A 55125-nucleotide genomic window follows, 5' to 3' on the forward strand; every position below is an offset into this window, starting at 1 on the left:
ATCAAGGTCGTCAAGGTGATCAACACCGGCGCTTTGACCAAGGCCATCAAGGTCACCGGTCTCGGTGCTACTGCTGGTGCCAAGGCTGCTATCGAAGCTGCCGGCGGCAGCGTTGCTTAATTGCTGACTGAAAGAAAACAACGTGGCAACTAGCGCTGCTGATATCGCAAAGACAGGCAAGTTCGGTGACTTGCGTCGCCGCCTCGTCTTCTTGCTGCTGGCGCTGGTGGTGTACCGTGTCGGCGCACATATTCCTGTGCCCGGCATCGACCCCGCCCAGTTGCAGCAACTCTTCAAGGGCCAGCAGGGCGGCATATTGAGCCTGTTCAATATGTTCTCTGGCGGAGCCCTGTCACGTTTCACGATCTTTGCATTGGGAATCATGCCGTACATCTCGGCATCGATCATCATGCAACTGCTGACCTATGTTGTGCCCACCTTCGAGCAGATGAAGAAGGAAGGCGAAGCGGGTCGTCGCAAGATCACACAGATCACACGGTACGGCACGCTTGGCCTGGCACTGTTCCAGTCTCTGGGCATTGCGGTAGCGCTGGAATCTTCGGCTGGCTTGGTGATTTCTCCTGGCTTTGGATTTCGCCTGACATCGGTTGTCACCCTCACGGCGGGCACCATGTTCCTGATGTGGCTGGGTGAGCAGATCACCGAGCGCGGTCTGGGCAACGGTATCTCGATCCTGATCTTCGGTGGTATTGCGGCAGGTCTGCCCAACGCCATCGGTGGCTTGCTGGAACTGGTTCGTACCGGCGCCATGAGCATCATCGTGTCGCTGCTGATCCTGGTGCTGGTGGCTGCAGTCACCTACTTCGTGGTGTTTGTGGAGCGCGGTCAACGCAAGATCCTGGTCAACTATGCCCGCAGGCAGGTTGGCAACAAGGTCTACGGTGGTCAGTCCTCGCATCTGCCCCTGAAGCTGAACATGGCAGGTGTGATTCCTCCCATCTTCGCATCCTCTATAATCCTGCTTCCCGCAACGGTGGCGAACTGGTTCAGTACCGGTGACTCCATGCGCTGGTTGAAAGATATATCCAGCACCTTGAGCCCCGGTCAGCCCGTGTATGTGATGTTGTATGCCGCTGCAATCGTGTTCTTCTGCTTCTTCTACACCGCGTTGGTATTCAACAGCCGTGAGACAGCAGACAACCTGAAGAAGAGTGGCGCGTTTATTCCCGGTATCCGTCCTGGTGACCAGACCGCGAAATACATCGACAAGATCCTGTTGCGTCTGACGCTGGCCGGTGCTGTGTACATCACATTCGTGTGTTTGCTGCCCGAGTTCCTGATTTTGAAATACAACGTGCCGTTCTACTTCGGTGGAACGTCGCTTCTGATTATTGTGGTGGTCACCATGGACTTCATGGCCCAGGTTCAGAATTACCTGATGTCCCAGCAATATGACTCTCTGCTGAAGAAGGCGAACTTCAAGTCGTCTTGATGCAGGGGGTGGGGATCAAACGGATTCTTCCGGGTGACAGAGTAAATGGTGAGACGCAGCTGTGATGGCCGCGTCTTGTGAGTCAAGTTTTAGCGCAGGTTCCGCGCGATTCAAAGTCGGAACATGGCGAAGGTTTTTAGGAGAGAAATATGAAAGTTTCGGCTTCGGTCAAGAAAATTTGCCGTAACTGCAAAATTATCCGACGCAAGGGCGTTGTGCGTGTGATCTGTACTGATCCGCGTCACAAGCAGCGTCAGGGTTAATTGCAAGAGTTTTAGAGGACGAAAATGGCACGTATCGCTGGCATCAATATTCCGCCGCAACAGCATTCTGAAATTGGCCTCACCGCCATCTTTGGAATCGGTCGCACCCGCGCTCGCAAAATCTGCGAAGCTTGTGGCATCGCTTATTCCAAGAAGGTCAAGGATTTGACCGACTCGGATTTGGAAAAAATTCGCGATCAAATCGCCCAGTTCACCATCGAAGGTGACCTGCGCCGCGAAACAACCATGAACATCAAGCGTTTGATGGACATCGGTTGCTACCGTGGATTCCGCCATCGCCGCGGTCTGCCCATGCGTGGTCAGCGCACGCGCACCAACGCACGTACACGCAAAGGCCCCCGTAAGGCTGCTGCATCCTTGAAGAAATAAGGGATAGAGAACCATGGCAAAAGCACCCGCCAATAACGCAGCGCAACGCGTCCGCAAGAAAGTCCGCAAGAATGTTGCAGACGGCATTGCACACGTGCACGCTTCGTTCAACAACACCATCATCACCATCACCGATCGCCAGGGCAATGCCTTGTCGTGGGCATCGTCTGGTGGTCAAGGTTTCAAGGGCTCTCGCAAGTCCACTCCGTTCGCAGCCCAGGTTGCTTCCGAAGTGGCTGGTCGTGCAGCACTTGAGCAAGGTATCAAGAACCTCGATGTCGAAATCAAGGGTCCTGGTCCTGGCCGTGAATCCTCGGTGCGCGCCCTGGCCGCCCTTGGTATTCGCATCAACATGATTGCTGACGTGACACCGGTGCCGCACAACGGCTGCCGCCCACAGAAGCGTCGTCGCATCTAATTCATTCACAAGCCCACCGCCACCATCTTCGGATGGTGGCTCCCGCATTTCCGTGCGGCAGATGACATAAAAGGAAGTTCAAGTGGCACGTTACCTAGGCCCCAAGGCCAAACTCTCCCGCCGTGAAGGCACTGACCTGTTTCTGAAGAGCGCACGCCGCTCCATCGGTGACAAGGCCAAGTTCGACTCCAAGCCAGGCCAGCACGGTCGCACCTCCGGTGCCCGTACGTCTGACTACGGTATCCAGTTGCGCGAAAAGCAAAAAGTAAAGCGCATGTACGGCGTGCTGGAGCGTCAGTTCCGCCGCTATTTCCAGGAAGCTGACCGTCGCCGTGGCAACACCGGCGCCAACCTGCTGTTCCTCCTGGAATGCCGCCTGGACAACGTGGTCTACCGCATGGGCTTTGGCTCCACACGTGCTGAAGCACGTCAGCTGGTGTCGCACAAGGCTATCACCGTGAACGGCAATTCCGTGAACATCCCGTCGTACATGGTCAAGGCCGGTGACGTGATCGCTCTGCGCGAAAAGTCCAAGAAGCAGAACCGCGTGGTGGAAGCCCTGCAACTGGCCGCACAAGTTGGCATGCCAGCCTGGGTGGAAGTCAATGCTGAAAAGGCCGAAGGCGTGTTCAAGTCTGTGCCTGACCGTGACCAGTTCGCGGCCGACATCAACGAGTCGATGATCGTTGAGTTGTATTCACGTTAATTCGTTTGAATATTTGAATTCGTTCCCTGACGCAGGCCTGCCCTGTGTTGGGGTGCTTCACCAGCCTTACCGATGTAACGAGTCGGGGGTATTGAGAGGAAGTCTGCATGCAGAATAGTTTGCTGAAACCAAAATCGATTAGCGTAGAACAGCTCGGTACCAACCGTGCCAAAGTGGCTCTGGAGCCTTTTGAGCGTGGTTACGGTCACACCCTGGGTAACGCGCTGCGTCGCGTTTTGCTGTCGTCCATGCCCGGATTTGCAGCAACTGAAGTCACCATCGCCGGCGTGCTCCACGAGTACTCCTCCATTGATGGCGTGCAAGAAGATGTGGTCAACATCCTGCTGAATCTGAAGGGTGTGGTCTTCAAGCTGCACAACCGCGAAGAAGTCACCCTGAGCCTGCGCAAGGACGCAGAAGGTGTTGTGACTGCCGCTGACATCCAGACCCCGCACGATGTGGAAATCATCAACCCCGGTCACGTCATTGCCAACCTGTCGCACGGCGGCAAGCTGGACATGCAGATCAAGGTTGAAAAAGGCCGTGGCTACGTGCCCGGTACCATGCGCCGCCATGCGGACGAGCCCAACAAGTCGATCGGCCGTATTGTGCTGGACGCCTCGTTCTCGCCCGTCAAGCGCGTGAGCTACACGGTGGAAAGCGCCCGCGTTGAGCAGCGTACCGATCTGGACAAGCTGGTCGTCGAAATTGAAACCAACGGTGCCGTGTCTGCAGAAGATGCAGTGCGCGCCTCGGCCAAGATTCTGGTGGAACAGCTCGCAGTGTTTGCGCAACTCGAAGGCAGCGAACTCGCCGCTTTCGATGCACCGGCACCGCGTGGCAATACGCAATTCGACCCGATCCTGCTGCGTCCTGTGGACGAGCTCGAACTCACGGTTCGTTCTGCCAACTGCCTGAAGGCCGAGAACATCTACTACATCGGTGACCTGATTCAGCGCACCGAAAACGAGTTGCTCAAGACCCCCAACCTGGGTCGCAAGTCGCTCAATGAAATCAAGGAAGTGCTGGCTTCCCGTGGACTGACCTTGGGCATGAAGCTCGAGAGCTGGCCACCGGCCGCACTCGAGAAGCGTTAATCGCTTCTTGAAAAAATAGTAAATAAATAATTGCCTGAAAAGGCAATGCGCCACGGGCAGTACCTGATACGGCTGCCCGCACATAACTGAAGGAAATACCATGCGCCACGGACTCGGACTACGTAAACTCAATCGCACCACATCGCACCGCCTGGCGATGCTGCGCAACATGATGAACTCGCTCATCGAGCATGAAGTCATCAAGACCACAGTGCCCAAGGCCAAAGAACTGCGCCGCGTGATCGAACCCATGATCACCCTGGCCAAGGTTGCCACCGTTGCCAACCGCCGTCTGGCGTTTGACCGCCTGCGCGACCGTGACAGTGTCACCAAACTCTTCAACGACCTGGGCCCCCGCTTCAATGCACGTCCCGGTGGTTACACCCGTATTCTGAAGATGGGTTTCCGCGTCGGTGACAACGCGCCCATGGCTTTGGTCGAATTGGTGGACCGTGCTGAAACTTCTGTTGAAGAAGCTGCGCAAATCGCTGCAGAATAAGGTATACTTATAGCTTACCGCGCGATGGAGCAGTCTGGTAGCTCGTTGGGCTCATAACCCAAAGGTCGGAGGTTCAAATCCTTCTCGCGCAACCAATAAGCATGCGGTAAACCGCAGCAGTAAGGGCTCACGAAAGTGGGCCTTTTTTGTTTGTAGCCCATCCATAGCCCAACTGTAGCCCTTCCGTAGCCTAGGCATTTTTGTGGAATTGAGTTGTGACCATTGGGAATCAGTCAATTTCATAGACTACGAATCAGACCATCGGGTTGAAATCCCGCACGAAGCCGCCATTTCGTCAGGAGCGCCCGTGTATGCCGGTAGCTACTCAAATCATTTTTGCAAATCAGACTTGTCGACCATGCCAACCGATTCAGTCCTTACTTTGAAACTCCCTGAGGGATATTCGTTCGCCGACCTCAAGGTGCGTCGTTGCGATGATGACGCCATCGATCTGGACATGGACCTCGTGAAATTGATTTGCAGTATCAACGGTCTGAACTTTCACAAGGTTCTACAAAACCCCGGCCCGGTAATCACCAGCATTCTGACGCTCTGGTACAAGAGCCATTTGGCTGAAGGCGGTGCGCCAGATGCTCTGATGGAGGAACTCAAATCCCAGGGGCAGCGACTGAATTGATCACCGCTGTTATTGCGTGGCCACCATCATGAGCCATGCAACCACCTTAAAATCAGGTTTGAAGGCTCCTGCTGGTACTGTAGCTGCCACCCCTCCTGTAGAGATTCAATTGCCCCGTGGAGCCCTATTGGCGCTGTCCCTCTCGGCATTCGGCAGTGGAATATCAATGCGGGTATCGGACCCTCTGCTGCCAGGGCTAGCAAGTGAGTTCTCATTGACCCTAGGACACGCAGCCTTGGTCATCACGGTATTTGCCATCGCCTATGGCTTCTCGCAACTGATTTTTGGACCACTGGGGGACCGATTCGGTAAGTACCGGGTTATCGCTTGGGGCACTATTGGATGTGCGATGACCACTGCGACATGCGCCTTGGCACCAACATTTGAGCTCTTGCTGGTGGCCAGAGCTATGGTCGGTGTATCAGCGGCGGCCATCATCCCGCTGGCTATGGCTTGGATTGGCGATGTCACGTCGTACGAACGACGCCAACCCATCCTTGCCAAGTTTATGATTGGACAGGTGATGGGTGTGTCCAGCGGTGTGCTTTTGGGTGGCTATGCAGCTGACCACCTGCATTGGCGGACGCCGTTCGAGGCCATTGCTGTGTATTTCGCGCTGGTTGGCGCCTACCTTCTGTGGATCAACCGCCGCTTGCCCCTGGGGGCCAAAAAGACCAACCCACCTCAAGGCAATGCACTGCAGCGCATGATCTCGGAGTTCGGTCAGGTACTGGCCGTCCCCTGGGCTCGGATAGTGCTGCTCACCGTGTTTGCTGAAGGTGCATGCATTTTCGGATCCTTTGCCTTTATGGTGACACATGTCCACCAAGTGCATGCTATTTCGCTGGCGTTGGCTGGTCAGGTTGTTATGCTCTTCGGCCTGGGCGGGCTGCTGTTCGCAGTCAGTGCCTACTACCTGGTTCACAGGCTTGGAGAGACGGGGCTATGCCGATGGGGTGGTCTCTTGGTGGCGGTGTCCTACATAACCGTGGCAGTATCGAACAATTGGTGGTGGGACGTGCCGGCATGTTTCTGCGCAGGGCTGGGCTTCTATATGCTTCACAACACCTTGCAAATCAATGCCACGCAAATGGCGCCGGAGCGCCGGGGTGCCGCAGTGGCTGCATTTGCCGCCTCGTACTTCATTGGCCAGTCCGCAGGTATCGCACTGAGCGGGGCCTTGATTTCAACCATTGGCACCAAAGGCGTGATCCTTATAGGCGCTGTGGGGGTCGTACTGGTTTCCCAGAACTTTGCCCGCTTGATGAGCACACACCGAAGAAAGGTTTAACACATGCAACACGTCAACCCAACCCCTGCGGCCGTTGAGGCCTTCCAACAATTCTATTTGGCAGAGCTTGATAGCCGGGTGCAGCGGAGTGAAGTGGTAGGTGCCATCACCCTCAAGAAGGGCAGTGCGGCGCTCTTCTTTGAACCCACTGAGGGCAAGTTCACTTTGGTGGAGAAGATGCCCGATGTAGAAGAGGCCAACGTCTTTGACTGCGTGCCGCGAGAGCAATGGGGACGCACGGTCATGCTGTTTGGCCATGCCACCAACACCGGCGGCTATATTGCCTCGGGTCACGCTACATTGGACGCAAACACCATCAAGATCAAACTTGCAACAGGCGCCTATTACAGGCTTGATGTGGACGGGACGCTCGCCCACTTGCAACCATTTGTTGGGGAGCCAATCAATGCCAAGCCAGAGCCGGCAAGACAGGAGAAGCGAACACCAGCGCGCTCCAACAAGCCGCAGGTGCGCCAGTTCGAAAAACCGGCTGCTCCTCGCGTGGATGCATCGCAACAAGTAAACATGAACTCACGCACCAACGAGGAGTGCGAAGACCTGACGGAAGATGATCTGCGGCGCCTGCGAGGCGAAATGCCAGTCACGGCAAAGTCAAGGAAAAAATGGCAGCACTGAGCAAGAAACCGCCAAACAAAAAAAGAAAAATAAACAAAAACGATCTGCATCCTTTTTAAGCAGGCTACTCCAAGCCAATAGGCATGCGGGTTTGCCACATATGTCCCAGAGTTATCCCCAGAACAGCACACAGGTTCTGTGGAAAGGGCTGACATTGACCTGTGGTAGCGGATCAGGTGGCCAAACAGTTTAAATGCAGCCAATCGGGCGCACATGCAATTTCATAGAAAACAAGTTCCCGGACGATGACAACAATCAACAAATGCCATCGATGTGGCGCGACCAGTTACAAGCCGGTGATCAAGCGTGATGAGAGCGGCACCATGAAGCCCTCGGGTGAGAACCAATGCGTGGGATGCAAACTGATTTTTACCGACATTGACACGTGGAGGAATGTATCTACGAAAGACGACGTGAACATCCAGGGCGAGGATGAGAGATAGGCCCATTCGACAGGAACAGAAACAATGAGCACCCCGGTTAAGAAATCACAGATTGTTCAAGATGGCCTGCGTTACAAGGCCAAGGTGTCCGGCTCTCCATTTGGGGACGCCAACCAATATGCCCACACTGCGACAATGTCGTGTTTCCTGTGTGGCAAACACCGGCCTCGAACCCAACTCATGACGCGCAAGTTACTCGGCAAGGCACAAAACGTTTGCGCACCGAAGTGCGAAAAAAAATAGGAAGCTCGACCTCAGTGCGCATTCCATTGAATTCTGCTGTGGGCCAGGTCCAGTCATTCACCAATGTCCGGTTCGGGGCAGAGAATGAATTTAGCGCTACCTAGCCCGAAAACCGACATTGACCGCAGACTCCTTCGTGCCCATTGTTGACATTCAGTTCAGCTTCATGGCCTTCGCTAGGCCGCGAGAGCGGGGGCTCCTTGAACTCGATGGAAGGTCAAGTCCGGGCCACTATCTGTCACTCGCAACACGACCTAAATCTCGTCTATCAAAGGCATGGAGAGTGAACTGGATCAACTCGTCCAAGCGGCCCTCGGGCCAGGCATGACCTAATAATCAACGCACAGGAAATTAGGAAAGCAATCGATGAGCCAGAAAAAAAGATTGGGCGGCGGGGTGACGGCGGCTATCGGCGCTGCGCTTTTGTTCGGGACGGGAACGCCATTGGCCAAGCTGCTGTTGGGTAGCGTGGGGCCATGGATGCTGGCGGGCTTGCTCTACTTGGGCTCGGGCGTGGGGCTGACGCTGTACCGCATGGCCGTCAAGGCTGTGCCCGTCAAGCTGGCCAAAGGCGAGGCGGTGTGGCTGGGAGGTGCCACTTTGGCTGGTGGCGTGGTCGGCCCGCTGCTGCTGATGGCGGGGTTGTCCGGCATGCCAGCGTCGGGCGCGTCCTTGCTGCTCAACGCCGAAGGCGTATTCACGGCGGTGCTGGCATGGGTGGCGTTTCGCGAGAACTTCGATCGCCGGATCGCGCTAGGGATGGCGATGATCGCAGCCGGGGCGGTCGTGCTTAGTTGGCCGGGCGAAGTGAGTTTCGCCGGGATGTGGCCCGCGCTGGCGGTTTTGGGCGCGTGCTTCGCATGGGGCGTGGACAACAACTTGACCCGCAAGGTCTCCCTCAACGATGCGACGTGGATCGCCTCGGTCAAAGGGCTGGTGGCGGGCAGCGTGAACCTCGCATTGGCATTGGCGGTCGGGGACAAGATTCCGGGCGGCGCGACGGTGGCGGCGGCAATGGCCGTGGGCTTTCTGGCCTATGGCGTGAGCTTGGCCCTGTTCGTGGTGGGGCTGAGGCACTTGGGCACCGCCCGTACCGGGGCGTATTTTTCAGTGGCACCATTTTTCGGAGCGGCGCTTGCCGTGCTGGGCGGCGAAACCGTAACGATGGGGCTCGCGACGGCGGGTTTGCTTATGGGGGCAGGCGTATGGTTGCATCTGACGGAAAAGCATGAACATGTGCATGACCACGAAGCGATGGAGCACGACCATGAGCATGAACACGACGGGCACCATCAGCATGTGCATGCCGACAGCCAGCATGTGATCGGCAAGCATGCGCACCCGCATCGGCATGACCCGATGAGCCATGTCCATGCCCACTACCCGGATGCGCATCACAGGCACTCACACTGACAAACTCTATAGTGGCTACTGCCCGTAGAGAGCAAACGCCTTGGACCGCTACGCGCGCACCATGGATAGGACTCCATCCTCACGACGAATGACATTGGCTTTTTCCAGAGCGGCCAGCGTCCGGTACAACGCCTCGTGGGTGATGCCCAGCTCGCCCGCCAAGGATTTAAGTCCCGTGGTGGCCGCGTAGGAGCCATCCTGCCCCTCGGTGTTGATGAGGTGGAGTACCCGGTCCTTGACCGACTTCATGCTCAGGCGCTCGCAGTGAAGGCGCAGGCGGCGGACTTCCCCGTTGAGCATGCCGATCCAGCGACTGGCGAACGCCGGGTCGCGCTCTAGCTCGGCGGACAAGTCCCGGATGGGGATTTTGACGACGGTAGTGTCGACGATGGCCAGCGCGTCGCAGTGGTACTTAGCTGATTTCAGGCTTGCCTCGCTCACGAAGCCTTGGCGCGTGCGCTGCAAGACCACGGGCTCTCCTTGCAATCCGGTGCGTTCCAAGGTGATTTCTCCCGAGATCACGTAAAACATCCATTCAGGCTTTTCTCCTGTAAGGAAGATGCGTTCATTCTTCGGAAAGCGCGCACCCTCGCACCGGGCGTGGAAAGTCGACGGCAAAAGCGCCTTCAGGGCCGTTGGAAGAATCATGCTTTTCATATGACTCGGATCATATGTGGGATCGTTGATGGCAGCCATACTTTCTCCATGCCGCAGTGATCCCGCTGCGCTTGGCGACAACTTCAAAGGAGTTCGAAATGAACACACCCATGCAAATCGAAATAGACAACCTCAAATGCGGTGGTTGCGAAAAATCCATTGTCAAAGGGCTATCGGCCATGCCGGAGGTCTTTGACTTGGTGGTGGACCGCGACCATCAAACGGTGCACTTCACCGGCGCTGCCTCAGACCGCGATGCGGTAGTCCAGAAGCTGCGCTCCATGGGTTATCCGGAGAAGGGCTCGCTCGCTGGAATGGAAGCTGGCTTGGCCAACGCCAAGTCGTTCGTAAGTTGCGCCGTAGGGCGCATGTCCTGATTCGCCACATTCAATCAACTAGAAGATCATTATGAAAAAGTACCTCGTTTCCGCTCTGGCCATCGCTCTTATTGGCGCCTCTATTGCGAGCATCGCGCAATCCACCCCGATGGATCATTCATCCCACGGGATGACAGGCATGGGCATGCAAGGCATGAAGGGGATGGATTCCCTCGACATGCAGGCCATGCAAAAGAAGATGGGCGCGGCCAAGACCGACGAAGAGCGCCAAGCGTTGATGGCGGAGCAGCAAAAGCTGATGATGGAAAAGCGCTCCCACATGATGTCGTCGAATGCGAGTGGCAATGATATGACTGGTATGCAGGGCAATATGGCTGAGCGCCAGCAGATGATGCAGAACCGCAAGGGAATGGGAATGATGCCCATGTAAGGTTGGGCCATCCTCCTACGCTCGTGTTAGGGACCGCTTAGCCCTAACTGGTTAGCCAGCCGGGGCGTTTTTGATTTTCGGGAGTGCGCCGTAGCAAGCGTCAACGGACGGTTGGGTGTGCTGTCAGGCCTGGTCTCACTGGTTCGAGGCGTCGCCGGCGGATGTGTCAACGTTAGCTGATTCGCGAATCTTCTTACGGATGAACGCATGCAAACCCCAAGCCAATCCCAAGGAGACAAGCGTCGCCGCCAGAGCCACGAGGCCGTAGTCGGTGGAGAACAGGTCAACGATCAAGGCCATGCGGGTTGGGCTCCGTCAAAAGAGTCATCGTACGGTATTGTTGAAGTCGGGCTGAGAGCTGCTTATGCTCAAAGAAGCAAGATGGTCCATCAAGAAGGAAGCCATTCATGAATAGCGCAGAGCAAAAAGAATTTTTAAAGGCGACGGCTTGACTGCGCCCCTTCACGCGTTGGGCTGCGGCACTCTCGTTCAAGACCGAGGGGCTCTTGCCTGCGGCGATCAGAAATCTGCCCTTGAAGTTGGTGAAGATGATCTTTGCCCGCCACCACAAGAGCGCGGGATCGGGCTGCAAGTCGTGTTGAACCAGGAGAAAAGAATGAAGTTTTTGAACATGATCGCCATGGCTTCCATGGTCTTGGCCATGGCAAGCGCTGCAAAAGCCCAAACGATGGATGGGCAGATGATGGACCATCAAAACATGGACCATGCCGCCCACATGAAGATGATGGCCGAAGCCCAGAGACAAGCGGAGGTCTCAAAGCTTGGCAACGATGTCATGCCATTCACGCTGGCCGCAACGACCCACATCTTCGCCAAAGGCGAAGCCGGTGGTACGCAGCGGGTGGTGGCGAAGGCGGCGGGCGACGAAGCCCAGATCAAACTGATCCGCCAGCACTTGCATGAAATTCAAGCGCAGTTTTTGAAGGGAGACTTCTCCGGTCCGACCCATATCCATGGCAAGACCATGCCGGGATTGGCCGAACTCAAAGCCGCGAAGCCGGGGCAAATCGCCATCGACTACAAAGACATTAAGGACGGGGCCGAATTGACCTACAAGACCTCGGATGCGAAGATGGTCGCGGCATTGCACAAGTGGTTCGACGCGCAGTTGTCGGATCATGGCAAGGATGCGATGGAAGGGCACGCCCACCATGAAGGCATGAAGATGCAATGATGCCTTGAGTTTTACATTCAATCAGAGACCAGCGATGAACGATCAATCGGAGCATTGGGAGAAGGTTTACCAGACCAAGTCCGCGGAAGCGGTGAGCTGGTTTCAGGAACATGCATATCGCTCGCTGGACATCATCCGTTCCATCGGAGCGGACAAGTCGGCGGGCATCGTCGACGTGGGCGGCGGCGCGTCGACGTTGGTGGATGACCTGCTTGCGGACGGGTTTCGCGGCATCACGGTGCTGGACCTGTCGCATAGCGCCCTGGAGGTGGCTCGCAGCCGTCTTGGCGCGAAAAGCGCTCTGGCCTCATGGATAGCTGGCGACATTTGTAGCGTCGAGTTGCCCGAGCAGTCCTATGACATCTGGCACGACCGGGCGGTCTTTCACTTCTTGACCGAAGCCCGCGACCGTGAGGCGTATGTGCGGCAAGTGATGAAATCGGTGAAGCCCGGTGGGCAAGTTATCGTGGCGACGTTCGCGCCCAATGGCCCCGAGCAGTGCAGCGGGTTGCCAGTGGCGCGGTATGCACCCGACCAACTCCACGGCGAGTTCGGTCCGGCGTTCGATTTGGTTGAGCATGCCCTTGAGGACCATACGACCCCGTGGGGAACCATCCAGCACTTTGTCTACTGCCACTGCGTCAAGTCGCACTGATCTAGCAACCCACTGTTCACGGCTGGCCGCGAGAATTGCTCCCAAAATGCGGCTTGGCCGGCCAATAGCAGGGTTGGTACTTCATTGCGTAGTTTTTGATGTCTCGCTCCTCGATACACAGTTTCGAAATCGCCTCAGAGCCCACAACTTCAACTTTGAGTTGCGCAGCTTCTCGCCTGCCATATGTTCATGGATTACTGGGAATCGACGATGAACTTTTTCTGCGTTGCTGCGTCCGCCATGCAACCCAACCCACCAGAATGAGCAGCACTCCAACCAAAAAACCCGTGATGTCGGCGGCTAATAGGCTCAAGCTTTCCCATTGCCGGGCAAAAAGTCGGCCTAATCCGAAAAAAATCGCCACCCACAGGCTTTCGCCCAGTACCACCATGCCCATAAAACGAGTCCATGGGTAGCGGGTAGAACCCGCCAATTAATTGACCGGCAGAGACAGCGGGGTGAAGGCAAACCTTGTGAGCAGCACGCTCCAGCCCGCCCAGCGGAAAAAAATGCGGCTTGCACGCGAATGCGGTGCCAGCGTGGCGTGCACGGCGACCAAGCCCGGAAGGCTTGCCAGATGCGCTAACCCGTAGCGCCCCAGAAGGTAGCTGCAACCGTCCCCCGCAATGGCGCCCGTCATCGCGGCGAAGCCGCCGGTCTGCATATCTACGATGCCCTGCTGCGAGAATGCACCCGCCGCCAGCAGCAGCATGGTGGCGGGCAATGGCAGACCCAAGGCAGCCAAAAACAAGGTGCCACCCAATACGGCGCTGCCGTAGTTCAGCAGTCCTGTAAGCAACAGGTCGTTCAAGCTGCTCATGGCGTGGCGGGTTGGAGCTTGCTGCCAGGCTTGAGCAGCTCGGCTTCCAGCTTTTGGCGGCCAACGATGGGGTCAATCCCCGCTTCTTTGAACCACACGCGCAAGCTGCGGTCCACATTGCCGCTGGCGGGCAGGCCGAGCGCCTGCCGGATATCTGCTTCAGGCACCTTGTAGGTGTGGGCGATGTAGGCCAGCGTCATCCAGCCGCGCAGCGACTCCACACGAATCTCGCCCGACTCCACCTTGCGGTTGTAGTCCCACTGGTGATACGCACGCGCACCGAAAATTCCAATCAACACCACCCCTGCCACCAGTAACATAGGCGCTAACCATCGGCGAATAGGATGGAGCTTTTTCATGGGTTCGGTGCAATGGTCTGGCAATTAGCCGCGTTGCAGGTAGACCTTGACAAAGCTGGTTTTCAAAGCGTCGCCGGAGGCCGGCAGGGCTTCCAGCGTCTTGGCCGTGGCAGCCGCCAGCAACGCATCCAGATTTTTGCGGATGGTTTGGATTTCTGCGTCATTGGCTTCTGCTTCAATTGCTTTTAGCTTGTCGCTGACCTGGGGATACAGCTCTATCAGCTTGTCTGCATTTTTGGCAGTGGCTGCATCCAGCATCAATTCCATGGCGTCATGAAAGTCCACCAACGCCACGGCCAGCATTGAGAAGCCATTTCGTTTGAACACCTCTTGAAACACCGGGCGCACTTTTTCCAAAGCCAGGTGGGCTTCATGCAAATCACCCGAACGAACCTGATCGTTCACACCCTTAAGCATGCCTTGCACCGCCACCAGGTCGCTGGATAGCTGCGTGTCATTCTTCAAAGCATACGGGCGATAGCTGCTGTATTTCTCCTGAAACTTGGCGTAGGCAGGTATCAGCAGGTCGTACTTGGCGTTGGCCTTGGCGCGTTCGTTTTTGCCGGTCAAAAACAGAGTTTGCTTGTAGTGGTCGTTCATCACGTTGAAGTCTTCCAGGAAAACCTTGCGGCTGAAGAAACTGCTGGCAAAACTCCCACCCACAGCGGCCGTGAGTAAAACCACGACGGCCATAGACAGCGCGAGACTTCCTGATGTTCTGGTTTGGGCGCCACCGGTACGAAGACCAATTAGGCTGTAAAGCGGGCAGAACTTCACAAGCGCAGTGCCAATCAACACGACGCCAACGACGTACGCGCCGATCTGCAAGCCGCCGGAGAGCCAGAAATAGCCAAGTTCCAGCATGGCAATGCCGACCAGTGCGCGGGCAAATCGATCTATGGGATGAAGGTTGTTCATGAGATTTTTTCCGTAGTTAATTGTGCCTAGCATACTGTACTGGGTATAGTATAAATACTGATTTAGGTCAAGGCCGTGTCTATTTGAGATAACGATCAAGTAAAGTTGCCAGCCCAACGGGGATCATGAAAGTTCATGCACAGGCTACTTGTAAAGGTCATGTTTGCATCGCGTCTTGAAATATGCGTTGTCTATGCCATGTACGGAATAAACATACTCAAGCGGGTATGCCATTTCACAATCCAAACCCAGGGTCAACATGGAATAAAAACTTCACGCTGTGTGCACTTCATGCAATGCTGTCAACCGCATACCGGCAGAGCGGCATGGAAAAGAAATCAACTGCGGAAAGTGCCATTTGCCTTTATTCGGCTCTGCTCCACTGTCGGTCAATCAGGCCGCGTTTTCGATTCAAATTGCCAAAAGCGACTTGCCGGTCGTTGTTGATTTTTGGGCGCCGTGGTGCGGACCATGCAAAGCAATGGCCCCCGCCTTCACCCAAGTCAGCGCCAGAATGGACTCGCGCGCGCGCTTCATCAAAGTGAACACCGACGACGAGCAAGCTCTTGGTGCGCAATACGGCATCCGCAGCATTCCGACGCTTGCCATTTTTCAGTCGGGCAAAGAAATCGCCCGCATTGCAGGAGCATTGCCCGCGGCCAGTCTTGAACAATGGGTCAACAGCCATATAGGGAAATAGGCCTGTAAAGGTCCCAGGGTCACGCAGATTTGAAATCAGTGCGGCATGCACATGGCATTAGACAATGCCCTGATAGCCCGTTCATCGTTTGGGCCTTGGCGTGCACCTCTATGAACACGACAGAGATTGCGATTGCATTCAAACTGCCACGGCTCTACTCATTAGAAGAATATTTCAAAACTACTTGCAGCCCGAGCCAGAACTCTTGTGATAACTGGCAAGGATCAGCTTTACTAATTTCAATGGCAGATTACGCATCGAAGCTGGTAATACACCGTCAGTCTTGTATGAAAAGCCTGCTGCCCAACGCGTGAAGGGACGCAACCATGCAGTCGCTTGCAGGAATTCTTTTTGCTCTGTGCTGTTCATGAATTTCACTCTTCTCAATGGGCCGTTTCTATTTTCGCTTCGTGCAGCATATGCAACTTTAGGTACGACTTCAACAATGCCTTGCGATGCTCCCATTTAACGGAGCCGACTCGCATGATCTTTGATCAAGGAACTGTTCTCCAATGATTGCAGCTTCGTAGTTCAAGCGAAACTCATGTCACGTTGAATCTGGCTCGTGGTTTCAACGCCTTTACTAAATGGAACAATCGCTATCCCAAAGCTCAGTCATAGTAAAAAGGAGCATGAGCACGCGACGCTTTCTGCACCTACTAAGTCTTGCACAACGCCTGCACCCCTCGCTCCCCGCCCAAGCCCGTCAATTAGGTTGTGCCATTCCCCTTGGCAGGGCGCACACTTTCGCCTTCAGCTAAATGCTTATTTATTTAGTTTTGCATCGTGCAACCGACATTGCCCCTCCTGTAGGGGCTACCGTCCCACACCACTTTGTCTCTACTCGCTCACTATATATCGAGGTCAATTAAGCGTCGACTGACAGACTTCGGCACACTGGAGGTGCCAACAAATATCCCCAGCCCGGCTATCTGTTTTTGCGAAGTTTTGACCTTCAGGTAGCGGGCGACGCTTACTGGTCTCAGCCAAACGAGTTACGAATAGCTGCAGCTATAGGGTTTTATTCTTGAAAGCCTTCGTCCGGCGAGCCGAATTCTTCGTCCCTGCCATTCATACGCCCTTGACCATTGGACCGAGCTTCTACGGCGATGTTTGCGGTAATTCGTCGATGCGCGCATTTTTGCTTACCTACTCTTTCAAGGCGATCGCCTCCAGGCGCATACGGGTATTCTTATCCAATGCACGTCCCCGCCATGGAATTAAGCCAGGGACAATTATCGAATACTCAGCATACGAAACAGGGTGAACAGCCAATATTCGACTTTCCTCTTTGCGGCTGCCTAAGACAAGGTACGCAGTGATGCAGACAGCCGAGATGAGCCATGTATCTGTCATTGGTTGAACCCAAACGAAAATTAGCATTAGGAAATACCAGGGGTGGCGAACCCAGCAGTGCCACGGGCTGAAAGTGAGCGGCCAAACGTGGGCTTTGAGACCGAGAAAGCCTGAAATCGAGTAAAACTTTAGTGTGTGGAGAAATGACAGAATCACTCCACCGCAAACCGCAGTCCGTGCCCAACCTAACCAACTGGGGTCTTGCCATAAAGGGATACCCGGATAGCTGGCAAGCACCATGAAGAGGACCGCCGTCACCACCACTGCGATGATGTTGTAGGCGATGCGACTTTTACGGCCAAACAGAGGCTCAAGCCTATCACCTGCCAGAAAACTGTGGCTGAGTCCAAAAAGCGCCCAAGCGCCAATGAGCATGAAGTATTGATTGATCATCAGGGTGGATGCTAGATCCTATTACTCGCTGCGCATGTTTCCACCACAATTTCACGAAGCCATCGATGACAGGAGATTGGACGTGAGCAAGAGATTTACCGAAGAACAAATCATTGGCTTCCTGCGCGAAGCTGAAGCGGGTCTGGCGGTAACCCAGCTGTTCAACGTACCCGCTTGTTAATCTCGCGTTTAACGTCCGCTATCAGGTTATGAATCAGGGTTGTCAGAAGTCCGCTTTGGGTCGCAAGCGAGTTTTGTACCAAACGCTATGGCGTTCGCATGTGCTCGTTATTGAGAAGCTAGAGGCACACCTACTTCGAGCCAGAGAGGGGCTTTAGGGGGTCACGTCGTTCAAGCAACTCCGGTAGGTCAATCTGCAAATAGGCGCAAAGCTTATCCAAAATCTCCAGTTCCACGCGCTCCGCTGTCTCATGGTACATGCGAGTCAGAGTGCCGCGATTGATACCCGTATCCCGGACAACATCACTGATTTTCAGCTTCCTTTCCCCTAGTAGACGAGCCAAGTGACAGTAGATCATGTTGCAAAAATGTAAAAAATAATCTCCTAAAGATCAAAATGGCTTGCAAATGATTATTTGCTCGGCATAATGACCTCCTGAAGATCAAAATGTTCTCAAATTGAAAAGGATGATCTTCAAGTGTACTGTTTAACTTCAAGGAGAGCCATGTATGCCTGCAGATTTTGGAAATGAACCAGAAGTCACCTACCTGACAACAGAGGAACTGTCCGTGCGAATCAAGTACGACGTCCGCACGATCCGAGAACGCTTGATGGACAGCGTTTTACTTGAGGGAGTACATTATTTCCGCCCCTTCGGCGGTCGCAAGATATTGTTTGTCTGGGATGCAATTCAGCGCGACATGCGGGGAGTGACTTCTAGCCGTCCATCAAGAATGGTGGGCATCCCTATGGCCAATGGAGGAATGCTCCATGCCTAGTATTCGTGTTCACAAACCTAATGGTGCGTTGTTCTTTGACTTTCGCTACAACGATGCACGTTGCCGTGAGTACACCTCGCTGCAAGATACGCCGGCAAACCGCAAAAAATTGGAAAAAATTTCAGACAAAATTGAAGCAGAGATTGCAGACGGCTCCTTTGTATATGCCAATTACTTTCCGAATAGCAATGCCCTCAAACGCCTTGCGAAGCAGGCGGTAGAAAGTGCGATTCAGACCGCGACTGCTAAGGCCGTTGAGGCAGTAGTGAGCGGAAAGTCCGACATCGTGGCCCCCATTGGCCCTTTGTTTAAGGACTTCGCCAACACCTGGTTCGATGAGCGCAGCATTGAATGGCGCCGCAGTCACATCAAGTCGTTGCTGTCTACCATGAACGGTCACCTGATCCCCCACTTCGGGGGTAAGGTGGTCGGCAGTATCACCAAGTCTGATGCTCTTGAATTCCGCGCCACACTCGGCAAAGTTAAAGGTCGCGGAAAACAGGAAGGTCTCTCAAACAAGCGGATCAATGAAATCATGGGTCTGCTGCGTCAAATCTTGAACGAAGCCGCCGACCGCTTTGAGTTTAAACCGCCAATGGCCACCGTCAAGAAGCTCAAGCAGCGCAAGACCGATGTGGAGCCGTTTTCGTTGGTTGATGTGCAACGCATCATTGCCACGGTGCGTGTGGACTACAAGAACTACATGGTGGTGCGCGTCTTCACGGGCATGCGTACCGGCGAGTGCCATGGCCTGAAGTGGAAGTACGTGGACTTCGACATGCGCATCATCCGGATTCGGGAGACCTTTGTGCTCGGTGAAGACGAATACACCAAGACCGATGGTTCCCAGCGCGACATTCAGATGAGCCAGCCGGTTTACGAGGCACTGAAAGCCCAGTTTGAAGCTACTGGGGCGATTTCTGAATACGTGTTTTGTAACATGGTGGGAACGCCGTTGGACAACAAGAACTTCTCGGAACGCGTCTGGTATCCGCTGTTGCGCCATCTGGATCTGACGCCGCGCCGTCCCTATCAGTTGCGTCATACGTGTGCCACTTTATGGCTGGCCTCCGGTGAAGCTCCGGAATGGATTGCCAGGCAAATGGGGCATACAAATACCGAGATGCTTTTCAAGATTTATAGCCGCTGGGTGCCCAATCTGACGCGTCAGGACGGCTCCGCCATGGAGCGCTTGCTGGCCAGCAAGTTGTCTCAGGGGCCGCTCGTTGAACAAAAGGACGAATCTGGGCAGTTTGCATTTGTGCCGGTGAAGGATGCGGCGCCCATGCCCACACCCAAGCCTCGGGGCATTCCGGGTCGTCCTGCCATTCCGCAGTTCAGACAGCGCGCGCCTGGCATCGGTAGTACTGCGCCCGTTACCCATGCAGATGTCCCCTCTGCGAACTCCGAACCGGCACAGAACGCAACGCCGGTTGCAGCGGTTGCCAATGCGGCATCGCAGCCTTTGACCTGGGCAGACCTTGCCGACTCCTGGATGAGTGAGAGCTCGTCCGAGAACGACTAGCCAGCCACACAGCTTTCATCCAACCACACCCCTGTTGCAGGCCATGCAGATGGTCCGCAACAGGGGATGGGCGGAGCCTTGTCCAAAACATTTTGACCATCGGTCAATCGCAAAGATTCAGGAGTTCACATGGAATACACACAGCCCCCATCCAGGCCCCAGCGCGGCAAGCCTGACTTGACGCTCATCGTCAACCAGCATGGTATCCAGCGTGGTACCACATCGGCCGGCCGGCCCATCTCGACCCCTGGCACCAACATTACTGAGGAAACGTACTTCTCTGTGCTGATTGGAAATGTCTGCAACAGCTTGCAAACGACAAGCTTGCGCCACTTCCTTGGAAACATCATCATCAAGCCGGAAGTGCGCAAGGTCCTGTGTCAGCAGGCCATGGTGCACGGACGCCCCGCGGGACTTCGCATCCAAAAGCTGCTGCAGAAGGCCAAGGAGGTGCAAACTTGGTGGTCTTTTGAAAATGAGGACCGCGAGGCCGTGTTCGTTGCCATGTTCATGCACGGCATCGACTACTGGTTGTCTCCTTGCTTCCAGGATGGCGTATCCATCAAGGGATACGTGCGCGAAATCGTCACGCCGGAACTGCGCATGGTGGATCGCAACAACCCTAGAGCGGGACAAACCCTGCGCCTTTGTATGGGGTGGGCCAATGACGATGACGAGTCCATGTTCTCGGAGCACTTGGAGCGCCGCATGCGCATGGCCGCCAGTGTTCTTGACCTGCGTGACTACTGAAAGGACGAATCATGAATTTGAACTCAATTCTGGATCGCCATGACTTTCATGAGCATGGCGACAGCGCGGACCACTGGGGCGGCATTTCCAACCGGAGCGCCAGAAGCGCGTACCGGATGCGCATGCTCAGCTGGATATTGCGCATCTATTGCGGCGTCGGTGGCATGCAAGCCTACGGTGAAGGCGGTGGCCTTAACCAAAGGCCCATCGCCGACGTACTGGGTTTGCCCGAACTGGCGGACCCGAACTGTAGTTCCGATGTCTTGAAGGGCCTTTTGAACCAAAAGGCGGCGGAAGTGCTGGGTGGGCTTGGGGCGGCTGGCACAAGGGGCTTCTCCACGCAAACAGCCAACTGGTCAGTTGAGGACTGTCCTATGAGCCGCACCCTGCTATGGCTCTCCAAAAGTGCGGGCCTTAACCAGGTAGAACATGCCATCTTTGAGCTGGCCGTGGCGTTGCGGGTCTTCAGGCCCATGAACAAGGCCGCGGAATGCTGGGGAAACATGCACAAAGGTGATTTGGCATACGCCCTGAGCGCAGTACTGAACATCCCCATCGAAGCGGTGATGGCAGCATGCAGTCCCAAAGGTGCACTGCTCACATCTGGAATTGTGCGCATATCCCGCCATGGAGATGAGGATCTTGCTGGAATGCTCTATGTTCCGAGGCAGCTGGCGGAAAGCATTGCCTATCACCAGGGAAAGCCAGAGGCCATCCTGGCGCATATGGCCGAGCCCCTGCAGACTCCCAAACTGACTCTGGACGACTTTATACACGTTCAGAGCCACAACCGCTTGGCGCAGTGCTGGCTTGTTGGAGTCCTAGCTGCTGCGGCCGAAGGTGAAATGGCAGGCCATATGCTGGTTACGGGGCCGCCGGGTCTGGGTAAAACAGAATGGAGCAGGGCGATTCTGGTTGACGCCGCAGCGCAGGCCATGGAAATGGTGGTGGTGACTACTACAGGCGAATCTCTGACTGGTGAGGACCGACTGCAACACCTGCGCATGATCATGCGGATGATGCGTTCCACAAAGAGAGGTGTCATTCTGTTTGACGAAGCAGACGATGCCTTCAGGCCACCGAGCAATGTGGCAGGAACTGGCGGCGGCCGGGGTGGCAATGAAGCGGTCAGCATGGACAACCACCGTGCATCCATGAACCGCTTGCTGGAAGACAGCCGGATTCCGGTGATCTGGATCATGAACAACCCAGATGTGCTGGATCCGGCGGTTCTGCGTCGCTTTGATGTGGAAATCCACTTTGAAGGAATTCCTCGGTCTGTGCGCATGGCCTTGATTGAAAACCGCTTCCAGCATCGCGTGACCAGCGATACCGTTGATCTCTTTGACCAGACTGGCACAAACCGCGCTGACAAGTCCCAAACGCATGCTCAAGAAAAGGAATGGCAGAGCTGGGGCCAGGTGCAGTCGCTCACCCCGGCGCTGATAGACCGCCTAGGTCTGGTCAGTGAGCGGGCTGACAAAGCGGGCATGCCCATGGACGAAGCATCGTGTCGGCACTGGTTGCGTCAGCGCCTGCCGGGAAAGACCACCCGTCACCTGCGCCCGCAGTTGTCGACCCATACAGACAGCCAACCTGTCTACGACCCGCAAGCCTGGTCAGCCGAAAGCGTGAACGCCAGTGTAGACCTGCTGGAACTGGTGGAAGGTATCAAGAAGAACGGCAACGCACGCATTGCCCTATTCGGTGCGCCGGGGACTGGTAAGACTGCCTTTGCCAAAGCACTGGCCCGCATCCTAGACAAGCCGCTGCTGGAACAACGTGCCTCAGATCTCTTGTCGCCCTATGTAGGTGAGACCGAACAGCGCATCAGCCAATGCTTTGACCAGGCGTGGGATGAAGACGCTGTGCTGTTCATCGACGAGGTGGATGGGTTGCTGGCCAACCGCCAGAACGCCGTGCGCAATTGGGAGGTCACGCAAGTCAATGAATTGCTGGAGCAGTTGGGTGAGTTTGACGGCGTGGTGGTGGTGGCCACCAACCGACTGGACGCCATTGACCCGGCCGCACTGCGACGACTGGATATCAAGATCCACTTTGCAGCACTGAAGCCTACTCAAGTCAGAGCTGGATTTGAGAACCTTTGCATTGCATTGCAAATGCCTTGCACAGAGGACGACCTTCACACGGTGTCAGCACTGTCAGGTGTCACACCGGGTGACTTTGCCTGTATCGCGCGCCGACTGGGCTTTGCGAAGGTGCCTGCGACTGCAAGTGGCTTGATTAGCTTGCTTGAAGAAGAGCTTGCGCTCAAAAGCCCGATCAAGCATCCGATGGGATTTGTTGGCCAAGCGGGTAACCCATCCAACGCATCAGGAGCGTAGCCATGGTCAAGCACAACCCATTGGTTCATCCGCCATAGCGCACTAGCTGCAGCTGAGCATATGGCCAGCTCAGCAAAAACTTCAGCGAAGTCAGATTCATTCCATCAGTGTAAATATTTTTTGCGAACTGACGGAAGAGGGCGGAGCTTTGCCCAAAAAACGCTTAGTTCAGACCCTCAAAAGTTCAATATTCATTGGTCAGTAACAACACAACCGGAGTAAAAAAATCATGTCTTACAAGAAACAGTCAGCAGTTCACAAGTCAGAAAAACGCGCCATCAACCAAATGAAGATCTGGAATGGTGGTGTGGAGATCAACACGGGACTCTCCCCCATCCAGGATGTACGCTTTCTGTGCGCGGCCATCAAATACGCCTACATGTTTGAGAGCCCGCTGGGCGAACTGAACATTGAGCGCAACTGGTCTGCAGCATTCACGCTGACCTGCATGGAGATTGACGCACTCCTTGGCCAAAACAAGCGGGGGTTCTGCTGGCGGCAACTCGACATTGAAGACGGTCAGCCGCACTGGTACTGGTCGCTGGGGCAGGACTACGACCACCAGGTCATGGTAACGGACATCGCCGCACAGCCCAGTGTCGTGATCGTGAAGTCTGCATTGGATCCGAAGGACGAGCTGCGCAATGCTGTTCGTGCACTGGTGGAGACCGGCAAGCGCAGGGCGACATTCTTCAGCCAGAACGCCAGCAACGCAGGAGCCATGCAATGAGCGCGCGCATGGTCAGTGGAGGCGGCTTCATTGCTGGCAATGCCCCAGCCAATGACGACGATTTCTCATCCAGTCGGGCATCGTCATTCGATGCAGCGAGGAGGGATCCTGTGCAGTGGCGTGTGCACTATCCAGCTGATATCGGTGAGGTGCTGAGTGGGGTCGAAGACCTGTGGCTGCGCATAGTGCGGCAGCCGACGGTACACGCAACAGTGCTGCGCAGTGAATCCACGGGTGAGCGGCTGGTGATGTTTCGCCTCACAGGCAAGAGCACAGATCCCGAATGCTGTCAGCTGTTGGCTGATGCATCGAGCGGGGACAGCTATCTCTGGAGCCAGGAAGGATGCCGGGGAAGCCTGGTGGCTGACATCCAATGGATTGGTAGCACCCTGGTAATTGAGCTCACCTCGGCTCGCCAGATGCAGCGCGCACCCGACGGCGAAACCTTGGTGTGCTCCATGAACGCGCTGTTGCAACGCATACAGAGGATGGGGAGGCGCGAATGAAGCACCTCAACAACTGGCGCATGCAAGCGGCAGGGCATTCTCCGCCGAAGCGGTGGACCCCACGGTGCAGCGCTATAGCGCGGCAGCGAGGGAGACCCTGGGTGGGCGGCTCGTTGTGGACTTGCCTGACACGTTCACACATGCGCTCAACCTGAAGCCCGGAACCCGGGTCTGGTTAGCACCACGGGACGCCGGCTTTGTACTTTCCACGAGTCCTAGTGGGCCGAGGGGGGCCACGCGTTACAGCAGCCGTATCCGGAAAAGGCATATGCCATTGAAGGTGCTCAAGCTGCACCAAAGAAGGTGAGGTGCCTACACCGGCAATAGACGCTCAATGAAACAGGTAAGGCGAGCCGCTGCAAGTGAAACCTTGAATGTGCAATCAGCAAGGTCTGCAGATGCAAATGAAGAATGAAATTCAGAAGGAAATCGTATGAAGAAAATCAAAGTCAATCAGGGTCAAGGACGCACCAATCGCTGGAAAGGTCATTTGCCTAGTCCTAGTATCAGGAAGACAGTATGCGCCGCCGTGATGTGCTGTGTCCTGTCTGCGTGCGGAGGTGGTGGCGGAGGCAGTTCAGGCGCTACCGCGGGCACCAACGGAGGCCAGCAGGGAACCGGCAGCACGCAGACGAGAGCATTTGCGGCGATGCGTTGGGCCACTGGTCCTTCACTGTATGCCAATGGTGCAATTACCACGTACATGCCGTCGATGGCCAATATCGCTGCTAGCAAGGTGCTGGCCGTGTACGCCCAGTCGGAGACCAGTGGCAACAGGTTGTATGCCACTTTCGGTGACTTGACAGCAGGAACCTGGACGCAGCCGACCCTCATCAGCGGCTATGCCGGGACGGTTCAGGCGGTGAATGACAATGGCGGCTGGGCGTTGAATCCGTCCGCAACCGTTGTATCCGCCAACCCCACAACGGGTGTCGCAACAGTGGCTTGGACCTCCCAGGTAGCGGGAGAATCCACCTACCGGGTCTGGCTCAGTACCTATTCAAACAGCACCAATGTCTGGAGTAGTCCCACGCAAATCGGCACTGCCAGCGTCAGTGGGCTCAAGATTACCAATTCGGCAGCTGGTGGAACCCTGATCGGATGGTTAAGTTCCAGCATCGTCAATGCGGGCACGCAGGCCCTCAATCTCTACACGTTGCCACTATCCGGTGTTTCAGTGTCTGATCGGGTGGAGCTTGCCTCCAGTCCTTATGCGGCGGTCAAGCTGGGTTTGAGCGATGCCAATGCGGTGGTGGCGATCTGGGCTGGTGCTTCTCAATCCGTGATGTTGGCGCGCAAGACGGGCAGTACATGGGCAGCAACGGTCAGTCTGGGTACTGGAGTACCTGCGTCCGAATCGGACCTGGATCTTGTGGTCAATGCCGATGGCTCGGATGCGGTCGCCTGGGGTGGTGTGGATCCTTCGATTCACACGGTTCTGCATGACTCTGCGGGCGCGCAGGTTGCAAGCCAACATGTTGTTCAGGGTTCTGTTGGCAATGTGCGCCCGGCATTGGCTTCTTTGTGTCCGGGCAAATACACGATGGTGTTTGCTGCATCCTCAATGAGTGGTGTCGGTGTAGGGTATTACGAGCCCTACAGTGCCAGCTACACCCCTGGCGTGGGCTGGTCATCGCCCTTGGCGCTGTATCCCACCGGAGTCAGTGGTGCAGGAAACTTGCAACTGCGCGTGGATGGCGCAGGGGACGCACTGGCCGTCGATCTTGGATACAACATTAACGGGTATTCCTTAGCGAGTGGCGCCAGTGACGGGACGGTGGCGTCCAACATTGTGTACGGCGGTGCGATCCCCGCATTTGTCCAAGAAAGGATGACCGGACGCGGCGTGGTTCTGTGGTGCAACGGCAGTCAGTTGCAGTCCGCATTCTTCAAATAACGCATCAGAAAACAGCGTAGAGGCAAACACTCCATCTGACTTGGATGGAGTGTTTTTCTATCACGCATGGGTTGCAAAAAAATTTCAAAAAGGCCTGCAAATGCGCTTAGCTGGCGAAACGAATTTGCTATTTTTGGAGTGGGCGATGGGCTCACATACAGGGAGTAAAAAGAAATGCGATCAGACGACATCTTCGATCACCAGGTGCGCACGCTGGTGAGTCTAGTGCAACGGCTTGAAGGCACTAAAGGGAACGACGAGGGGCATAAGGAAAGGGTGAGGAACTTTGTCTCCTTCGAGCTGATAGGTCGGGGATCCGCGGATGTGATTGCCCGCGCATTGGGAGAACTCGATGACCAAGGTGCCGATCGATTGAATGACATGGTCAACCACTGCAGTCAGACGTTCTATCGCAGGGATGAAGTCTGGAACACCATTGCCATTCCCGTTGCACTGAACTGGAATATTCAGCAGGACAGCGCCTTCCGTTCCAACCGCGGTGATGACGGGTGTCTCAAAGAGTTGGCGCATGGAATCCGGCAGTGTGCTGGTTCTCAAGCGGTTGTTCTGGACAGGCATTTTTACAGCGCAACGGAGTTGTACAGGGCAGAGGCCCGCCAGTTGCATGATCACCTGCAGCAACTGGTCATTGGCGCGCCCAGACTGGCTCCCGCGTTGCAGTCTATGTCACTACGAAGCGTCAATGAGTCAAGCTGGCGCACGACTTTCTTGTTGGGCTCCGAGATCATTGATCGCAAGGACAGGAGCAGGCTCCAGGACCCAGGTGTGCAGGATGCCCTGCAAAGCTATCTGCACCTGGGCGCCGATGCCTTGACCGGTCGCAACTCAGCCATGTTCAGACGTGGGGCTCGCGGTGAGACCGTGTGCCACGGTCCGCTGTACTTGCGGGATGCCATTCGCAGTGGTGCAAAGGCGCTGCGTGGTTACCGGTTGCGCCAGATGCTGCGGGAGATTGCCAAGGAAGAGAAGCGTGTGACGCTGTACTACGCCTTTGATCCGATGCGGTACGCGTTTGAATTGCTGCTGGCAGGCAAGTGGCTTGCGTTTGGATTGCGCTGGGCCTTGTTCTCGGATGAAGTGAACGATAACTTTTTGAAGGAAGTTGAGTTGGCAATGGTTGCAGACCCAATGGGCGCTGCCATCAATGTCGTGGAGATGGATCTTGAAGAACTGGAAGCGAAAAGAAAAGTGACAACCTTTGATCTCTTCAGGCCGAGAAGACGTTAAGCAAAAACGGGCATGTATTACATAGGTCAAAGGGGGCAGGGTAAGGGGGCGACACGATACCAAAAAGGTTTTCCAGAAAAGTTCCGTCTACCGGGCTGCAGCAATTGGAGAACAAGTGCTTCGTGCCCAATGCAGCCACTCGAGAATGGAAAGTGGTCGTGAGCAATGCACGCGTTTGCTGCCTTTGAGTAGTTCAAGCTGCTTGCCCGATACTTGACATGGTTCCTAGCGAAAATCGGTCTGTTTATGGATCAGAAGTTCATGCAGATGGGTACCCACAATGAGCCACGAGCGGTCCCAACGAATCTCGCGACACTTTTCTGATATTTACGGATTGCGGTCAACGGGTTTCGGCAGCGTCCCGCAGATAGGGGGTAACTCAAGGGATACTGTTACCAGGCATTTTTCCAATTGAGATACCCTTTGTCCGGTGCTCACATTCACCCCCGGATCACCGTGCCGCCGCGCTGCGCATTGCAACAATACCAATCACTGCTGATCGGCCTTTATGGCCTTCCCCTTCTGTCAACTCCGTTTCGTATTCCTCAAGGACCTGTATGTCCAGCGCACCCAAAGCCTCCCGCAGCATTGCTGGGGTGTAGAGATGCGAAAGCACAGAGGGCCCGCCTGTTCCATATTCCAGTTGCTTGGGCGTGTAGCCGAGAAGCAGGATTGAACCACCGGGCCTGAGGGATAGCACCATGTTCTCAAACAGCCTCGCACGCAGCTCGGGGTCAGCAAATTGCACGAATATGGCGACGACGCCGTCGTACTGGTTCTGCTGCCACGCAAAGTCATCGCAACTTGCCACCTTGTAATCGACGCTGACCTGGCTCTCTTGTGCCAGGCGCAGTGCCTTGGCCACACCTACGTCCGAAATGTCGAACGCTTCGACCTGGTGGCCCTGCTTGGCCAGCCAGACGCTGTTGCGGCCTTCACCATCAGCCACACAAAGGATCTTGGCTCCCGTTTTCCAGAAGGAGGCCTGGCGCCGTAGCCATTCATTGGGCTCGGTTCCAAAGACATAGCCATCCTTGGAAAAGCGCTGGTTCCAGGTTTGTGCCGGGTCGGTAAATGGCGTGCTGTTGGTTGAGGTCATGTTGGCAATGGCTGGCTTGAAGTGGGCATTGGCGGGTTACTGGTTGAAGGAGATCAAGCATACTCCAATGGGTATGCCGTCGCACAGGTCACGGCATCTGCGTGCCATCGTCAGGCATGCCAAGCGGACGCTATCTGTCAAATACTCAACTGGGCATAGGTCTGCAACAAGGCGCTCTTTTTCGCCACGCCCAAGAGGCGCGGAAGCGCAGCGGATTGCACCACTGGCAGTCGCTCACCCTGGTGTGCCAGAAAGCGCTGGAATGCTGCCTCCAGCCCCATGTCGCTGGTCAGTGGCTGGATTTCCTGGCTGAGTAGATCTGCCGCTCTGTGGCTTTGACGATGCTCAGCAATGGCCTGTGTGAGGGCCCTGAGGGGCACCACACCTTGGTACAGGCCAGCACCATTGACCACATACAGATACTTCACCGGATGCGCTGCAAACAAGCGGCCCATGCTGGCCGCATCGGCATCCAACGGGACTACGGTGAGTGCGGGTTCAACAAGGTCCTGTACCAACTGCTTTCGCAAGCGCTGCCGTTCCGCACTTTGCGCCATGCGGCGCACGGTAATGTCATACATGGAACCTGCGTTCGCGGCCCTGGCCACAAAATAGGCCATCACACAGCCCACCATGAGCGGCAGCATCACCTGGTAGCTCAGCGTCATTTCGAACAGCATCAGAATGGCCATCAGCGGTGCCTGGGTGGAGCCCGCCAGGAATGCGCCCATACCCACAATCCCGTAAGCAAAAGGTGCGGCGGTCAGTTCGGGCCAGAGCGCCTGCACGCCCAGGCCATAGATTTCTCCCAGCATGCAGCCAAAGAACAAGGCCGGAGTGAAGACACCGCCTACAGCACCTGAGCCAACTGTGGCGAAGGTCGCCAGCATCTTGCTGATCAGGAGCAACAGCAAAAGGGACCAGGCCAGATGCGAATGCAGCGTGTCATTCACCACGCTGTAGCCGTTGCCCCATACCTCGGGCCAGTAAAAAGAAATGCATCCCACCATCAAGCCACCCAACCCGAGCTGCAATGGCAGTGGCAAGCCCAGGGCGGCGAAGCGCTCACGGCTTCGCTCCAGCCCGCGCAAAAACAGGGCCGGTGCAAGTCCCGAGAGAATGCCCAGTCCGGCGAACAACAACACCTCCAGCCCCTGTATCGCCGGGAAGTTGGGCATGGCATAGGGTGGCTGATAGCCGGGGATATGGCGCATGGTGATATTGGCCACCACGGCGGCCACGATGATGGGGCCCAGGCTATCCAGTGCAATCGATCCCAGCACGATTTCGGCCACAAAAAATGCGCTTGCAAAGGGCGCGTTGTAGGCCGCAGTGATACCTGCCGCAGCCCCGCACGCCACCAGCAGGCGCAGGCGCTCTACAGGCATGCGCAGCCATTGCCCCAAGGCGGAGGCACACATGGCCGCCAGTTGCACCATGGAGCCCTCGCGCCCGATGGAGCCGCCGCTGACAATGCTGAGCATGGATGAGAGGCTGCGCACCAGGGTCTGTGGCACGGGTATGCGGCCGTCCCCCATGGTGCTTGCGTCCATGTAGTCTGCCTTGGTGGTACCTGAATTGAATCTACGCAGGGACTGCAGCAGCCCTCCCGCCAACAGGCCACCCAGGGCAGGCACAACCACCCGCAGTCCGGGACTCAAACTGCGCGACAGGGCCACCAGGCTGCCGCCTTGCCCGAGAAGCCAGGCGTCGCCCCAATACAACGACAGTCGAAAGAGCTCGGTTGCGCCGGCCCCTATAAATCCGGCCAGAACCGACCACAGCATCATCGGTAGCCAGCCCCACCAGTACGGGTAATCACGCCAGGCACGCAGGCAGGTCGACACGTATTGGTAAAGACTATGCATACAAAGCCATTGTGAAGGGGTTCATTCGAGTGGACGGGTGCCGGGCCAGGCTTTACTTTGCGATCCATCATTCGCCGACCATGGCGCCTGAAGCGCAACCCCTTCTGATTAAGTTTGACTTAACTCTGCGGGCCGTAGACTGAATTCTTTTTCCGGAGGAACAATGAAGGCTTGTATCGGATTTCTTTTTGCAGGTGTTTTGATTTCGCTTGGTACGCAGGTGCACGCGCAGAGCTCTACGCCGGAGAAGCAGATTGATACGTTGATGCGCCTTTCAGGTGTGCGGCCCAAAGCGGTTCAGGGACAGGAATTTTTTACGAGCAAACATGGGCGTGAATAGTCATGCTCCAGTTGCCACACGGCAGACCCGACTGTGTTGGGCAAACATGTCAAGACCGGCAAGGTCATTCAGCCCATGGCTCCAGCAGCAAATCCTGAGCGTTTTACGGACGCTGCAAAAACAGAGAAGTGGTTCCGCAGGAATTGTGGTGACGTTGTTGGCCGGGAGTGCACACCGGAGGAAAAGGCGGATGTACTGACGTGGCTGGTCAGTCTCAAAAAGTAGAGATCCTTGTTTGTGCAGCAAGCGTCACATCGACCGCTAATGGACTTTGCGCAATGAAGGTAGCAGGGCCAGCAGCAGCCCCACACCAATAAACGGCAGACTCAGCACCTGCCCCATCGATATCCACCAGGCACCTTCAAAAGCGGCCTGCGGGACTTTATACCGCTCCAGAAGCAGCCTTGCACTGAATACACCAACAAAAAATACGCCGGTGAGCAGCCCTGGTTGATTGCGCGCTGGGGTTCGGAAATACAGACTGGCCAAAAGCAGCCCCAAGACAAAATAGCATGCCGCTTCATACAGCTGCACAGGATGCCTCGGTACGGCATCTATCGCGTCGAAAACAACCGCAAACGGACCATCCGTTGGCAGGCCCAGTATTTCAGAATTTACAAAGTTTGCCAGCCTCACAAGGCCTCCACCAAAAGCGGCAGGAATGCTGATACGGTCCAGCAAGTACATCAGTGTTCCTCGCGGGCTTGCCCGATTGGCCCACATGAGCGCAAGAACCAGCCCAATTACCCCGCCGTGGCTGGCAAGTCCGCCCTCCCATACAGCAAAGATTTTCCAGGGGTAGGTCAGGTAGTACTGCGGGTCATAAAAAGCGCAATGCACGATTCGTGCACCCAGTACGGTGCCACCCAAGGCATAGAGGAACAATCGGTCTGTCTCGATGTCATGCCGCCGTTCTCGAACGAGCAGTTTGCCTATGAACCACTCACCGAAGCCAAATATGACCGCGAATGCAATGCCGTACCAGTGAACCGCAATCGGTCCTATTGAAAAGGCAATAGGATCAAGGTGGTTGTGAAACGGCATGTGCAGGTCAGTCGCCGTTCAAGAACTCAGCACGACGGTCATGCAACCATCGGGTCTGGCTATTTGTTGGGATAGTCCAGGTCAACGCGACGGTTCTGGGCACGGGACTGTTCATCGTGACCCAAGGCCTTGGGCTTTTCCTTGCCGAAACTCACGGCTTCCATTTGCGTGTCTTTCACACCAAACACCTTGAGAACCTTGACCACCGCGTCGGCCCGCTTCTGCCCTAGTGCAAGGTTGTATTCGGCACCGCCCTGTTCATCGGCATTGCCCTCCACCCTGATCTTTACAGCCGAATGGGCAGCCAGGTACTTGCCATGCATTTCAAGAACGCGCTGGCCTTCGGGCTTGACCATGTACTGGTCAAAGTCAAAGAACACGCTTTTGTCATTGCTCAGTGGGTTGGCAGGGTCCAGATACGCTGCAAGCTCCGCCTTGCTCACTGGCGCAGGTGTGGCAACCTGAGGGGCTGCGCTGGGAGCCGCAGCGGGCTGTGCCTTGGGTGCGGATGCCGGTGCTGTCGCCACCGGAGGCGGTGCGACCGGCGTGCTGCTGCAAGCACCCAACAGAATGGCACTTGCCATCGAACCCACAAGTGCAAGGCGATTGATGTTTCTCATACGAACTCCAATTGTTAATGTTGCCTACCCGGCCCAATGCGGGCATAGCGGTCTGGATGGCATGGCGGCAATTCTGCCGACTATTCGTACCCGTTCTTTGATTTGGCACCCATGGAGCGGCCGTTTAAGTCTCACTTAAGTCTGGCCGACGCATCATTGGGACCAAGGCCGTGCGTACAGCGTCACGGCCTTGGCGCTCTGTCTGTGCGAGGGCTGCCCCCATTCAGCTAATGCCCTTACGATGAATTCAAAGCCAATCAAAGCCCTGTGCATTTTCTTGCTGTTGGGCCTTGGCGTTTGCCAAGCTGCCAGCCTGCAATCCGAGCACGTCTTCGTGGTCAGCGATGACACGGGTCAGATCCTGCTATCCAAGGGCGCCAACACTGTCGCCCCGATTGCCTCGCTCACCAAGTTGATGACTGCCATGGTGGTCTTGGACAGCAAGCCGGATATGAACGAGACCATCTCCATTCAGGCTTCGGACGTGGATATGCTCAAACACAGCAAGTCGCATGTTCCCATTGGGACCACCTTGAAGCGCAGGGAAATATTCGAGTTGGCATTGATGTCTTCTGACAACCGTGCCGCAGCTTCGCTGGCCCGGACTTACCCCGGCAGCAATGCGGCTTTCCTGCAGGCCGTGCAAGCCAAGATCCGGTCACTGGGTCTACACAACACCACCATCAAGGAGCCCACCGGACTTTCGCCGGAAAACACCTCGACGGCGTCAGATTTGGCGAAAATGGCGCAGGCAGCGGCACACTATCCGCAGATCGTGAATATCACCACCGACAAATCCGAGGCCATACACATGAACGGACGTCTGTATACGGTCCACAATACCAACCGCTTGGTTGGTGCAAAGGGTTGGGATGTTTTGCTGTCCAAGACGGGCTTCACCAATGAGGCCGGCCATTGCCTCATCATGCGGATTCAACAATCCGGTGCCCACACTACCCTAGTATTGCTGAACGCGGGAGCGAATGCCATTCGGCTGCAGGACGCCGTTCAGATTCGTCAATACCTGAGCAAACTGCATCCCGTCTCGCTCTGAGCACACCCGCTTCCAAGCTGCCGGTGCCGAACGCGCCAATTGTCCATTTCACGTCTTCTCCTGGAGAATCCCATGAAGCGCATAGGCCATCTGATCGTTTCCATTCTCTGCCTGCTGGGCGCGGCCACCCAAGCCAGGGCCGTGCCCGCCGATTTGCCCACGGCCACCAGCATCAATGCACGCAAGATACTGAGTGACTCCAAGGTGGCAAAGGACGCGTTGGCTAAGTTCCAGGCAGATTTCCTGCCCCAAGAAGCCGAGCTGCGGACCATGTCCTCCGCGCTCAAGGAGAAGTCTGCCGATCTGGACAAAGTCGGGCCCACTTTGAATCCGTCACAGTTGACAGCCAGGCAAAAAGAAATCGATGATCTGGCCCGGGACCTCAAGCGCCGCAGTCAGCAATTTGCGGAAGACCGGGATGCCAGAAAGCGTGACGACATTCAGCATGTATTCAGTATCGCAACCCAGGCCGTGAAGAAGCTTGCAGAGAGCTCCCAAATGCATATCGTGTTTCAGGACACTGTCTACACGGCCCCTGGGGTGGACATCACGGCCAAGGTCATTCAAATCATGGACGCCCAGTAAACCCTGCTGATTCAAGAGGCCTGTCATGCGCTTGCTGTTGATTGAAGACGATACGATGATCGGCGAGTCCGTACTTGATCTTCTGCGCAATGAGGGCTATGCCGTCGACTGGGTGAAGGACGGCGCCCTCGCACTGTCCGTTCTGGAAGACCAGCCATACGACCTCATCCTGCTGGACCTGGGCTTGCCCCTGTGTGACGGGCTGACGGTGCTAAAAACCTTGCGGGACCGCAAGAACCGAACACCGGTATTGGTGGCCACCGCACGCGATGCCATCGCCCAACGCATAGAGGGCCTGGACGCGGGCGCCGATGATTACATCGTCAAGCCCTATGACCTGGGCGAGATGTTGGCCAGAATCCGCTCCCTGGTTCGAAGGGCCGCCGGACGTGCTGAACCGGTGTACACCTATGCGGGTGTCAGCATTGATCCTGCAACACGCGAGGTGACAGTGGATGGCTTGCCGGTGGTGGTGTCGGCCCGGGAGTGGGTCATCCTGGAGTTGCTACTGGTCCGCCCCGGCATGGTGCTGTCACGCAAGCAGCTCGAAGAGCGGATGTATAGCTGGAAAGATGGCGTCAGCAGCAATGCCATAGAGGTCCATATCCACAGCCTGCGCAAGAAGATAGGCGCCGAGCTGATTCAGAACGTGCGCGGAGTGGGCTACATGATTTCCAAAGAGAGCCCATGAAACGCAAGGTCACCAACTCGCTGCGGGCCCGGCTTTTGCTGCTGCTTTTTTCAGCCGTGCTCATTACCGCGTGCATCCAGTCCTTTATCGCGTACCGGACATCGCTGGATGAAACCAACGAGATCTTCGACTACCAGATGCAGCAGATGGCCTTGTCGCTACGCTCCGGATTGAATATCGACGGCTACAGCAATGGCTTTCGCCAGGAAGAGGACGAAGGCTTTGAGTTCATCGTGCAGGTGTCCGCATCAGACGGCAAGGTACTTTTTCAATCCTCTTCCAGTACACCATTGCCACAGCGGGACGGCACTGGATTCAGCTTGTTTGACGCACGCGGAACGACCTACAAGCTCTATTCCCTGCGCTACGGCAACCATCTGATACAGATCGCACAGGACCGCGCCGCCCGGCGCAGCCTGGCAAGAAATTTGGCCTTCAGAACCACCATACCCATCATCATCATGGTCACGTTGCTGCTCTTCATGGTGTGGTGGGTGGTGACCTCGTCCCTGGCTCCAGTGACCCGCGTACAGCGCCAGATAGCCACGCGAAAGGCAGAATCACTGGACGAAGTGGACACCACGGGTTTGCCCAATGAAGTACGCCCCTTGGTTGAGGAACTCAACCTCTTGCTGCGGCGCATGCGCCATGCCTTCGATGTCCAGAAGAACTTTGTAGCCGATGCCGCCCACGAATTGCGTTCGCCGCTCTCCGCGCTGAAGTTACAGGTTGAGCAGTTGCGGCGCTCCAGCACCAACAAGGATAGGGACATCGCCGTCCAGCGCCTGGGGTCCGGGATTGACCGTGCCACCCGCCTGGTGGAGCAGTTGATGGTGCTGGCCAGGCAGCAGGCCAACGCAGAGTTGCACAGCAGTGCCCGGCCCGTCGAGATCAACCGGCTCAGCCTGCTGGCGTTCAACGACGTGTACCCCTTGGCCCAGCAAAAACATATGGACATGGGGTTGATGCAATCCGACGAGTGCTATGTGATGGGCCACGAGGAAGGCTTGCGCATCATGCTGCGCAACCTGCTTGACAACGCCGTCAAGTACTCACCTGACCACAGCAAGATTGACTTCCGGGTGGAGGCGAGTGCGCGGTCCGTACGCCTTGTCATTGAAGACAATGGCCCAGGCATTCCAGAGGGCGACCTGCAGCGTGTCATGGACAGGTTTTACCGGATACCGGGCAATCCGGTGTCCGGCAGTGGATTGGGCCTGTCCATTGTCCAGGCCATCGCCGATTTGCATGCAGCGAAAATTGAAATGAGAAAGTCCACGGCCCTGGGCGGCCTGGAATTCAGCCTGACATTCGAGGCCTATCGCATGGCATCTCCTTACCCGTCCCCCCATCACGGAGCAACGTCCCCACCATGAAGCCACTTCTTGTAGCCTGCACGATCCTGTTGATGTTCGGCAGTGTTGGTCTCAGCAATGCGCTACGTATCAACACCTTTACCAAGGGGCCGTACAGTCAGGTGATTGCACCCCTCTATGCGAATGACAGCGACGATGTGATCCGCCAAAAGATCAAGCTCGCATCGGAAAAAGTCACCATTGAACCCTCTGTGATTCTGCCTTTCTGGCCGGCGCGCAAGTAGCTTTCCATTTCGAATTGAAAAAGGCCATGAAGCCTGGCTTCACGGCCTTCAAGCGGATGGGATTGATTACTTGTAGGGGACGGCCTTGCCGCTTGCGTCCTTGATGTCACCCCAGGACTTCTGGATTGCAGCAACCACAGCAGCTGGCATAGGGACGTAGTCCAGGTCGGCAGCAGCCTTTGCGCCGTTGGCATAGGCCCAATTGAAGAACTTCAGCACTTCGCTGGCATTTGCCGGCTTGTCCTGCGTGTTGTGCATCAGGATGAATGTGGCACCGCTGATGGGCCATGAGTCCTTGCCAGGCTGGTTGGTAAGAATCTGGTAGAACGATTTGCTCCAGTCTGCGCCGGCGGCGGCCGCCTTGAAAGCCGTGTCGTCGGGCTGCACAAAATTACCGGCTGCGTTCTGCAGCAAGGCGTAGTTCATCTTGTTCTGCTTCACATAGGAATACTCAACGTAGCCCATCGAATTGGGAAGGCGATTGACGAAGGCGGATACCCCCTCATTACCCTTGCCACCCGCACCGCTGGGCCAATTCACAGCCGTTCCCTCGCCGACTTTGGTCTTCCATTCCATACTGACTTTGCTCAGGTAGTTGGTGAAAATAAAGGTGGTGCCCGAGCCGTCTGCGCGGCGGACCAGTGCGATGTCTGCATCCGGCAAGGCCAGTGTCGGGTTCAGGGTCTTGATGGCGGGATCATTCCACTTGGTCACCTTGCCCAGGAAGATGTCGGCCAACAGCGGGCCTGTGAACTTGAGCTGCCCGGGTGCAATGCCCTTGATGTTGATGACCGGCACCACACCACCCATAACGGTGGGGAACTGCAGCTGACCCTTGGACTTGAGCACCTCGTCGCTCAGGGGCATGTCGGAGGCGCCAAAGTCCACTGTCTTTGAATCAATCTGCTTGATGCCGCCACCCGATCCAATGGACTGGTAGTTCACTTTGACGCCGCTTGCCTTGTTGTAGTCCGAAGCCCATTTGGCGTATACGGGAGCCGGAAAGCTGGCGCCTGCACCGGTGACATCCTGGGCATATAGCGGCATGGTGAAGGCCAACGACGTGAGTGATGCGACGGCAAGAGAAAGGACTGAGGGGGCTTTATTCATGGATGAACCTTGGGTTGTGAGGCCGCTAAGGTATGAGCCGGAAGTGACAGTTCGGTGACAGTCACTGCGATTTAAGTTTCACTTAATTGTCAGCGCTGAGCGCACAGTCATTTGCGGGGATGTCTGTCCACAATAATGTCCGCCTAACTTGCGCTTTGAGCAGAACTCATTCCTTGAAAGCGCTACTGGCAGCCATAACTAGAGTACATTTTTTCAGAACTAGCAGGCGTTTTACTCACTGAGATAGCTTGTGCAAAATAAAATGCGTGTTAACTGGTCCTTCATGACATTTTGCGATTGATTATTGTCAATCGAATCCAGGAATTGAGGTGGACACTGGAACTTTACAAGGAGTCCAATATGAAGCTACTTACCGACCTCTTCACTACCGATTATGGGATCATGAGTATTAGCGGCATAGCATTCATGCTCGGGATGGCAGTATTTTTTTACTGGTATATCAACCGCAAAATGGATGAGGCAGAAGCCCTTGCCAGCAAGAAAAAAATAGTTCCTTCCCAAGGAAGCAAGCGCCTCCCGGAGTTGTTGATGCGCTGACTACCTGCCGGTGAGGCCTAGTGGTGCGAATGGGGTATCTTCTCCGCCAGCCGCACAATACCCAACGCCTTTAGCACATACTTTTCATAGACCGGTTCGGAAGTACCTTTGCGAATCTTGCGCATAAAGTATTTTTCGAACGCAATCTTGGCCAAGTGCACCCACTTGCCCTTCTTGAACCAATTCACATTGCGCGGCGGGATTTGCGGAAGAGCCACAAAGGCAGCGCCCGTGTCACCCATGTCAGCCAGACAGATGGCATTCCACGTCCCCTTGGCGTTCGCCGGCTTACCAGCCAGTTCATCTGCAATGTTGTGTGCAATTGCGCCTACCATGCTCTCAATCATGTAGCCAGTCTTGGGCGTTCCAGTGGCAACCGGTGTGACTTCCACAGGCGGTATGGCCACGCATACGCCAGCCGAGAAAATGTTTCTATACGCCTTGCTTCGCTGGTATTCGTCAATAAGCACAAAGCCGCGCGGATTGCAAAGATTGGGTACGGCAGCGACCGCGTCCACGCCCTTGAAGGCTGGCAGCATCATGGACAGCTTGAAGGGAAGCTCGTGCTCCTTGTAGACATTGCCCAGGTCGTCGAGCTGGGTGACAAACATCTTGCCGTCTTCAACCAGGGTGGTCTTGGCGTTGGTAATCCACTTCATGTCCCGGTTGCGCATTTCGGACTCCAACATGGATTTGCTGTCGCCCACACCGCCCAGGCCCAGGTGACCGATATAGGGTTCGCTCGATACATAGGTAATGGGCACCTTGTTGCGCAGCTTGCGTTTGCGCAGGTCCGTATCCAAGATGAAGGCGAATTCATAGGCCGGACCAAAGCAGCTTGCGCCGGGCATGGCACCTATCACCACCGGGCCAGGGTTCGTGAGGAAGTTTTCGTAGTCGGCCCAGAAGGCCTGGGCATGGTCCACGCTGCAGACGGAATGGGTGAATCCGCCACCACCGTGAGAAACGGGTCCGGCACCAGGCACTTCGCTGAAGGACAGCTTGGGCCCTGTGGTGATCACCAAATAGTCGTAGGCCAGCGATTCACCATTGCCCAAGGTCAGCATATTTGCCTCGGCGTTGATGGCTGTGACTGGCTGGGCAATAAACCCAATGCCCTTTCGCTCCAGATACGGCCGTATGGGCAAGGTAATGTCTTCGCGTTGTCGCCAGCCCACAGCAATCCAGGGGTTGCTGGGTACGAACTGGAAGTAGTCCACCGCATTGACGACGGTGATCTTGTGCTCTTTGGGCAGCAATTCGCGCAGTTCATATGCAGCGGGCATGCCGCCTATTCCTGCGCCTACGATTACGATGTGGGACATGAGAATTCTCCTGGTGTTGTATTTATTGAAAGGGTGAGGGCTGTCAGGACTTAGCGCATGCGGGCCAGCATGGTTTCCAAATCCTTAAGCACCACTGCTTTTGTCTCACTCTGGGGGCTGCCGTTGGCCATCAGAGTTTCTATTTCTTGCTCAGCAAAGCACAGGGTCATGCGCAGATAGGTACTGTCGAGCGCCTTGCGCGCAGCAGAAAATTGGTGCCCTATGCTCTGACAATCTTCACCTTCTTCCAGCATGCGCTGTATGCCGCGGATCTGACCCTCGGCACGGCGCAGTCGATTCAGGATGTCGGTTCGGGCATCGTCTTTCTCCAGGCCATGCAGTACTTTGGCGGGTTTGCGCTGTGTGACCTGCGAATTTGGTTCGCTCATAATGTTCTCCATCAAAGAGACCGCGATCACACCCCACAATTTGTTTTGGACTCTGGCACGCCCAGTTTTTTTAGTATCCAGCCCATAGGGCAGAATTTGGTAATACCAAACTGGAACAAATTGGCACCTACAAAGGCTGTAAAGAACAACCAGTAGTGTGAGATAAATATCGGGCTGGCGTCCACGCCAAAGGCCAGCGACAGCAGAATGAAGCTGCCGGCGAGGAGGTGAATATAGCGGTCTACGGTCATGGGAATCTCCTGGTTGATAAGGGTTGCTTACGGGGAAACAATCTTCGCGTCTGCGCGCGCTTCCATACGGCGCCGGAACAGCGCGTAATACAGAACAGGTATCACCACCAGCGTGAGCATGGTGGATACCAGAATGCCGAAGATCAGGGAGATGGCCAAGCCATTGAAGATCGGGTCGTCCAGAATGAAGAAGGCGCCTATCATGGCCGCTAAGCCGGTGAGCACAATCGGCTGCGCACGCACCACAGCGGACTGCAGTACAGCAGTCTTGAAGTCCACGCCCTGGGTGACTTGCAGCTCAATGAAATCCACCAAAAGGATGGAATTGCGAACAATGATGCCAGCTAGGGCAATCATGCCAATCATGCTGGTGGCCGTGAACTGCGAGCCCAGAAGCGCGTGACCTGGCATCACGCCAATAATCGTCAAGGGTATGGGCGCCATGATCACCAGCGGCGTAAGGTAGCTCTTGAACTGAGCCACCACCAGGAGGTAGATAAGGATCAGGCCCACGCCATAGGCCGCACCCATGTCGCGGAAAGTGTCATAGGTGATTTGGGACTCACCATCCCACTTCAGGGCGTACTGACGGTAGGTGTCTGAGGGTTGGTGGATCCAGTACTCGCCCACTGTGGTCTTTACCTGCTTATCGATGGTGGAGCGAATCGCAAACAGGCCGTACAGGGGTGAGTCCAGCTTGCCGGCCATGTCGCCAAACACATAGCTCACGCCCTTGAGGTCCTTCGTGTAGAGCGGCTTATCGATCACACCCATTTCTACCTGCACCAGTTCCGAGAGCGGCACTAACTGGCCATTGGCAGCACGCATAGGCAACGCCAGGATCGCGTCCAGTCCGACCTGGCTTTGCAACGGCAACTGGATGCGCACTGGCACCGGGTATTTGGACTGGCCGTCGTGCAGGAAGGCGGCGTCAGTGCCCGACAGGGCCGAAGCAACGGTCTGGGCCACAGCGGCTACCGGAATCCCGAGACTGTCCGCACGCTGGCGGCGCACGCGCAGGAAGGCGCGTGCAGCGATTTCGCGCAAGGTGGTGTCGATGGCGACGATGTCCTGTGTGGCAGCAAAGGACCTTTCCACTTGTTGCGCCAGGTGCTGACGGCCAGTTTCGTCCGGGCCATAGATTTCCGCCACCAGGGGCGACATCACCGGAGGGCCCGGTGGCACTTCTACCACCTTGATTCGTGCATGGTGTGCAAGGCCTATCTTCTCCAGTGCCGGGCGCAAGCGCTGTGCAATCACATGGCTCTTGTCACTGCGGTGGTGCTTGTCCACCAAGTTCACCTGCAGATCGCCCTGCTCCGCATCGGCGCGCAGATAGTACTGACGCACCAAGCCATTGAAGGTGATAGGAGATGCCGTTCCGGCGTACGCCTGCAGGTTGGTGACCTCGGGTTGAAGCGCAAGAAAGGCACCCAGTTCCTGCAGCGCGGCTGCGGTCTCTTCGAGCGGGGTCCCCGCTGGCATATCCACCACCACTTGGAACTCACTCTTGTTGTCAAAAGGTAGCATCTTGAGTACCACCAGTTGCACCACGGCCAGTCCCACCGACAGCAGCAATGCACCCAGAATGCCAGCCAGCAGCATCCAGCGCTTGCGCGCGCTGTTTAGAAAGGGTGACAAGATGCTGTCAAAAAGTCTTTGCACTTTGGAGGCTTTTACTTCGTCTTGTGCTTGGCCCTTTTCGTGCGATGCGTGTCCGCCATGCTCCCGCATGAATTTCAAGGCCAACCAAGGCGTCACGGTGAAAGCAATGGCCAGGGAAATTGCCATACCCAAACTGGAGTTGATTGGGATCGGACTCATATAGGGCCCCATCAAGCCTGACACAAAGGCCATGGGCAGCAAGGCCGCAATCACCGTGAGCGTGGCCAGAATCGTGGGGCCGCCCACTTCATCCACGGCACGGGGAATGATGTCCACAAGCCGCGCATCGGGCTCGAGCTGCTGGTGGCGGTGGATGTTTTCGACTACCACGATGGCGTCGTCTACCAGAATGCCAATCGAGAAAATCAGGGCAAACAAAGACACACGGTTGAGTGTGAAGCCCCAGGCCCAGGAGGCAAACAGCGTGGCCGTGAGCGTCAGAATCACAGCGGCGCCTACGATGATGGCTTCACGCCGGCCGAGCGCAAAGCCGACCAGCAGAATCACCGAGCCGGTGGCAAAAGCCAACTTCTGGATCAGCTTGTTAGCCTTCTCGGCCGCGGTCAGACCGTAGTCGCGTGTGGCGGTGACTTGCACATTGGCGGGGATCACAGTGTTGCGCAGAGCGTCAATCTTGGCGCGCACGGCGGTCGATACATCTACTGCGTTTTCGCCGGGCTTTTTGGTGACCTGGATGGTCACTGCCGGATAAGTCTGACCGGTCTGGGCTGCAGCTTCCTGGCCTTTCTCCTGCCCAACTTCTTTCTCAGCAGCAGCACCTGGGGTAAACCACACGTACCTGGTAGTCTGCTGTGCGCCCGCGCTCACGACGGCCACATCGCGCAGGAACACGGGTTTGCCGTTGCTCACGCCCACCACCATATCGGCTACGTCCTCAGCATTGCGCAGGAACTCACCGGCTTCCACGCTCAGCATTTGTGCATTGGCACTTGGACTGGCCACCGCACCGGCAGGCATGCCGTAGTTTGCTGCTCCCACCATTTTCTGCAGCGTCAGGATGTCAATGCCACGTGCACGCATGCGGGCCGGGTCCACCTGAATCTGCACGGAGCGTCCGGGCCCACCCATGGTCTTGACTTCGCGCACTCCGGGAACCGCCTTGACCTCGGCCTCCAGTGCGTGGGCCACGGTTTCCAGGTCCATCGCAGACATTGTGTCTTTGGCCCACAAGGTCACCGCCACCACCGGCACGTCATCAATCCCCTTGGGCTTGACAATGGGGGCCAGTGTGCCCAAGCCTTGTGGCAACCAGTCCTGGTTGGCATTCAAGACGTCAAAGAGACGGACCAATGCTTCGGAGTGCGCAACCCCCACCTTGAATTGCACTGTAAGGATGGCCATGCCGGGGCGAGCCACAGAGTAAGTGTGCTCAATTCCGGCCATCTGCCCCAGCACCTGCTCGGCAGGTTTGGCTACCATGTTTTGTACATCAATGCTGCTGGCCCCGGGGAAGGGAATCAGCACATTGGCCATGGTCACATTGATTTGCGGCTCCTCCTCGCGGGGCGTTACCAGCACGGCAAAGAGGCCCAGCAGTAGGGCAACCAGCGCCAACAGGGGCGTGAGCGCATTGCTTTGAAAAGCAGCCGCTATACGGCCCGAAATTCCTAAGGCTTGGGAGTTGTTCATGCCGGTCTCACTTGGCGGCAGGAACAGCATCTGCTTGTGCAGCGCGCAGCGTGTCGGTTGCAACCAGTTCCCCTGCGCGCAGACCCGAGAGAACCTCCACGCCTTGGCTACCCAGGTCATCACCCAAACGCACTGAACGCAAAGCGAAATGCTGGTTCATGACCACATACACGGCAGTCAATTCGTTGCGCCGCACCACCGCCGATGCAGGAACCACCAAACGGGACACAGTGGTATTTGACTCAACCGCAAAGCTCACACGCACCTGTTGACCGGGCAAAAGGGACGCAGCATCCTTGGCCGGCAAGTCCATGCGCCACTCAGTGGTCTGGGATACGGGGTCACTGGAGGGCACCTCCAGGCGGTTCAAGGGAGTGATGCTTTGGTTGGATCCAGAAGTCCCACTGCCGACCATGACCGCCGTATGCTTGGCCTGGCGCACCGCCTGACTACGCGATGCCGGAACTTGCACCACCGCACGCAGGGGCTGGGGTGCATACACCACTAACATAGGTGTGCCGGGAGCCGCCACATCACCGGCCTGCACGAACGTCTGCAACACCCAGCCATCCATGGGCGCAGTCACACGGGTGAAGCCTTGTACGATAACGGACTGGAGTGCGTCAGCTTTGGCTTGCTCGCGCTGTGCCTGGGCTGATTGGTACTGCGTATTGGCTGTGTCAAAAGCGGCCTTGCTGACAAATCCCTGCAGTTGCAAATCGCGGGTGCGCTCCATTTGCGACTTGGCATTTCGCAGCTCGGCATCGGCCTGCGTGATTTGCGCCTGTGCCCGCTGGATTCCAACCTGTGCCTCACGGTCATCAATGCTGGCAAGAACCTGCCCGGCGTGCACCTTGTCGCCAGCCTTGACATTGAAGCTGGCAATACGCCCTGTGGCCTGCGCGGACACCGTGCTTTGCTTGACAGCCTGAATCACACCGTCCAAAACGTAGCTGCCGGCGTTGGCTGTGCTCTGTGCAGCCACTGTGGGCACTGCCTCTGCACACGCCATCGTTGGCAACGAACCCACCACCGAGCACGCCAAAGCCCATACAAGCACCTTCGGGGAAAGCTTCTTCAGTTTCATTTGCAAGCGCATCACGATCACCTGTTTTCTTGAATTCAACAAGTGTAGTACATACTGGTATGGGTATGCAATAGCCTGACAAAGTCAAATTAATCCCCCTTAAACAATTGATTTAAATCATGCGCATTGATACGGGTATGAGTATTATCAAGATTTCAAGTAACAGGTTGAAAGCTGCACGTGTCCGATTCAAAATCCTCGGTACTCAAGAACATTCCCATCACTGTCTCCAAGGCTCCCATAGAGCCGCCACCCGGGGCCGATGCGGAATTGGTGTCGCTGTATCAAGCGCACAAAAAGATCTACCCGCGCAGCGTCTCCGGCCTGTTCTCGCGCTGGCGTTGGGCGCTGGTGTTCCTGACACAGATCGTGTTCTACGGTCTGCCCTGGTTGGAGTGGGGTCAGCGACAGGCGGTGCTGTTTGACTTGGGTGCGCGGCGCTTTTATATCTTTGGTCTGGTGCTGTACCCCCAGGACTTCATATACCTGACCGGCATCCTGGTGATTGCGGCCTACTCGCTGTTCCTGTTCACCGCAGTAGCCGGGCGTCTGTGGTGCGGCTATGCCTGTCCGCAGACCGTGTATACCGAAATCTTTCTGTGGCTGGAAAAACTGACCGAGGGCGACCGTTCTGCCCGCATGCGCCGCGATGCTGCTTCCTGGACGGCCGAGAAGTTTGGCCGCAAGGCCGCCAAGCAGTTCTTGTGGATCGCTGTGGCACTGTGGACCGGGTTTACCTTCGTAGGCTATTTCACGCCCATCCACACTTTGGCTGGTGAATTTGCCCAATGGGAATTGGGTTCGTGGGAAATTTTCTGGACATTCTTCTACGCCTTTGCCACCTACGGCAACGCCGGCTTCATGCGCGAACAGGTGTGCAAGTACATGTGCCCCTATGCACGCTTCCAGAGCGCCATGTTCGACAAGGACACGCTCATCGTCACCTACGACAAGGACCGTGGCGAGCCGCGCGGTGCGCGCAGCAAGAAGGCTGACCTGTCTACCCTGAACTTGGGCGCTTGTGTGGACTGCAGCCTGTGCGTGCAGGTGTGCCCAACCGGCATCGATATCCGCAATGGGCTGCAGTACGAGTGCATAGGCTGCGGCGCCTGCGCCGATGTGTGCGACACGGTGATGGACAAGGTTGGCTATGCTCGCGGCCTGGTGAAGTACACCACCGAACACGCACTGGAGCAGAGGTGGACCAAGGCGCAAACCATCAGCCATGTGTTCAGGCCCCGCGTTCTGATCTACACCACTATTCTGTTGGCAGTGGTGCTGGCAATGTCGATCAGTCTTGCGATTCGCATACCGTTCAAGGTGGACGTGGTGCGTGACCGTGGCTCCCTGGCGCGTATTGCCGAGGGTGGAAAGATCGAGAACGTGTTCCGCATCCAGGTGATGAATGCCACCGAGTCCACGCAGCACTTCCACATCTCTGTCGAAGGGATGCCAGACCTCACGGTGGCCAGTGAACAGGATACCGTCATTGAGTCCACGCAATCGCGCTGGATTCCGGTGCGTCTGCAACTGCCTTATGAAGGGGCAGAACCGGGTTCGCACACCATTCACTTCAAGATTGACGCGCCCGACCTCGGCAAGGGAGTTACCGAAAAAGCCGTGTTCATTGTTCCGCGTTAAAGCACCAGCGCACACAGGAGATAAGAAAATGAAACAAAGATTGATGTGGATTGTCTGGCCCTCGTTTCTGATGGCAGCCATTCTGGAATTGGTAGTTTTTGCTTTTGTGGATCCTCAGGACCTGCATTGGTTGCACGGCCCTCTGGAGATCAGCCGACAGGCCGCGTACACGGCAGGCTTTTTCTTTTTTTGGGCCGTCACTGCAGCGTCGGGTGCATTGACGACGTTATTGTCCATGTCGCCATTTGAAGTCAACCGTTGCCCCATGCCCATGTGTGAACGGCCGGACACCTGCAAAGTTCAAGGCAAACAACCCTGACCCTCCATTCATACCCTTCACCAAAGAAACACACCATGAGCACTTTTGACCATTCCGGCCTGATCAAGAACATCAACCAGAACCTTGTACCCCTTCGCAAATCCCAGCCGGACGCCATGCAGGCGTTCGGACAGCTGGCACGCAGCGCCATGGCCGAGGGCGCTGTCAGCGCCAAACACAAGGAGTTGATGGCCCTTGCCATTGGCATCACGCAACATTGCTCGGGCTGTATTGGCTTTCATGTCAAGGCGCTGATCAAGCTCGGTTGCACACGCCAGGAACTCGAAGAGATGCTCACGGTCTGCGTCTACATGGGTGGTGGCCCCGCCTTGATGTACACAGCGGAAGCACTCAGCGCCTTTGAGCTCATGTCTGCTGACGCTGTCAGCGCGTAAGGCAAGACTGCCCCATGTCGCTCACCGAACTATTTCAACAGTATGGGCCCGTGCTGGCCTTTGCCGCCTGGTTTGCCTACAAGTGGTGGAACTCGAACCGGGTGATTGCCATGCTGCCCGAACTCAAGAAACAAGGTGCCTTGCTTGTTGATGTCCGGTCCACCGCAGAATTTGCCCATGGCAACGCCCCCGGGACGATCAACATTCCGCTAAGCGAGCTGGGCAACCGGCTGGCTGAGATACCCAAATCAGCGCCAGTGGTGCTCTGCTGTGCCAGCGGTACCCGCAGCGGCATGGCCAAGATGCTGCTTAAGAAAAATGGCTACCAGCATGTGCACAACATAGGCACCTGGAGCAAGTTTCCGAAGCAGTGAGGCCGCTGACGGATGGAGCGAGCAGACTCCTGCACGCGCCGTCGCACTGCTAATCGAAAGCAGGCGCTTCAGGCTTTGCCACTGGCTTGCCTGCGGCCACCCAGGCATCAAAGCCTCCGGTGATGTTTTGCACATTCAGATAGCCCATCTCCAGCAAGGCTGCACCAGCCAATGCCGCACGGCCACTGGTTTTGCAATACAGAACAATCTTGATGTCGCGCGATTGCAGAGCGGGCATGCCCTGGAAGCGGAACTCCAGCATGCCACGCGATATATGCACCGCACCGGGCAGGTGGCCCGCAGCGAATTCATCCGCTTCACGTACATCGACCAATACATTGGCCTCACGAATGGCCTGCTCGGCGTTGGCTACGGAAATTTCGGGCACGCGTGCCTTGGCGGCGGCGACCAGATCGTGTGCAGTCTTCATACAACGCTCCTGAGTGGGTGGGTTTGGCGTAGCGGCGCCAAGCCCGCATCTTATTTCAATGGACAGCCAATACCTCAAGCTTCGCAGCGTGGTGCGCAGTCCGGTGCCGTCCTGGGGCGCACTATGATCAGAGGACGTCAAAAGGATTCTCTCGTTCATGTTCTGCCCCCTCACGAACTCCGCCAAAAAAATGCTTGGCATCGCACTGGTGGTGGTTGGCACCAGTCAATCACTGGTCCAGGCTCAGGCACTTGCCATCCCGAAGTTTTCCGATGAAACAGCCTCTGCCGGTATAGACAGCCGGTTCGAAAACTCCGACGATGAATTTCTGGTGGGGGGCGGTGTTGCCACCTTCAACTGCGACGGCAGCGGGCTACCCAGCATGTACCTGACGGCTGGGTCCAACCGATCCAAGTTCTACCGCAACCAGTCTGCACGCGGAGCTGCCCTGAAGTTTGTCGAGCAGGCTTCCGGGTTGGAGACGACCAACGCCATTGGCGCCTACCCCATAGATATCGACGGTGATGGCAAGACGGATGTGGTGGTCTTGCGGGTCGGTGAAGTACAGATCTACCGTGGCTTGGGCAATTGCAAGTTCGAGCTGGCCAATGACCGGTGGAATATTCACACACCGCCCCATTGGCACACCGCATTCAGCGCAACATGGGAGGCAGGAAACCGCTTGCCTACGCTTGCTTTTGGCACGTACACCGATCTCAAGCGCAAACGCTACCCATGGGGCACGTGCACACCTTCGGTTGTCTATCGCCCGGAGCCGTCTGCAGACCGGTATGGCGCACCCACAAGGTTGGAGCCGAGCTTTTGCAGCCTGTCGATGCTGTTCAGTGACTGGAACCGTTCGGGGCACGCCGACTTGCGTGTTGCCAATGACCGCGAATACTACAAGAACGGACGTGAGCAGCTATGGCAGATGCAAGCAGGCAAGCCGCTACGCAGCTATGCGCAAACCGATGGTTTCAAACCCCTGCAAATTTGGGGCATGGGTATCGCGAGCATGGACCTCGATGGCACCGGCTACCCGGACGTGTTCATCACCAGCATGTCCGACAACAAGTTGCAGAAGCTCGACAGCACAGAGGGTGTTGTAAAGCCCAGCTATTCCGATGTTGCCTTCAAGCGCGGGGCAACAGCCCATCGCCCCTATGTTGGGGGCGACATCAAGCCATCCACCGCATGGCATGCGCAGTTTGAGGATGTGAACAACGATGGCTACGCCGACCTGTGGATTGTGAAAGGCAATGTGTCCACCATGGCGGACTTCGCGAGCCGCGATACCAACGATCTGCTGCTGTACAAGCCCGATGGCAGTTTTGAAGAGGTGGGCGACAAGGCTGGCATTGTGACCTACCTGACAGGGCGCGGTGGCATGCTGACGGACTTCAATGGTGATGGCATGCTGGACATGGTGGTGGTCAACCGCCTGGCCAATGCCACGCTGTGGCGCAACGTCAGCACTGGCTTGGGAGGCTGGCTGCAGCTTCGCCTGCAAGAAGGTGACTCCAACCGGGAAGCCATTGGCGCGTGGATTGAAGTGGATCTGGGTGGCCGCATCATTCGGCGGGAAAACACCATTGGGGGAGGCCACGCCAGCGGGCATTTGGGCTGGCTGCATTTCGGTCTGGGCAATGCGCAGGAGGTCAAAGTGCGCGTGCAGTGGCCCAACAGTGGCGGCCAGTGGGGTGCCTGGCAGTCCGTGAAACCCAACGCCTTCTATATCGTGGACAAGGCCACCGGTGCCGCGCCCTGGTCAGCGCCAAGCCCTACCGACGCTGCTACGCCCGTCTCACTCAATGCACCGCATCCCGTGAGCCAAGGCTCTTCAGGAACTGCACCAAAGTAATTTTGTCCTTGCGCGGCAAGGCGTCAAAGGCATCGGTTGCCGCTGCTGCCTCGCCTCCATGCGCCTCAATGGCTTCGGTGATGCTGGTGCAGTCTCCACGGTGGCAATAGGGGGCCTTGGTATGAAGGTCCCATAACCTGCTGGTCATGAATTCATTGAGCGGCACCTTGTCCTGCTTCTTGCGTTCATTGCAGAAGTAATTGCGCTTGTCATCGCACATGACATGGCGCTTGAGGTCGGTGTAAGCGTTGATCACATAGCCTTTACCAACGTGTGCCAGGGCAAGCGGCATGCGTACGACATTTTTGGTGTCTGCTGGTGCCAGAACCCCTTCACGGTTGAATTCGTTGGGTTCCTTGAAGACATTCGATTGCAGATGCATGGCCGGGATGTGGCAACTGTCGCATCCGACCTGCTTGAATAGTTGGAACCCCGGATGCTTTTGAAAGCCCTGGTTGTTGGGTGCTGGCAATGACGCTTGCCAGAGGGTGAGCGCCGTTGTCTGGCCATTGGAAAACTCGCCTTCCTTGCCATCGCCGTCAAAGTCCTTGAAACCCGTTCGCGTCTCGCCAAACATTTCTATGGGCTCGATTCCGTGGTGCTGGTTCAGGGCAACAACCGTGAAATCCCGGATGGATACCACCGTCCCCTTGGCATTGAAGGGCTTGATCACCAGGTCGGGGCTGATGCCTTCGAGCCTGGTGGAGTCCAGGTCGCCTTCGGGCGTCACAACAATGCTGCCGAACGGAACACCCTTGGCACTGAGCTTTACCTCGACGTCGTGGCCTTCCTTTTGGGCTCGCTGTATCGCTGTGTCGCGCTGACGCATCAGCTCGCGGGACATCTCAGTGGCCGCAATTTCAATGCCGCCTATGCCCCACAGGCTGCGTGTGTTGCGCTCATTGGCAAACACCGCATTGATGGATTCATTTGGCGTTGAACCGAACTGCGGGGCAGCAACAAACACGTTGGTGGCGAACTCTCCACTGCCGCCCACTGCGGGTTGGTTATGGCATCCCGCGCACGAGCTTGCATCCGGGCCCGCAATGCGTTGAAAGCTGGGCCCTGACTCTGAACGCCGGGTAGGAAAGTTGTGTTCGGTTGCGAAGGGACGCCCGGCGCCGTCTGCCGTATTGAACTTCGTGATGAACAGGCGCTTGCCATCCGACAAGGCCTGCTTCAGAGGGTAGTTCTTGCCAATCTTTTCGTGGTCAGGGAACACTGAAATGGCAGGACCGTCATAAATTTCCGGGGTACCTTGGGCCATGGCACACCAAACGAGACCAAAGATAGCGGTGTAGAGGGATGGTCCGACCTTGAAATTCATGCGATGCCTCATTCAATTTTCTGAATGGTACTGCGCGCAGCCTGCTGGACAGAAGGGATCTGCTTGAATCGTACTGTTTATCGAGGCGGGGGAGGCCAACGGAGTGCTTCGACCACTCCCGGTTAAATCTATCTGCATGTCAAGGTGATTGCGACATCAAGCTCAGTCGATGGATCGGCCAAGGCCCTCTTCTTCAACAGTGCGACCTTCTCGGATGTTGTAGATGCGCTTGAAAGTTGGAATGATTTTTTCGTCGTGCGTCACCACGATCACCGCTGCCTGGTACTGCAGCGCCATGCGGTTGAGAATGCGCATGACCGCCAAGGCGAATCAACGCCTGGCAGTCGGCGTTTCGCTCAACCGGGTGAATGATTGCAGTGCGCGGAGAATTTGCCCACCTTGATTATTGCTGGATAGGGCATGGCTGTTGTTGTGTCCTTCACCCGTTGCATTTGTCCTTACGGCCCGCGCAGGGCCGCACTCAATTGATCGGCCAGTTCTGCCCAATCCGAATCCTGCTGCAATGCTTCGCACAAGAACACTGCTTGGGCCGGTGTCCAAAAAGGCGCATCCGACAACTGGATGTTGCCTGCCAACCGACTGTGGGCCGCCAGAAACTCCCCTATGCCTTGCTCGTCATGGGCAAGGCCGAGTTGGGCAAACAGCTCGCGAAAACGATGTGCGGATGGGTCCATGGCCGTGCTCACAGCATTTCCACGGCCAGTGCGATGCCCTGCCCGCCGCCAATGCATAGCGTGACAATGCCACGTTTGAGCCCGTCGCGCTGCATGGAGTGCATCAGTCGTGTGGCTAGCACTGCGCCACTGGCACCGATGGGATGTCCATGGGCAATGGCACCGCCTTCGACATTGACTACGTCTTCGCTAAAGCCCAGTTCGCGCAGACAAGCAAGCGTAATCGCAGCAAAGGCCTCGTTGATTTCAACGCGGTCCACTTCTGCCACAGACCATCCCGCCCGAGCCAATGCCTGACGAACGGCGGGCACGGGGCCAAGCCCAAACATGCCTGGCTCCACGGCACCTACGCCATAAGACAAGAGGCGAGCCATCGGTTTTAGGCCGTGGCTTTGGGCCCATTGGCGTTCCGCGACCACCATGGCAGCCGCACCCGAATTCAGGCCGGGTGCACTGCCCGCCGTGATCGTACCGTCTTTGCGGAATGCTGGTTTCAACTTTGCCAGTGATTCGGCCGTGGTTTCGGGTCGGTTGTGTTCGTCTTGCTTGAATACGATGGGGCCTTTGCGGCCAGGCACTTCAAGGGCTGCGATTTCAGCTTCGAACTTTCCTGCGGTCTGGGCGGCAGCAAAGCGCTGCTGCGAACGCATGGCCCAACGATCCTGGTCTTCCCGTGAGATCTTTTTCTGCACCACCAGATCTTCGGTGTGCCAACCGGAATGATTGCCGCTAAATGCATCGTTCAGACCGTCGTACAGCATGCTGTCGAACAGGGTGACGTCGCCCATGCGTGCGCCCCAGCGTCCCTGCGACAACAGGTAGGGTGCCCGGTCCATGTTCTCCATGCCACCGGCAATGGCACAGTCGATCATGCCGGACCAGATCTCCAATGCGGCACTCACCACACCCTGGGCGCCAGAGCCGCATACGCGGTTTACCGTGAGCGCAGGCACTTCGACCGGCAGGCCGGCGCCGATACCGGCTTGACGCGCCGGATTCATCTTGCAGCCCGCCTGAATCACGTTGCCCATTACCAGGGTCTGAACAGCACCGGCCTTCAAGCCGGAACGCTTGAGAGTATCTCGAATTACCGCAGCACCCAGATCAGACGCTGGGACGTCCTTCAGCGTTCCGCCGTAGGTGCCAATAGCTGTGCGCACGGGATTGCATAGAAATACTTCTCTTTGATTCATGATGTTTTTCCTTTAAATGCTCAAACCCAAATCCCGCAGTCTTGAAGAAAACGGATTCCAGGCCATTGATAACTCTCAAAGGCATCGTGGACAAAGCTCGGACGATCCCCGTTTGCGCGTCCTTAGCAGCAGCTCGCCTTTTGTTGCGTGGCGTTCGCCGCTCCCCCGCAGCATGAGGTGTCGGAATGCTGAACTACGTTGCCGGCGCAACAGGAGTTTGCATCACACCCGCCAACCACAGACTCCGAGCTGCAGCATCCGGAGGCAGCGGCTCGGCCCGCAGGCATTTGGCCTTTGACCGGGAAGCCTTTTCTATTCCACTTCTCAATGCCACCCGACATGTTGCTGACCTGCGTGTATCCGTGGTACTGCATGTAATAGGTCGCCTTGAGACTGCGCTCACCGCCCTGGCACACCATCACGACCTCGCGGTCTTTGGGTATTTCGCTCCAACGGGTCTCCAACTCGGACAACGGGATGCACAGGAATTCAGCCACATCCAATGCCAGCGCTTGTACTTCGTGCGGCTCACGCACGTCGACCAGCAAAGCTCCCTCGCCAATCAAGCGGCGGGTGGTGGTGGGGCAAACTTCCTTGGCTTCTTGCAACATAGACGTTCCTTCGGTGATTCAAATTTTCAATAAGCGGCTACTGGACAGGGCCGCAATTACGGTGTGACACCCAAAACCTTTCCCGCAATCTTTCGTGCGACGGGTGCCAGAAAAAATATGACCGGAACACCCACCACATAGGCGATGGCAAAAGCCTTCATCCAGGTGAGGAAGAAGTGCTCACCCCATCCCACATTGACAAGTGAAATGACGAAGGTCATGATGAAAATCATCAACGCCCCCATCACGAGGGAGAAGACCAGATGGAATTTCTTTTGGGGATGCATGGTGCTGCTCCAGATGAGGCTTCAGGCAGCGAGCCATTGCTCGATCTTGTCGCGGCTGGGTACGCCGCCTGCGTGGACCACTTTGCCGTTGATCACCACACCGGGCGTGCTCATGACACCGTAGCCCATGATGTCGCGCAGCTCTTCCACTTTTTCCAGCTTGACGGCGATTCCTTTGGCCTTTGCCACCTGGTCGATGAGCGCAATGGTGTTCTTGCAATTGGAGCAGCCTGTGCCGAGTACCTTGATTTCCATGGTATTTCCTTGGGGTTAACGTGAATCGGGTGAAAGTTACAGAACGGCGTTGAAGACGTAGCCCACCAGCAGAATGCCGGTGGCCACCACCGCCACGAAGGTGGCGATCAGGCGAATCTTGAGCACCTTGCGCAGAATGATCATTTCGGGCAACGAGAGCGCAATCACGCTCATCATGAAGGCCAGCACCGTGCCCAGCGCCGCACCCTTGGCCAACAAGGCTTGAACGATGGGAATGACACCAGCAGCATTGGTGTACATCGGCACACCGATGAGCACTGCCAGGGGTACCGACCACCAGGCTTCTTTGCCCATAAAGCTGGCCATGAAGTCCTCGGGCACATAGCCGTGGATCAATGCACCCAGCGCAATGCCGCCCAGAATATAGGGACAGACCCTGCCGACTATCTCTCGCACGGCGGCGAACCCACCTTCGATCCGGTCTGCCAGTGTGGCGCCCGTATCCTCAAAGCTGGCAGACATCCTGGGCATGTCGCGCACCCAGTCCTCCAAGTAGGCTTCCATCTTCAGGCGGCCAATGGTCCAACCAGCAACGATAGCCACGCTCAAACCCAAGCCCATGTACAAGAGTGCCACCTTCCAACCGAACATGCCAAACAGCAGTGTCAGCGCCACCTCATTGACCATGGGAGCGGAAATCAGGAATGAGAACGTGACGCCCAGTGGCACACCAGCCTGCACAAAGCCAATGAACAGCGGCACGGCCGAGCAGGAGCAAAACGGGGTGACGATACCCAAACTGGCCGCCATGACGTTGGCAATCCCCTCGGTGCTCCCGGCCAGCATTGCGCGGGTGCGTTCAGGGGTGAAATAGCTGTTGACCATGCCCATGACGAACACCACGCCGGTGAGCAGCATCAAAACCTTGGGTGTGTCGTAAAGGAAGAACTGAATGGCCCCACCCAGATGGCTGTCGCGATCCACAGGCATAGCGGCGACCAGGGCTTCGGCTCCTGGATTGAGCATCTGGTACAGGGCAAACCAGGCAATGGCCGCCAGAACCAAAAAGGCAAGGGGCTGACGCAGTGGCCAGGACTTTTGCGAGATGGAAAACGTGTTCATACAAGTGAAGACGCAGAACCAGCACAAAAGACGCAGGAGAACCCAAAAAAACTTGCGTTTAGGGCGTAAGCCCGCGTTATCTCCTTGGAACAAAGTCCAGCACATGCCCCTCTGGATCTGTTTGGACCTGACAGACCAGGGTCATTTGCTGCTTCATGCGCAGGCGTGCCCGCTGTAGACGGGATTTGGCTGCACTCAAGGTCAGGCCTTTTAGCTTGGCAAAATCTGCTTGAGGCATGCCTTGCAAGTCACACAGGTTGATGGCTTCTCTGTCCTCATCAGCGAGTTCTGACAAAACCCTGGGCAAGCAGGCAGTCAAGCTATCGACGGTGTCTGCCTCCTCGACCAGATTGGCCAAATCATCCGGAAGCTCCACGGTATCGCGTGCTACGCGCAGTCGATCCGCCAGGGTGTTGCGCGCCACTTCAAACAGCCAGGCGCGCGCGT

General features: G+C 56.3%; 64 protein-coding genes, 1 tRNA gene and 2 pseudogenes (2 of these 67 running past the window's edge). 38 read left to right on the forward strand and 29 right to left on the reverse strand.

Features of this window, described 5'->3' with window-relative positions:
• The 13 genes from rplO to DIC66_RS13790 all read left to right on the forward strand — a co-directional run.
• Positions 1-120, forward strand: the end of a protein-coding gene (gene rplO / locus DIC66_RS13720; RefSeq protein ID WP_117178141.1) for a 50S ribosomal protein L15. It extends 312 nt beyond the left edge of the window; 120 of the gene's 432 nt are visible here — the last part of the coding sequence; its start codon lies beyond the left edge, outside the window; its stop codon occupies positions 118-120.
• A gap of 22 nt (positions 121-142) precedes the next feature.
• A complete protein-coding gene (secY, locus tag DIC66_RS13725) occupies positions 143-1453 on the forward strand; it encodes a preprotein translocase subunit SecY (protein WP_117178143.1) in 1311 nt (436 codons plus the stop codon).
• 149 nt (positions 1454-1602) lie between these two features.
• Positions 1603-1716 carry a 50S ribosomal protein L36 gene (rpmJ, locus tag DIC66_RS13730; RefSeq protein WP_012348927.1) on the forward strand — a complete coding sequence of 38 codons (114 nt, stop codon included), beginning with the start codon at positions 1603-1605 and terminating at the stop codon, positions 1714-1716.
• Positions 1717-1740: 24 nt separating this feature from the next.
• Positions 1741-2106, forward strand: coding sequence for a 30S ribosomal protein S13 (gene rpsM / locus DIC66_RS13735; protein WP_114972516.1), 366 nt, complete (start codon positions 1741-1743; stop codon positions 2104-2106).
• A 13-nt stretch (positions 2107-2119) separates the two neighbouring features.
• A complete protein-coding gene (gene rpsK / locus DIC66_RS13740) occupies positions 2120-2524 on the forward strand; it encodes a 30S ribosomal protein S11 (RefSeq protein ID WP_029706489.1) in 405 nt (134 codons plus the stop codon).
• Between the two features lie 82 nt (positions 2525-2606).
• Positions 2607-3230: a 30S ribosomal protein S4 gene (rpsD, locus tag DIC66_RS13745; protein WP_117178145.1), complete on the forward strand. Its 624-nt coding sequence runs from the start codon at positions 2607-2609 to the stop codon at positions 3228-3230.
• A gap of 107 nt (positions 3231-3337) precedes the next feature.
• Positions 3338-4327: a DNA-directed RNA polymerase subunit alpha gene (locus tag DIC66_RS13750; RefSeq protein WP_117178148.1), complete on the forward strand. Its 990-nt coding sequence runs from the start codon at positions 3338-3340 to the stop codon at positions 4325-4327.
• A gap of 100 nt (positions 4328-4427) precedes the next feature.
• Positions 4428-4826 carry a 50S ribosomal protein L17 gene (gene rplQ / locus DIC66_RS13755; protein ID WP_117178150.1) on the forward strand — a complete coding sequence of 133 codons (399 nt, stop codon included), beginning with the start codon at positions 4428-4430 and terminating at the stop codon, positions 4824-4826.
• Positions 4827-4844: 18 nt separating this feature from the next.
• Positions 4845-4921 (forward strand) — tRNA-Met (locus tag DIC66_RS13760).
• Positions 4922-5184: 263 nt separating this feature from the next.
• Positions 5185-5463 (forward strand): hypothetical protein, encoded by a 279-nt coding sequence (locus DIC66_RS13765; RefSeq protein ID WP_117178152.1) that lies wholly within the window; start codon positions 5185-5187, stop codon positions 5461-5463.
• A 28-nt stretch (positions 5464-5491) separates the two neighbouring features.
• Entirely contained in the window at positions 5492-6754 is a 1263-nt protein-coding gene (locus DIC66_RS13770) for an MFS transporter (protein WP_117178154.1), read from the forward strand.
• 3 nt (positions 6755-6757) lie between these two features.
• Complete coding sequence (locus tag DIC66_RS13775; RefSeq protein WP_117178156.1) at positions 6758-7390, forward strand: hypothetical protein; 633 nt, start codon at positions 6758-6760, stop codon at positions 7388-7390.
• A 1052-nt stretch (positions 7391-8442) separates the two neighbouring features.
• Positions 8443-9489, forward strand: a complete 1047-nt coding sequence (locus DIC66_RS13790; RefSeq protein ID WP_117178162.1) for a DMT family transporter — start codon at positions 8443-8445, stop codon at positions 9487-9489.
• Between the two features lie 48 nt (positions 9490-9537).
• Here the strand turns inward: DIC66_RS13790 and DIC66_RS13795 are convergent, their stop codons facing one another.
• Entirely contained in the window at positions 9538-10185 is a 648-nt protein-coding gene (locus tag DIC66_RS13795) for a Crp/Fnr family transcriptional regulator (protein WP_117178164.1), read from the reverse strand.
• Positions 10186-10244: 59 nt separating this feature from the next.
• On the opposite strand from DIC66_RS13795, the gene DIC66_RS13800 reads away from it, so the two are divergent.
• Positions 10245-10523 (forward strand): heavy-metal-associated domain-containing protein, encoded by a 279-nt coding sequence (locus DIC66_RS13800; protein WP_199534747.1) that lies wholly within the window; start codon positions 10245-10247, stop codon positions 10521-10523.
• Positions 10524-10554: 31 nt separating this feature from the next.
• Positions 10555-10914: a hypothetical protein gene (locus DIC66_RS13805; RefSeq protein ID WP_117178166.1), complete on the forward strand. Its 360-nt coding sequence runs from the start codon at positions 10555-10557 to the stop codon at positions 10912-10914.
• Positions 10915-11049: 135 nt separating this feature from the next.
• On the opposite strand, the gene DIC66_RS23115 is transcribed toward DIC66_RS13805, so the two are convergent.
• The gene (locus DIC66_RS23115; RefSeq protein ID WP_158558911.1) at positions 11050-11214 is read right to left on the reverse strand and encodes a hypothetical protein; all 165 of its coding nucleotides are present in this window, start codon (positions 11212-11214) and stop codon (positions 11050-11052) included.
• 316 nt (positions 11215-11530) lie between these two features.
• On the opposite strand from DIC66_RS23115, the gene DIC66_RS13810 reads away from it, so the two are divergent.
• Both DIC66_RS13810 and DIC66_RS13815 read left to right on the forward strand, forming a co-directional pair.
• The gene (locus tag DIC66_RS13810) at positions 11531-12109 is read left to right on the forward strand and encodes an aspartate carbamoyltransferase (RefSeq protein ID WP_233505914.1); all 579 of its coding nucleotides are present in this window, start codon (positions 11531-11533) and stop codon (positions 12107-12109) included.
• Positions 12110-12143: 34 nt separating this feature from the next.
• The gene (locus DIC66_RS13815; RefSeq protein WP_117178168.1) at positions 12144-12764 is read left to right on the forward strand and encodes a class I SAM-dependent methyltransferase; all 621 of its coding nucleotides are present in this window, start codon (positions 12144-12146) and stop codon (positions 12762-12764) included.
• A gap of 187 nt (positions 12765-12951) precedes the next feature.
• Here DIC66_RS13815 and DIC66_RS22930 read toward each other — a convergent pair whose 3' ends face one another.
• From DIC66_RS22930 to DIC66_RS13830, 4 genes are all read right to left on the reverse strand, one after another.
• Positions 12952-13161, reverse strand: a complete 210-nt coding sequence (locus tag DIC66_RS22930) for a hypothetical protein (RefSeq protein WP_147321315.1) — start codon at positions 13159-13161, stop codon at positions 12952-12954.
• A gap of 36 nt (positions 13162-13197) precedes the next feature.
• On the reverse strand, positions 13198-13575 hold the full coding sequence (locus DIC66_RS13820; RefSeq protein ID WP_147321316.1) for a DedA family protein: 378 nt from the start codon (positions 13573-13575) through the stop codon (positions 13198-13200).
• A gap of 5 nt (positions 13576-13580) precedes the next feature.
• Positions 13581-13883 (reverse strand): hypothetical protein, encoded by a 303-nt coding sequence (locus DIC66_RS13825; protein ID WP_147321317.1) that lies wholly within the window; start codon positions 13881-13883, stop codon positions 13581-13583.
• Between the two features lie 84 nt (positions 13884-13967).
• Positions 13968-14861, reverse strand: a complete 894-nt coding sequence (locus tag DIC66_RS13830) for a YgaP family membrane protein (RefSeq protein ID WP_158558912.1) — start codon at positions 14859-14861, stop codon at positions 13968-13970.
• Positions 14862-15141: 280 nt separating this feature from the next.
• On the opposite strand from DIC66_RS13830, the gene trxC reads away from it, so the two are divergent.
• Complete coding sequence (gene trxC / locus DIC66_RS13835; protein ID WP_233505915.1) at positions 15142-15561, forward strand: thioredoxin TrxC; 420 nt, start codon at positions 15142-15144, stop codon at positions 15559-15561.
• A gap of 180 nt (positions 15562-15741) precedes the next feature.
• On the opposite strand, the gene DIC66_RS22935 is transcribed toward trxC, so the two are convergent.
• From DIC66_RS22935 to DIC66_RS13850, 3 genes are all read right to left on the reverse strand, one after another.
• A complete protein-coding gene (locus DIC66_RS22935; RefSeq protein ID WP_147321318.1) occupies positions 15742-15930 on the reverse strand; it encodes a hypothetical protein in 189 nt (62 codons plus the stop codon).
• Between the two features lie 780 nt (positions 15931-16710).
• Positions 16711-17310, reverse strand: a complete 600-nt coding sequence (locus DIC66_RS13840) for a methyltransferase family protein (RefSeq protein WP_117178175.1) — start codon at positions 17308-17310, stop codon at positions 16711-16713.
• Positions 17311-17621: 311 nt separating this feature from the next.
• Positions 17622-17849: a helix-turn-helix domain-containing protein gene (locus DIC66_RS13850; RefSeq protein WP_117178179.1), complete on the reverse strand. Its 228-nt coding sequence runs from the start codon at positions 17847-17849 to the stop codon at positions 17622-17624.
• Between the two features lie 151 nt (positions 17850-18000).
• Here DIC66_RS13850 and DIC66_RS13855 point away from each other — a divergent pair, with 151 nt between their 5' ends.
• The 8 genes from DIC66_RS13855 (at position 18001) to DIC66_RS13890 (ending at position 27271) form a co-directional block, all read left to right on the forward strand.
• Positions 18001-18270: a hypothetical protein gene (locus DIC66_RS13855; RefSeq protein WP_117178181.1), complete on the forward strand. Its 270-nt coding sequence runs from the start codon at positions 18001-18003 to the stop codon at positions 18268-18270.
• Positions 18263-19795 carry a site-specific integrase gene (locus tag DIC66_RS13860; RefSeq protein ID WP_117178183.1) on the forward strand — a complete coding sequence of 511 codons (1533 nt, stop codon included), beginning with the start codon at positions 18263-18265 and terminating at the stop codon, positions 19793-19795. Before DIC66_RS13855 ends, DIC66_RS13860 begins: the two co-directional genes overlap by 8 nt.
• Before the next feature lie 129 nt (positions 19796-19924).
• Positions 19925-20545: a hypothetical protein gene (locus DIC66_RS13865; protein WP_117178185.1), complete on the forward strand. Its 621-nt coding sequence runs from the start codon at positions 19925-19927 to the stop codon at positions 20543-20545.
• A gap of 11 nt (positions 20546-20556) precedes the next feature.
• Entirely contained in the window at positions 20557-22890 is a 2334-nt protein-coding gene (locus tag DIC66_RS13870) for an AAA family ATPase (RefSeq protein ID WP_117178187.1), read from the forward strand.
• A 229-nt stretch (positions 22891-23119) separates the two neighbouring features.
• Complete coding sequence (locus DIC66_RS13875) at positions 23120-23620, forward strand: hypothetical protein (protein WP_117178189.1); 501 nt, start codon at positions 23120-23122, stop codon at positions 23618-23620.
• Complete coding sequence (locus tag DIC66_RS13880; RefSeq protein ID WP_117178191.1) at positions 23617-24126, forward strand: hypothetical protein; 510 nt, start codon at positions 23617-23619, stop codon at positions 24124-24126. Before DIC66_RS13875 ends, DIC66_RS13880 begins: the two co-directional genes overlap by 4 nt.
• Before the next feature lie 433 nt (positions 24127-24559).
• Positions 24560-26023, forward strand: a complete 1464-nt coding sequence (locus tag DIC66_RS13885; protein ID WP_147321320.1) for a hypothetical protein — start codon at positions 24560-24562, stop codon at positions 26021-26023.
• Between the two features lie 174 nt (positions 26024-26197).
• Positions 26198-27271, forward strand: coding sequence for a hypothetical protein (locus DIC66_RS13890; RefSeq protein WP_117178195.1), 1074 nt, complete (start codon positions 26198-26200; stop codon positions 27269-27271).
• A gap of 451 nt (positions 27272-27722) precedes the next feature.
• On the opposite strand, the gene DIC66_RS13895 is transcribed toward DIC66_RS13890, so the two are convergent.
• Both DIC66_RS13895 and DIC66_RS13900 read right to left on the reverse strand, forming a co-directional pair.
• On the reverse strand, positions 27723-28370 hold the full coding sequence (locus DIC66_RS13895; protein ID WP_117178197.1) for a class I SAM-dependent methyltransferase: 648 nt from the start codon (positions 28368-28370) through the stop codon (positions 27723-27725).
• 137 nt (positions 28371-28507) lie between these two features.
• Entirely contained in the window at positions 28508-30238 is a 1731-nt protein-coding gene (locus DIC66_RS13900) for a ClcB-like voltage-gated chloride channel protein (protein ID WP_117178199.1), read from the reverse strand.
• Positions 30239-30401: 163 nt separating this feature from the next.
• Here DIC66_RS13900 and DIC66_RS13905 point away from each other — a divergent pair.
• Positions 30402-30803: pseudogene (locus DIC66_RS13905) on the forward strand (DUF1924 domain-containing protein).
• Between the two features lie 36 nt (positions 30804-30839).
• Here DIC66_RS13905 and lgt read toward each other — a convergent pair.
• Positions 30840-31622 (reverse strand): prolipoprotein diacylglyceryl transferase, encoded by a 783-nt coding sequence (gene lgt, locus DIC66_RS13910; protein WP_117178201.1) that lies wholly within the window; start codon positions 31620-31622, stop codon positions 30840-30842.
• A 59-nt stretch (positions 31623-31681) separates the two neighbouring features.
• Complete coding sequence (gene pal / locus DIC66_RS13915) at positions 31682-32242, reverse strand: peptidoglycan-associated lipoprotein Pal (protein WP_117178202.1); 561 nt, start codon at positions 32240-32242, stop codon at positions 31682-31684.
• Between the two features lie 241 nt (positions 32243-32483).
• On the opposite strand from pal, the gene DIC66_RS13920 reads away from it, so the two are divergent.
• The 5 genes from DIC66_RS13920 (at position 32484) to DIC66_RS13940 (ending at position 36172) form a co-directional block, all read left to right on the forward strand.
• Positions 32484-33296 carry a serine hydrolase gene (locus tag DIC66_RS13920; protein ID WP_117178204.1) on the forward strand — a complete coding sequence of 271 codons (813 nt, stop codon included), beginning with the start codon at positions 32484-32486 and terminating at the stop codon, positions 33294-33296.
• Between the two features lie 72 nt (positions 33297-33368).
• Positions 33369-33881 (forward strand): OmpH/Skp family outer membrane protein, encoded by a 513-nt coding sequence (locus DIC66_RS13925; protein ID WP_117178206.1) that lies wholly within the window; start codon positions 33369-33371, stop codon positions 33879-33881.
• A 25-nt stretch (positions 33882-33906) separates the two neighbouring features.
• Positions 33907-34572, forward strand: coding sequence for a response regulator (locus DIC66_RS13930; RefSeq protein ID WP_117178208.1), 666 nt, complete (start codon positions 33907-33909; stop codon positions 34570-34572).
• Positions 34569-35948 (forward strand): ATP-binding protein, encoded by a 1380-nt coding sequence (locus tag DIC66_RS13935; RefSeq protein WP_117178210.1) that lies wholly within the window; start codon positions 34569-34571, stop codon positions 35946-35948. Before DIC66_RS13930 ends, DIC66_RS13935 begins: the two co-directional genes overlap by 4 nt.
• On the forward strand, positions 35945-36172 hold the full coding sequence (locus DIC66_RS13940; RefSeq protein WP_147321321.1) for a hypothetical protein: 228 nt from the start codon (positions 35945-35947) through the stop codon (positions 36170-36172). Before DIC66_RS13935 ends, DIC66_RS13940 begins: the two co-directional genes overlap by 4 nt.
• 66 nt (positions 36173-36238) lie before the next feature.
• Here DIC66_RS13940 and pstS read toward each other — a convergent pair whose 3' ends face one another.
• Positions 36239-37282, reverse strand: a complete 1044-nt coding sequence (gene pstS, locus DIC66_RS13945) for a phosphate ABC transporter substrate-binding protein PstS (RefSeq protein ID WP_117178213.1) — start codon at positions 37280-37282, stop codon at positions 36239-36241.
• Between the two features lie 360 nt (positions 37283-37642).
• On the opposite strand from pstS, the gene DIC66_RS13950 reads away from it, so the two are divergent.
• Positions 37643-37840 (forward strand): DUF3149 domain-containing protein, encoded by a 198-nt coding sequence (locus DIC66_RS13950; RefSeq protein ID WP_117178275.1) that lies wholly within the window; start codon positions 37643-37645, stop codon positions 37838-37840.
• 17 nt (positions 37841-37857) lie between these two features.
• Here the strand turns inward: DIC66_RS13950 and DIC66_RS13955 are convergent, their stop codons facing one another.
• The 5 genes from DIC66_RS13955 to DIC66_RS13975 are packed head-to-tail and all read right to left on the reverse strand — an operon-like array spanning position 37858 to position 44105.
• Positions 37858-39165: an NAD(P)/FAD-dependent oxidoreductase gene (locus DIC66_RS13955; protein ID WP_117178215.1), complete on the reverse strand. Its 1308-nt coding sequence runs from the start codon at positions 39163-39165 to the stop codon at positions 37858-37860.
• 50 nt (positions 39166-39215) lie between these two features.
• Entirely contained in the window at positions 39216-39554 is a 339-nt protein-coding gene (locus DIC66_RS13960; protein ID WP_117178217.1) for a metal-sensing transcriptional repressor, read from the reverse strand.
• 26 nt (positions 39555-39580) lie between these two features.
• Positions 39581-39805 carry a YgaP family membrane protein gene (locus DIC66_RS13965; RefSeq protein WP_117178219.1) on the reverse strand — a complete coding sequence of 75 codons (225 nt, stop codon included), beginning with the start codon at positions 39803-39805 and terminating at the stop codon, positions 39581-39583.
• A gap of 27 nt (positions 39806-39832) precedes the next feature.
• A complete protein-coding gene (locus DIC66_RS13970) occupies positions 39833-43120 on the reverse strand; it encodes an efflux RND transporter permease subunit (RefSeq protein ID WP_117178277.1) in 3288 nt (1095 codons plus the stop codon).
• 7 nt (positions 43121-43127) lie between these two features.
• Complete coding sequence (locus DIC66_RS13975; protein WP_158558913.1) at positions 43128-44105, reverse strand: efflux RND transporter periplasmic adaptor subunit; 978 nt, start codon at positions 44103-44105, stop codon at positions 43128-43130.
• Positions 44106-44387: 282 nt separating this feature from the next.
• Between DIC66_RS13975 and ccoG the strand changes: the two genes are divergently transcribed.
• From ccoG to DIC66_RS13995, 4 genes are read left to right on the forward strand one after another with little or no spacing between them, the layout of a single operon-like run.
• On the forward strand, positions 44388-45848 hold the full coding sequence (gene ccoG, locus DIC66_RS13980; protein WP_420820494.1) for a cytochrome c oxidase accessory protein CcoG: 1461 nt from the start codon (positions 44388-44390) through the stop codon (positions 45846-45848).
• A 28-nt stretch (positions 45849-45876) separates the two neighbouring features.
• Positions 45877-46167: a hypothetical protein gene (locus tag DIC66_RS13985; protein WP_117178225.1), complete on the forward strand. Its 291-nt coding sequence runs from the start codon at positions 45877-45879 to the stop codon at positions 46165-46167.
• 35 nt (positions 46168-46202) lie between these two features.
• Entirely contained in the window at positions 46203-46562 is a 360-nt protein-coding gene (locus DIC66_RS13990) for a carboxymuconolactone decarboxylase family protein (RefSeq protein WP_117178227.1), read from the forward strand.
• Positions 46563-46576: 14 nt separating this feature from the next.
• Positions 46577-46936 carry a rhodanese-like domain-containing protein gene (locus tag DIC66_RS13995; protein WP_117178229.1) on the forward strand — a complete coding sequence of 120 codons (360 nt, stop codon included), beginning with the start codon at positions 46577-46579 and terminating at the stop codon, positions 46934-46936.
• Between the two features lie 49 nt (positions 46937-46985).
• On the opposite strand, the gene DIC66_RS14000 is transcribed toward DIC66_RS13995, so the two are convergent.
• Positions 46986-47366: a rhodanese-like domain-containing protein gene (locus tag DIC66_RS14000; RefSeq protein WP_117178231.1), complete on the reverse strand. Its 381-nt coding sequence runs from the start codon at positions 47364-47366 to the stop codon at positions 46986-46988.
• Between the two features lie 190 nt (positions 47367-47556).
• On the opposite strand from DIC66_RS14000, the gene DIC66_RS14005 reads away from it, so the two are divergent.
• Entirely contained in the window at positions 47557-49227 is a 1671-nt protein-coding gene (locus DIC66_RS14005; protein ID WP_117178279.1) for a CRTAC1 family protein, read from the forward strand.
• Here DIC66_RS14005 and DIC66_RS14010 read toward each other — a convergent pair.
• From DIC66_RS14010 to DIC66_RS14050, 9 genes and pseudogenes are all read right to left on the reverse strand, one after another.
• Complete coding sequence (locus tag DIC66_RS14010) at positions 49175-50554, reverse strand: di-heme oxidoredictase family protein (RefSeq protein WP_158558914.1); 1380 nt, start codon at positions 50552-50554, stop codon at positions 49175-49177. The two genes, DIC66_RS14005 and DIC66_RS14010, sit on opposite strands and share 53 nt — an antisense overlap.
• A gap of 162 nt (positions 50555-50716) precedes the next feature.
• Positions 50717-50881, reverse strand: a pseudogene (locus DIC66_RS14015) (ABC transporter ATP-binding protein); the annotation flags it as partial.
• Between the two features lie 131 nt (positions 50882-51012).
• On the reverse strand, positions 51013-51249 hold the full coding sequence (locus DIC66_RS14020) for a DUF2789 family protein (RefSeq protein ID WP_117178235.1): 237 nt from the start codon (positions 51247-51249) through the stop codon (positions 51013-51015).
• A gap of 8 nt (positions 51250-51257) precedes the next feature.
• The gene (locus DIC66_RS14025) at positions 51258-52442 is read right to left on the reverse strand and encodes a thiolase family protein (RefSeq protein WP_117178237.1); all 1185 of its coding nucleotides are present in this window, start codon (positions 52440-52442) and stop codon (positions 51258-51260) included.
• 122 nt (positions 52443-52564) lie between these two features.
• Entirely contained in the window at positions 52565-53053 is a 489-nt protein-coding gene (locus tag DIC66_RS14030; RefSeq protein ID WP_117178239.1) for a rhodanese-like domain-containing protein, read from the reverse strand.
• Positions 53054-53109: 56 nt separating this feature from the next.
• Positions 53110-53340 carry a DUF2798 domain-containing protein gene (locus DIC66_RS14035; protein ID WP_117178241.1) on the reverse strand — a complete coding sequence of 77 codons (231 nt, stop codon included), beginning with the start codon at positions 53338-53340 and terminating at the stop codon, positions 53110-53112.
• 21 nt (positions 53341-53361) lie between these two features.
• Complete coding sequence (locus DIC66_RS14040) at positions 53362-53595, reverse strand: thioredoxin family protein (protein ID WP_117178243.1); 234 nt, start codon at positions 53593-53595, stop codon at positions 53362-53364.
• 36 nt (positions 53596-53631) lie between these two features.
• Positions 53632-54678: a permease gene (locus tag DIC66_RS14045; protein WP_117178245.1), complete on the reverse strand. Its 1047-nt coding sequence runs from the start codon at positions 54676-54678 to the stop codon at positions 53632-53634.
• Between the two features lie 76 nt (positions 54679-54754).
• Positions 54755-55125, reverse strand: the 3' portion of a protein-coding gene (locus DIC66_RS14050) for a sigma-70 family RNA polymerase sigma factor (protein WP_117178247.1). The gene runs 154 nt beyond the window's last position; the window shows 371 of its 525 coding nt (coding positions 155-525); the start codon falls outside the window, past its right edge — the gene reads right to left on this strand; the stop codon is at positions 54755-54757.

It is taken from the genome of Rhodoferax lacus (genome assembly GCF_003415675.1).
Classification (GTDB): Bacteria; Pseudomonadota; Gammaproteobacteria; order Burkholderiales; family Burkholderiaceae_C; genus Allorhodoferax; species Allorhodoferax lacus.

Excerpts from the sequence above, each read along its gene's own strand:
- DIC66_RS13830 (WP_158558912.1), bottom strand. The coding sequence starts at position 14,861 with ATGAACAACCTTCATCCCATAGATCGATTTGCCCGCGCACTGGTCGGC.
- DIC66_RS14025 (WP_117178237.1), bottom strand. The coding sequence starts at position 52,442 with ATGAATCAAAGAGAAGTATTTCTATGCAATCCCGTGCGCACAGCTATT.
- DIC66_RS13955 (WP_117178215.1), bottom strand. The coding sequence starts at position 39,165 with ATGTCCCACATCGTAATCGTAGGCGCAGGAATAGGCGGCATGCCCGCT.
- DIC66_RS14040 (WP_117178243.1), bottom strand. The coding sequence starts at position 53,595 with ATGGAAATCAAGGTACTCGGCACAGGCTGCTCCAATTGCAAGAACACC.
- DIC66_RS13950 (WP_117178275.1), top strand. The coding sequence starts at position 37,643 with ATGAAGCTACTTACCGACCTCTTCACTACCGATTATGGGATCATGAGT.
- DIC66_RS13895 (WP_117178197.1), bottom strand. The coding sequence starts at position 28,370 with ATGACCTCAACCAACAGCACGCCATTTACCGACCCGGCACAAACCTGG.
- pstS (WP_117178213.1), bottom strand. The coding sequence starts at position 37,282 with ATGAATAAAGCCCCCTCAGTCCTTTCTCTTGCCGTCGCATCACTCACG.
- DIC66_RS14030 (WP_117178239.1), bottom strand. The coding sequence starts at position 53,053 with ATGTTGCAAGAAGCCAAGGAAGTTTGCCCCACCACCACCCGCCGCTTG.
- DIC66_RS22935 (WP_147321318.1), bottom strand. The coding sequence starts at position 15,930 with ATGAACAGCACAGAGCAAAAAGAATTCCTGCAAGCGACTGCATGGTTG.
- DIC66_RS13880 (WP_117178191.1), top strand. The coding sequence starts at position 23,617 with ATGAGCGCGCGCATGGTCAGTGGAGGCGGCTTCATTGCTGGCAATGCC.
- pal (WP_117178202.1), bottom strand. The coding sequence starts at position 32,242 with ATGAGAAACATCAATCGCCTTGCACTTGTGGGTTCGATGGCAAGTGCC.
- DIC66_RS14045 (WP_117178245.1), bottom strand. The coding sequence starts at position 54,678 with ATGAACACGTTTTCCATCTCGCAAAAGTCCTGGCCACTGCGTCAGCCC.
- DIC66_RS13985 (WP_117178225.1), top strand. The coding sequence starts at position 45,877 with ATGAAACAAAGATTGATGTGGATTGTCTGGCCCTCGTTTCTGATGGCA.
- rpsK (WP_029706489.1), top strand. The coding sequence starts at position 2,120 with ATGGCAAAAGCACCCGCCAATAACGCAGCGCAACGCGTCCGCAAGAAA.
- DIC66_RS13850 (WP_117178179.1), bottom strand. The coding sequence starts at position 17,849 with ATGATCTACTGTCACTTGGCTCGTCTACTAGGGGAAAGGAAGCTGAAA.
- DIC66_RS13960 (WP_117178217.1), bottom strand. The coding sequence starts at position 39,554 with ATGAGCGAACCAAATTCGCAGGTCACACAGCGCAAACCCGCCAAAGTA.
- DIC66_RS14020 (WP_117178235.1), bottom strand. The coding sequence starts at position 51,249 with ATGGACCCATCCGCACATCGTTTTCGCGAGCTGTTTGCCCAACTCGGC.
- DIC66_RS13810 (WP_233505914.1), top strand. The coding sequence starts at position 11,531 with ATGAAGTTTTTGAACATGATCGCCATGGCTTCCATGGTCTTGGCCATG.
- DIC66_RS13995 (WP_117178229.1), top strand. The coding sequence starts at position 46,577 with ATGTCGCTCACCGAACTATTTCAACAGTATGGGCCCGTGCTGGCCTTT.
- DIC66_RS13940 (WP_147321321.1), top strand. The coding sequence starts at position 35,945 with ATGAAGCCACTTCTTGTAGCCTGCACGATCCTGTTGATGTTCGGCAGT.
- DIC66_RS13865 (WP_117178185.1), top strand. The coding sequence starts at position 19,925 with ATGGAATACACACAGCCCCCATCCAGGCCCCAGCGCGGCAAGCCTGAC.
- DIC66_RS23115 (WP_158558911.1), bottom strand. The coding sequence starts at position 11,214 with ATGGCCTTGATCGTTGACCTGTTCTCCACCGACTACGGCCTCGTGGCT.
- lgt (WP_117178201.1), bottom strand. The coding sequence starts at position 31,622 with ATGCCGTTTCACAACCACCTTGATCCTATTGCCTTTTCAATAGGACCG.
- DIC66_RS13750 (WP_117178148.1), top strand. The coding sequence starts at position 3,338 with ATGCAGAATAGTTTGCTGAAACCAAAATCGATTAGCGTAGAACAGCTC.
- DIC66_RS13870 (WP_117178187.1), top strand. The coding sequence starts at position 20,557 with ATGAATTTGAACTCAATTCTGGATCGCCATGACTTTCATGAGCATGGC.
- DIC66_RS14005 (WP_117178279.1), top strand. The coding sequence starts at position 47,557 with ATGCTTGGCATCGCACTGGTGGTGGTTGGCACCAGTCAATCACTGGTC.
- rplQ (WP_117178150.1), top strand. The coding sequence starts at position 4,428 with ATGCGCCACGGACTCGGACTACGTAAACTCAATCGCACCACATCGCAC.
- DIC66_RS13815 (WP_117178168.1), top strand. The coding sequence starts at position 12,144 with ATGAACGATCAATCGGAGCATTGGGAGAAGGTTTACCAGACCAAGTCC.
- DIC66_RS13935 (WP_117178210.1), top strand. The coding sequence starts at position 34,569 with ATGAAACGCAAGGTCACCAACTCGCTGCGGGCCCGGCTTTTGCTGCTG.
- DIC66_RS13925 (WP_117178206.1), top strand. The coding sequence starts at position 33,369 with ATGAAGCGCATAGGCCATCTGATCGTTTCCATTCTCTGCCTGCTGGGC.
- DIC66_RS13840 (WP_117178175.1), bottom strand. The coding sequence starts at position 17,310 with ATGATCAATCAATACTTCATGCTCATTGGCGCTTGGGCGCTTTTTGGA.
- DIC66_RS13965 (WP_117178219.1), bottom strand. The coding sequence starts at position 39,805 with ATGACCGTAGACCGCTATATTCACCTCCTCGCCGGCAGCTTCATTCTG.
- DIC66_RS13860 (WP_117178183.1), top strand. The coding sequence starts at position 18,263 with ATGCCTAGTATTCGTGTTCACAAACCTAATGGTGCGTTGTTCTTTGAC.
- DIC66_RS13990 (WP_117178227.1), top strand. The coding sequence starts at position 46,203 with ATGAGCACTTTTGACCATTCCGGCCTGATCAAGAACATCAACCAGAAC.
- DIC66_RS13775 (WP_117178156.1), top strand. The coding sequence starts at position 6,758 with ATGCAACACGTCAACCCAACCCCTGCGGCCGTTGAGGCCTTCCAACAA.
- DIC66_RS13970 (WP_117178277.1), bottom strand. The coding sequence starts at position 43,120 with ATGAACAACTCCCAAGCCTTAGGAATTTCGGGCCGTATAGCGGCTGCT.
- DIC66_RS13765 (WP_117178152.1), top strand. The coding sequence starts at position 5,185 with ATGCCAACCGATTCAGTCCTTACTTTGAAACTCCCTGAGGGATATTCG.
- DIC66_RS13795 (WP_117178164.1), bottom strand. The coding sequence starts at position 10,185 with ATGGCTGCCATCAACGATCCCACATATGATCCGAGTCATATGAAAAGC.
- DIC66_RS13885 (WP_147321320.1), top strand. The coding sequence starts at position 24,560 with ATGAAGAAAATCAAAGTCAATCAGGGTCAAGGACGCACCAATCGCTGG.
- DIC66_RS13855 (WP_117178181.1), top strand. The coding sequence starts at position 18,001 with ATGCCTGCAGATTTTGGAAATGAACCAGAAGTCACCTACCTGACAACA.
- rpsM (WP_114972516.1), top strand. The coding sequence starts at position 1,741 with ATGGCACGTATCGCTGGCATCAATATTCCGCCGCAACAGCATTCTGAA.
- DIC66_RS13770 (WP_117178154.1), top strand. The coding sequence starts at position 5,492 with ATGAGCCATGCAACCACCTTAAAATCAGGTTTGAAGGCTCCTGCTGGT.
- DIC66_RS22930 (WP_147321315.1), bottom strand. The coding sequence starts at position 13,161 with ATGGGCATGGTGGTACTGGGCGAAAGCCTGTGGGTGGCGATTTTTTTC.
- DIC66_RS14000 (WP_117178231.1), bottom strand. The coding sequence starts at position 47,366 with ATGAAGACTGCACACGATCTGGTCGCCGCCGCCAAGGCACGCGTGCCC.
- DIC66_RS13790 (WP_117178162.1), top strand. The coding sequence starts at position 8,443 with ATGAGCCAGAAAAAAAGATTGGGCGGCGGGGTGACGGCGGCTATCGGC.
- DIC66_RS13805 (WP_117178166.1), top strand. The coding sequence starts at position 10,555 with ATGAAAAAGTACCTCGTTTCCGCTCTGGCCATCGCTCTTATTGGCGCC.
- DIC66_RS13800 (WP_199534747.1), top strand. The coding sequence starts at position 10,245 with ATGAACACACCCATGCAAATCGAAATAGACAACCTCAAATGCGGTGGT.
- DIC66_RS13900 (WP_117178199.1), bottom strand. The coding sequence starts at position 30,238 with ATGCATAGTCTTTACCAATACGTGTCGACCTGCCTGCGTGCCTGGCGT.
- rpmJ (WP_012348927.1), top strand. The coding sequence starts at position 1,603 with ATGAAAGTTTCGGCTTCGGTCAAGAAAATTTGCCGTAACTGCAAAATT.
- DIC66_RS13890 (WP_117178195.1), top strand. The coding sequence starts at position 26,198 with ATGCGATCAGACGACATCTTCGATCACCAGGTGCGCACGCTGGTGAGT.
- DIC66_RS14035 (WP_117178241.1), bottom strand. The coding sequence starts at position 53,340 with ATGCATCCCCAAAAGAAATTCCATCTGGTCTTCTCCCTCGTGATGGGG.
- DIC66_RS13930 (WP_117178208.1), top strand. The coding sequence starts at position 33,907 with ATGCGCTTGCTGTTGATTGAAGACGATACGATGATCGGCGAGTCCGTA.
- DIC66_RS14010 (WP_158558914.1), bottom strand. The coding sequence starts at position 50,554 with ATGAATTTCAAGGTCGGACCATCCCTCTACACCGCTATCTTTGGTCTC.
- DIC66_RS13920 (WP_117178204.1), top strand. The coding sequence starts at position 32,484 with ATGAATTCAAAGCCAATCAAAGCCCTGTGCATTTTCTTGCTGTTGGGC.
- DIC66_RS13875 (WP_117178189.1), top strand. The coding sequence starts at position 23,120 with ATGTCTTACAAGAAACAGTCAGCAGTTCACAAGTCAGAAAAACGCGCC.